Here is a 56,924-nt window from a genome sequence, read left to right on the forward strand (position 1 = left end):
CGGCGGCATCACCAACCCTTTCTGCTTCCTCTTCCTGCTGCAGATCGCGGTGGGCACGGTGCTGCTGCGCCCGGCCTATATCTGGGCCATGGTCTTCATCGCCAGCGTCAGCTTCATGACGCTGACCCATGTGTACCGGCCGGTGGCCTTGCCCGATGTGGACGTGCCGGCGCTCTCGGTCCACTTCATCGGCGGGCTGCTGCTGTGCTTCCTGCTCAATGCGGTGCTGCTGGTGGTCTTCATGCACCGCATCGTGCGCAATCTGCGCCAGCGCGACGCCAGCCTCGCGAAGCTGCGCCAGCGTGCGGCGGAAGAGGAGCACATCGTCCGCATGGGCCTGCTGGCCTCGGGGGCGGCGCATGAACTGGGCACGCCGCTGGCCACGCTCTCGGTGATCCTGGGTGACTGGGCCCGCATGGCGCCTTTCGCGGGCGACCCTGAGCTGCGCGAGGAGATCGAGGAAATGCAGCTGCAGCTCAAGCGCTGCAAGACCATCGTCAGCGGCATCCTGCTCTCGGCCGGTGAGGCCCGCGGCGAGGCGCCGGCCCAGACCCATCTGCATGCCTTCCTGGACGAGCTGGTGGCCCAGTGGCGGCGCACGCGGCCGGCCAAGGTCCTGCACTTCGAGGCCGACGACCTGCCCGACGTGCCCATGTACTCGGACTTTGCGCTGCGCCAGATGGTCGACAACGTGCTGGACAACGCCCTGGAAGCCTGCCCGGACGGTGAGATCACTCTGCGTGCCGCCCTGGAGCAGGAGGGCGAGACCCTGGTCCTGACCGTGCTGGACCAGGGGCCAGGTTTTGCCCCCGAGATGCTGGAGCGCTTTGGCAAGCCCTACCAGAGCAGCAAGGGCAAGCCAGGTGGTGGGCTGGGTCTTTTCCTCTCGGTCAATGTGGCCCGCAGCCTGGGTGGCAAGATCGAGGCTCGCAACCGCTGGGAAGGCGGGGCCGAGGTGAGCATGCGCCTGCCCCTGTCCAGCCTCAGCGTGCAGCGCCAGACACCCCCCAAGAAAGCCCTGCGTGAACGCTGAAGACCGCCTGCTGCTCATCGTCGAGGACGATGACAGCTTCGCCCGCACCCTGGTCCGCTCCTTCGAACGGCGGGGCTACCGCGTGCTGCGCGCTGCCAACCTTTCCGAAGTGCAGGAGCGCCTGGCCGGGCACCGTCCGGGCTTTGCGGTGGTGGACCTCAAGCTCGCTGGCGGGGACTCGGGCCTGGCCTGCGTGCAGGCCCTGCATGCGCACGACGAGTCCATGGTCATCGTCGTGCTGACCGGCTACGCCAGCATCGCCACGGCCGTCGAGGCCATCAAGCTGGGCGCGCGCCACTACCTGGCCAAGCCCGCCAACACCGACGACATCGAGGCCGCCTTTGACAAGGCCGAGGGCGATGCCGAGGTCGAACTCACCGAGCGCACCACCTCCATCAAGACCCTGGAGTGGGAACGCATCCACGAGACCCTGGCCGAGACCGGCTTCAACATCTCCGAGACCGCCCGCCGCCTGGGCATGCACCGCCGCACGCTGGCGAGGAAGCTGGAGAAGCAGCGGGTGAAGTGAGCGGGTGAAGTGAGCGGTGCCGGGGTCAGGTCTTGCGCCTTGGCCAAGGGGCCGTTCATCGCCCGCCAGGTCCACTCGTCCCACTGCTTTGACAGGCTGTCCTACCCCTGTCTTCTGGCACCCTCGACCATGCGGTCCGACCGTTAGACTCGCGCCCACACTGGGCATCCCACCCCTGGCTGCCCGCCATCCAGATAAGAAAGACGGGAGAGATCGTGAGCGACAGCGCCTCCACCACCCTGGTGACCCCTCCGGGCAGCCATCCTGCCAACGCTCGCATGGCCGATGCATCGGCACATCCGCCAACCGACCCGCCAGCACAGCCCGCGGACCGCTCCGCCGCGCTGCCCGGAGGCGCGCCCGCACCGAGACGGGTCCGCTCCCGCTGGCGCCGCTGGCGTACGCCGCTGATCGCCGCCGCCGTGCTGGTGGTGTTGGCCGGCGGGTGGCGGCTCTTGCATCCGCCCAAGCCGCCTGCCGCGCCGCCCCTGGGCGAGGTCAAGATGGCGGACATCACCCAGCTTGTCCAGGCCTCCGGCATCCTGCAGGCAAGGACTCGGGTGGACGTGGGCGCTCAGGTCAGCGGCCAGGTGCAGACCCTGCATGTGGAGCTGGGCCAGAACGTGAAGAAGGGCGACCTGCTGGTGAGCCTGGACCCCGAGATCGCCCGCAGCGACCTGGCCCAGGCCGAGGCCGCCGTCGCGCAGCAAAAGGCGCAGCTGGAGCGCATGCGGGTGGACATCGAGCAGACCCAGCGCGAGGTCCTGCGCCAGCAGCGCCTGCTGGCCGGTAGCGCCACCGCAGGCCAGGAGGCCGAGAACGCCCAGGCCCAGCTGGACAAGCTGCAGGCCGACTTCCGCGGCCAGCAGGCCAGCATGCAACGCCTGCAGGCGGACCTGGCCAAGCGCCAGCTCAACCTGGGCTATACCCGCATCACCGCGCCCATGGACGGTACGGTGGTCAACATCCCGGTACAAGCGGGCCAGACCGTCATCGCCGTGCAGATCACGCCGGTGATGGTGACGCTGGCGCAGCTGGACACCATCACCGTCCGGGCTCGGGTGCCCGAAGCTGATGTCTCCTCGGTGAAGGTGGGGCAGGTCGCGCGCTTCTCGACGCTGTCCGGCGAGGGGCGCCAGTACGAAGGTCGCGTCCGCGTGATCCAGCCTGTGCCCGAGCGCATGGGCAATGCCGTCTACTACAACGTGCTCTTCGAGGTGGACAACAAGGACCGCAGCCTGCTGTCCGACATGACCGTACAGGTCAATATCGAGACCGGCAGCGCCAAGCAGGTGCCGACCCTGCCCATGGTGGCTCTGGGCGAGCGCGACGCACAAGGCCGGTACGAGGTCCAGATCTACAAGGCTGGCAGCGAGCAGGATCCCGCGCACAAGCCCGAGGTGCGCAAGGTGCGCATCGGTCTGCAGGACGGCGGCAAGGCGCAGGTGCTCGAAGGCGTGAAGCCTGGAGAAAAGCTGCTGCTGGCACCCGTGGCCAAGAAGGCGGGTGATGGCGACTTCGGCGTCATCATCGACTGAGGCCGCCATGAGCACATCGCACCAAGGTACGCCACGCCAGGGCACTTCGCCGCAGGCCGGCGAAGGCCCGCCGCTGATCGAGCTGCGCGGCGTCGCACGGCGCTACGTGATGGGCAAGGCCGACGACCCGCAGGCCGTCATCGTGCCGGCACTGCAGGGCGTGAGCCTGCGCATCGAGGCCGGGGAGTACGTGGCCATCATCGGCCAGTCCGGCTCGGGCAAGAGCACCTTGATGAACATCCTGGGCTGCCTGGACAACCCCAGCGAAGGCCAGTTCCTCATTGACGGCCAGGACGCCAGCGAGCTCGATGCCGACGAGCTGGCCGCCCTGCGTCGCGAGCGCTTCGGCTTCATCTTCCAGCGCTACCACCTGCTGCCGGGCATGGACGCGCAGGCCAATGCCTCGCTGCCTGCGGTCTACGCAGGCATCGCCACCGGCAAGCGCATGGGCCGTGCCGCCCGCCTGCTGGCGGACCTCGGCCTGGGCGAGCGCATGCACCACAAGCCCAACGAGCTGTCGGGTGGCCAGCAGCAGCGGGTGAGCATTGCGCGAGCGTTGATGAACGGCGGCCAGATCATCCTGGCCGACGAGCCTACCGGCGCACTGGATTCCGCCAGCGGTCAGGAAATGCTGCGTCAGCTCGACGCCCTGCATGCCGCCGGCCACACCATCATCCTGGTGACGCACGATGCCAAGGTGGCGGCGCACGCACGCCGCGTGATCGAGCTGTCCGATGGCCGGGTGCTGCGCGACAGCGGCACGCCCGCAGGCCACGCCGTGCCGGCGGCGGCGCTGTCCATGGCCGCAGGCCCCGGCAGCTTCTGGGCGCACTGGCGCGGGCAGCTGCGCGAGGCGATCAGCTCCGCCCTGGGCGCGCTCTACGCCAACCGGTTGCGCTCCAGCCTGTCCATGTTGGGCATCTGCATCGGCATCACGGCGGTGGTCTGCACCGCGGCGCTGGGCGATGCGGCGCGGCAGGGCATCGAGGGCAATCTGGGGGCGGCGGTGGCGAGCAAGCTGTGGGTCTGGTCGGACCCGAGCAAACTGCCGCCCGGCGCCCTGCCGCGGGACTTCCGGCCCTACGAGCTGGACGCCATTCGCGCCATCGAGGGCGTGCAGGACGTGCAGGGCGAGCGCCGCATGATGGGCGGCCTGCGCCAGGGCACCCAGCAGGTCACCGGGCAGACCGTGGCCGCCACGACAGACACGCTCAAGGCCAACCAGCTGACGCTGGCCATGGGGCGTGACTTCACCAGCGCGGACCTCCAGGCCCGTGCGCAGGTGGTGGTGATCAGCCACCGGCTCTGGCAGGACCTCTTCAAGGGCCGAGCGTCCGCCATGGGCGCCACCATGTTGATCGACACCCTGCCGGCCCCGATGGAGGGCGCCCTGTCAGGCATGGCGGCCCAGCCTCAGGTGGGCGCGGCGCTGCCGGTGCAGGTCATCGGCATCCTTAAGGAGAAGCGTGATGGCGACGGCGACGACGGGCGCTCCGCCACGCTCTACCTGCCTGTGAGCACCTACCTGAGCAAGATCGACGCCAAGCCAGCGGTGAACAGCTTTAGGGTGCTGGTGGCCAAGGGCCATGAGCCGTCCAGCATCGAGGCCCAGGTACGGCATCGCCTCAAGGCCCTGCATGGCCAACAGGACTTCGGGCTCTGGAATGGCGATGCCATGTTCCGCCAGGTGCAGCAGGTGATGGGCATCATCGCCGGCATCTTCACCGGCGTGGGCGCCATCGCCCTGCTGGTGGGCGGGGTGGGGGTGATGAACATCATGCTGGTCTCGGTATCGGAGCGCACGCGGGAAATCGGCATCCGCATGGCGGTTGGTGCGCGGCAGAGCGATGTGCGCATGCAGTTCCTGATCGAGGCCGTGATGCTGTGCTGCCTGGGTGGCCTCGCAGGCCTGGGCCTGTCGTGGCTTGCCGCGCAGGGCGCGAATGCGGTCCAGGACAAGGTGACGCTGGATGTCAGCGGCAAGGCCGTGGCCCTGGCCTTCGCGGTCTCGGGCGGCATCGGTCTGCTCTTCGGCACCCTGCCGGCCCGCCGTGCGGCGGCGCTGAGCCCGGTCGATGCCCTGGCGCGTGAGTGAAGGAAGACACAAGACATGAAGAAACACCCTTCGATGCAGACGGGCCTGCGCCTGTCCGCGCTGTCCCTTGCCGTGGCAACCCTGGCGCTGCTGGGCGGCTGTGCTGTCACCGCCGATCTCCAGCGGCCTGCCGAGCCGGTCCTGCCGACGCAATGGCAGCACGGCGCCGAGTCCTCGGCGCAGAGCGGTGCCTGGGCTGCTGCGATGGACGAGGAACTGCGAGCCTTCCAGCGCGAAGCCCTGGCTCGCAACCGCGACATCGCCCTCGCAGCCCTGCGCCTCAAGGATGCGCAACGCCAGTTGGCGCAGCAGGGCCTGCGCCTGCAGCCCTCGGCCTCGCTGAGCAGCTCGGCCAACCGCCCGCTGGACTCCGGCAGCGCCAGCCGCACGGTGGACGTTGGCGGCGTGCAGGTGCCGGTGGAGACGCAGGTCGGCTGGAGCCACAGCTACAGCGCCTCGCTCTCTGCGAGCTATGAACTCGACCTGTGGGGCCGGCTGGCGGCCCGCGACCGCGGCCTGCTGGTCCAGCGCGAGCAGGTGCAGACCGATGTGGCGGCGGCCCGCGTGGTGATCGAGGCCCGCGCGGCCGAGATCTACTGGACCCTGGGCGCCCAGGAGCGCCTGCGCCCCCTGGCCCGCGAGCAGCTGGACACTGCCGAGGAGCTGCTGCGCATCGTCAAGCTGCGGGTGCGCGAGGGCAAGCTGCTGCCGGTGGAGTCTGACCGCGCAGCGCAGTCCGTACTGGCTGCACAGCATCGCCTGGCGGACCTCGAGGCCGAGCAGCAACTGCAGGTTCAGCAGCGCGCGCTGCTGTTGGACCAACTGGAGCAGGCCGCCTCAAGCACCGTGCACGGCCGCCTGCCCGATATGACCCCGCCCGCCTGGTCCCTGGGCTCGCCGGCTCAGGTGCTGGGGGCGCGGCCTGATGTGCAGAAGGCGCGGTTACAGGTGGATGCCGCGCTGGCCCAGCTGTCCGTGGCTGAAGCCAGCCGCTACCCCAGCCTGAGCTTCAGCGCCTCGGTGGGGACCGGCGGTTCGCAGTCGCGGGACTGGCTCAGCCAGCCTGTGCTGGCCCTGAGTTCGTCCCTGCTGATCCCCCTGATCGACTGGCGCCGCCTGAACCTGGAGCGCGACGGCGCCCGCAATGCCTTGGAGCAGTCTGCACTGGGCCTGCGCGACACGGTGCACAAGGCCCTGGTGGACGCAGAGGCTCAGTGGACCCAGCGCGAGAAGCTGCAGCGCCAGACCGAAGCCCAGGCCCGGCGTGTGGCCGAAGCCCAGGAGAACGAGCGCCTGGCAGCCCTGCGCCTGGAGGTGGGCGCCATCGGTCGCCACGACTGGCTGCAGGCCCGGGTGGCCCTGCTGGAGGCGCGGCAGTCCCTGGTGCAGCTGCAGCTGCAGGCCTGGCTCAACCATGCGGCGCTCTATCGGGCGTTGGGTGGCTCAGTGCAAGGCTGAAGCCCCGAGGCACGGCCCGGCTGGGCGTGCCTCGGCGGTCGCCGCTCACTTGCCGGGCATGAATCCCAGCATCCAGGAGAAGTCCACTGGCTCCCAATGCCGGCCCGGGATGGTGGGCGGGATCACGGGCTTGCCGATGGACGGCCCATTGCCGATGGGGCCGCCATTGCCGGTGCCCGGCGGGTGCAGGGCGACGTTGATGGCGGCATAGCCGTGGCAGGTGATGCAGGAGGCCTGCTGCGGCAGCACCCGCGCATTGAACTCGACGAAGGAGTTGCCGAGCTTGCCCTTGCTGGACAGGGGCTGCTCGTACTGCGTTTGCGTGCCCACCAGACGGTAGTTGCGGAACTCGGGAGCCAGGCCGGCCTGGTCCATCAGGTTGGTCAGGTTCTTGGTCGCGGCTGTGGCCTGTCCGGTGCTGAGTGCCGGGTTGGAGCCCCAGGGATCGTTGCAGGACGAGTAGAGCGAGGGCTTGCAGCGGTTGGGGTTGGTCAGAGGCGACTGCGGCTCGAAGGTTGCCCACAACCAGTTGGGATAGAGCTTGGACGAGATGTGCACCCCGACCAGGGCATAGCACACGCCGTCGATGGTCTGCACGTAGACACCGGCCGGCTTCTTGTCGCTGCAGTTGAAGAAGCTGGCGGCGTTGAGCGAACTGGCGGCAATCCAGTCGGCCTTGATCTCCACCGCCTCCTTGGGAAAGTCCAGGGGCTTGCCTGTCGTGGCGATGTAGTCGGCCTGCCCGACCCGCGTGGTCAGCGTCGCGCCCGGCTTGCCGCCCGGGGGCGCGGTGACGAAGGCGGCTTCGGCCGCGTTGACATAGACCTCTTCGCAGAACTGCGGATTGGCACTGAGGTTGCCGGGCACGAAGGGCAGCAGGGACTTGGGTGTCTGGCTGGACTTGGTCGTCATGGTCTGGCAGCCGGGCAGGCCTCCGGTGGCGGCCGGTGTGGCCAGCTTGCCCCGGGTGGCCAGCAGGCTGATCGCGTGGCTGAATCGCTTCTTTTCCTCGCCGCTCTTGCAGCCCGGGGCGGAAGGGTTGAGCCAGCAGGTCTGCTCGGTCCAGGTTTCCCAGTTGAGCTTCTGGCCCGCGGGCGTGTTGACCGTGCAGTGCGCGGCCACGAAGAGCTGCCAGGCGGTCTCTTCCTGCGTGGAAGCGGGCTTCATGGGCAGGCTGCAGACGGCCGATGCCGCCGTTGCTGTGGCCGCGGCCGCAGGCGCCTGGCTCTGAGCCATCGCAGGCCCGTGGCACAGCGCGCCCGCCGTGGCGAGGGCTGCACACAGGATCGATGGGCGCGACGGGCGGGCGGCACGTGCGGACGAAGGCGAGGCTTCCATGTGGTTCATCAAGGGTCTCCCAGGTGATGACAGCTGACGCTCAGTAGATAGGCGCTCCAGCCGCGGGCGACCACCAGGGCGCACCATCTGGCGCGATGCTGATGCCAGCGTGCCAGGGGAGGCCACCTCGGCCGCTGCGGCAGGCCTGTGCCGTGCCCGCGGTCCGTAGGCTCGCATGGCGGGGTGGGGAGGAAAGCTGTAAGCGCTGACAGGTCGGGTGCGGCCGCCGGTGTCCAGCTCCCCTGCAGAGGGCCTGCGTGGAAGCCAGTCAAGGGTGCCAGTCAAGGGCGCCTGCGAGGCTTGGAGACTTGCCGCAGCGCCGTGTGACAGGTGCTGAGGGATCTTCATCTGATCCAGCCGGGTGTGGCCTGCGGGCCTCAGCCTGGCGGGGGGGGGCGGCGGCCAGGGCGCATCCCGTGCTAGGGCGGTGCGTCAACAGAGGCCCGGCGACCCGTTCGCGGCCCATTGCCTCATCTTGCAGCACCCTAGGGGCAGCCCCGTAGGCATCGGGGCTGCCGCATGCGCTCCAAGGTCCGTCCCCAGACTTGTCCACAGAAGCTGTGGACGCCTGGGGCAGTGTGCATAGCTCAGCGCATGAGCTCGCGGATCACCGCCACCGGTGCGCTGCCGTAGCTCAGAAACTGGTCGTGGAAGGCCTTCAGGTCGAAGCGATCGCCAAGGGCCTTCTTGCGCTCTTCGCGCAGGGCCATGATCTCGCTGTAGCCGCTGAAGTAGCTGGTGAGCTGGACTGAGGTCAGCTGCACACGGCGCCACTTCTCGCGGGCCTCCTGCTCGGTCTGGAAGGCGCGCTGGGTCAGCAGGGCGAGGGCTTCGTCCTGCGTCATGCCTAGCACGTGCACGCTGTAGTCAAGGATGGTGTTGGTAACGCTGCGCAGGTTCCACTTGCAATACATGAGCCACATCTCGGGCGCGTGCTCGCCATAGCCGGCCTCCAGCATCATGCGCTCGCCGTACACGGCCCAGCCCTCAATCATGGCGCCATTGCCGAACAGGGCCTTCACCAGGGATGGCGACTTGTTCGCGTGGACCAACTGGGTGTAGTGGCCCGGGATGGCCTCGTGAATGTTCAGGATCTGCAGGATCCAGTGGTTGTACTCGCGCAGAGTGCTCTCGGCCTGCTCGGGCTTGAGGTCGTCCAGCGGCGTGACGTTGTAGTAGGTGCGGTCCTGCGGGCGGTAGGGGCCCGGGGCCTCGATGCTGGCACCCGCCACGCCGCGCTGGTAGGCCGGGGTCTCGCGCACCTGCAGAGGCTTCTTCGGGTCGACGGTAAGCAGGTCCTTCTGCTGCACGAAGGCCTGCAGCTGCGGGATCTGCTGGCGGATCTCGGCCAGGAAGTTCTCGGCCTTCACATGGTTCACCGACAGGGCCTTGATCACGCGGTCGATCTTCTCGATGCGGTCCGCGGGCTTAGGCGCCTCGCCCTGGGTCTTGGTCCAGAGCTGGTCTGCGAGTTCGTCCATCTTGGCCAGCAGTTGCTCGCGCGTGGACAGGGCCTTCTGGTAGGTCTGCTCGGCGCTGCTGGCGGACTGGATGTCCAGCTGGAACTTGCGCTCGTACAGCTCGCGGCCCAGGCGGAAGCTGCGGGCCTGGCCCTTGGCCGTCAGCTTCTCGTCCAGGGCCTGCAGGCGCTGCTGGTAGGCCTTGACGGCACTGCGCGCGGCGGCCAGGGCAGGAGCCAGGGACTTGCGATCGGCCGCTGCGAGCTTGTGCTCTTCCTTGGCCGCCTTCTCGATCTCATCGAACACGGCCAGGGTGCCGTCGATCTGGCTCACGGCCAACTGGGTGTGCTCGCGGGTAGGCGTCTCGATGCTGGCGTAGGCGGCCTCGTAGTAGGCGGGTACGGCCTTCAGGCGGGCCAGCAGGGCCTTGAGGCGCTGCGGCCGGGGCGCGTAGTCGGTGTTCAGGATCAGGTCCATGGCACCGGCCACGTTGTAGCTCGACGGGTTCCAGGCGAACTCGCGCAGGGTCTGCAGGTACCAGGCATCGGAGGCCACCTTGTTCTGCAGCAGGGCCAGGTCGGTGCGGGCGCGATCAGACAACTGCTCGGGCTTCACCGCCGCGAAGCGGGCCTGCCACAACTGGGCGAAGGCCAGGGCCTTCTGGCGGCCGGCGGCATCCGGGGCGGGCAGGCGGGCGGCCCCGTCATAGCGCCCGGCGACGAGGGCGGCGTCGGCGTCCAGCTTCCACAAGGCCTCGATGAACTGGTGCGCGAGGCGGTCGAAGGCGCGGTCCGCAGCTTGGTGCGAATCGGCATGGGCGGCCTTGCCATGGTGGGCGCCTGCATGCGTGGTGCTGCCCGCTGCCAGGGCGGGCGATGCCAGGGCCAGGGCGGCGCTGAGCGTGCCGAGCGAGAGTCCCAGTCGGGACCAGGTGGAGCACGAGGGCGAAGAAGAGAAGGGCAGGGCAGCGCGCATGGTCAGCTTTCTGGAGTTCATGCGCCCCGGTCGGGCGCGAGGCGGCAGCATAGCGCTCCAGCCCCGCAGTGCCCCTCCGTTGCTGCCCCAGTCCGCCTTGCTCAGGGGCGAAGTTCGTACACGGCAAAGCCCGCGGGTGCGTCCTGCACCCAGCGCAGGCGGCCGTCTGCGGGAAGGACCTTGCGCGCCGCCGGGCTGCCACGGAACTGTGCTTGCGCGCCCGCGGGCAGCTTGAGGGTCCAGCGGCCTTCGTCGGCCTCAGGCTCGAAGGCGTGGCCCGACTTGAGAAGGCGCAGCAGGGCCTCGCGGTTCTCATCCGGCGCGTCCAGCACGATGCGGTCCGGGCCTGTGCCGGGGAAATTGCCCCCGCCGCCGGCCCTGTAGCTGTTGGTGGCCAGCAGGAAGCGCTGATCGTCCCGCACTGGCTCGCCGCGGTAGCGCAGGCCGCTGATGCGGTGGGTGGTCACGGCCGGCAGGCGCTTGCCATCGGGCCTGTAGCGGGCTGGGAGCGCGAGGTCGATCTCGTAGTCCACCCCCAGGATCGTGTCGTAGTTGAAGCTGGGATGGGACTCGTCGATCAGTGCCTGCGCTTCGGTCTGGTCAGGGGAGATCTGCCGGAACTGCGCGGCCGAGCGCTCCAGCCACTCGCGCAGCTCGGCGCCACTGAGCTGCAGCACCTTGAGGGTGTTGGCATAGGGATAGAGCTCGGTCACGTGCTTGACGGACATGGGCCCGGGCGCGATGTCCACATAGGTATCCCATCCCTGGCGTCCGCCGCTGCGAAAGGGGGCTGCGGCGCTGAGCAGGGGCAGGTCTTGCCAGCGCGTGCTGCGCAGGGCCTCGCGGGCGTAGACACGCTGAGCCCGCGCGACGAGGGCCAGTGCCTCCGAGGGCTGGACGAGGTCGAAGTAGCTGTGCAGCGGGCGCGGCGCCTCAGCCACGGTTTGCCGGATCAGGGCCAGCGTGGCCTGGTGCGCGGGCTGCAGCAGGGCCTCAAGGGCGCTGTCTGGCGTGGCCGGGGGCTGCGAGGCCTGGGCATCGCGAAGGGAGCGCAGGCTGCCTTGACTGTCCATCACCCGCCAGCGGCCGCCTTGCTTCTCCAGCCGCAGGTCGATCACGCCCAGGTGGCTGCCCCAGCTGCCGGGCATCACCGCCGGGACGCCGTGGATGCGGCCGTGCCGGATGTCCGCCCCCGCGTGGCGGGCGAAGGCCGGGCCGGGGAACTCGGCATGGGCGTGGCCCAGCAGCAGGGCGTCCAGGCCGCCGAGCCGGGCGAGGTCGCCGGCGCGGTTCTCGGCGCCCTCGGGCTGGGGCTCGGCGTCGTAGCCCGTGTGGGCCAGGGCAATGACGAGGTCTGCACCGCCGGCCCGCAGGCGCCGGATCTCGCGCCGGGCTGCCTGCACCATGTCCTCGGCCACCACCTTGCCCTGGAGATGCTGCCGGTCCCATTGCAGGATCTGCGGCGGCAGCAGGCCCAGCACGCCGATGCGCAGCCGCTGCGGCCGGCCTTGCTCATCCTTGAACTCGCGCCGCAGCAGCGCGCTGGGCGCGAAGACCGGCCTGCCGGTGCCGGCCTCGCGCAGATTGCTGCTGATCACCGGAAAGCCGGCCTGGGCATAGGCCTGCTTCAGAAAGGGCAGGCCGAAGTTGAACTCGTGGTTGCCGATGTTGGCCGCGTCATAGCCCAGCAGGCGCAGGGACTGCAGGGCCGGATGCGCGCGCTGCGCCAGCCCCTGCTTCGCGACCACATCGCCCATGGGCGAGCCCTGGATCAGGTCCCCGTTGTCCAGCAGCAGGTGGTTGGGTTGCTCGGCACGGGCCTGGGCGATGAGGCGGGCCGTGCGCGAGAGGCCCTGGCTCGTGCTGGGCTGGTCCTGGTAGTAGTCGTAGGCCAGCAGGTTCATGTGGACGTCGCTGGTCTCCAGGAGGCGCAGCTGCAGGGTCTGGGCCTGCAGCCCTGCGGCCAGGCTCAGGCCGAGGAAGGCGGCTGCGCTCAGGCGCAGCCAGGGCAGGCGGTGGGAAGGGTGTCGATCTTGCATGGGGGCAAGCGTAGCGCAGGCGGGCGTCGCGCCCCGGCCGCCACGGGGCTTCAGGCTTTCCCTGATTCATAGCCTGGATCATGGGGATTGTCCGCGGGATGCGGTACGCTGCCCGGGCGCATCGGCGTCTGGCGATCCCAGGCCTGTCCGGTGTGGGTGGCGGCGCCCGACCCGGCGGCTGCCAACTGCCTGAATTTCTGCATGGCATCACCATGCGGGAGCGATGTATGAGCGACAAGAACGAGCCCGGTGCCGTGCGCGCACCGCTGCGCTTGCACGTGCCGGAGCCCACGGGGCGGCCGGGCTGCCACACTGATTTTTCCTACCTCAAGCTCAGCGCGGCGGGCGAGGTGCCCCGCCCGGCGGTGGACGTGGCGCCGGTTGAGACCGGCGACATGGCCCACAAGCTGATCCGCGTGCTCAACCCCGACGGCGAGGCCTGCGGCCCCTGGGCGCCCGAGCTCAGCGAGGCCCAGCTGCTGCGCGGCCTGCGGACCATGATGAAGACCCGCATCTTCGACGGCCGCATGCTCATTGCCCAGCGCCAGAAGAAGCTCAGCTTCTACATGCAGAGCCTGGGCGAGGAGGCCATCGGCAGCGCCCATGGCATGGCCCTGGACGAGGGCGATATGTGCTTCCCCACCTACCGCCAGCAGAGCCTGCTGGTCGGACGTGACGACGTTCCGCTGTCCGAGCTGATGTGCCAGCTGCTGTCCAACGAGCGCGATCCGCTCAAGGGCCGCCAGCTGCCGGTGATGTACTCCATCAAGCGTGCCGGCTTCTTCTCCATCTCCGGCAACCTGACCACGCAGTTTGTGCAGGCAGTGGGCTGGGGCATGGCCAGTGCCATCAAGGGCGACACCCGCATCGCCTCAGGCTGGGTCGGCGACGGCGCCACCGCCGAGAGCGACTTCCACAACGCCCTGGTCTTTGCTCACGTCTACCGTGCGCCGGTCATCCTCAACGTGGTCAACAACCAGTGGGCCATCTCCACCTTCCAGGCCATTGCCGGTGGCGAGGGCACGACCTTTGCCGCCCGCGGCGTGGGGGCCGGCATTGCCTCCATGCGCGTGGACGGCAACGATTTCCTGGCCGTCTATGCCGTGACCCGCTGGGCCGCCGAGCGCGCCCGCAGCAACCTGGGCCCCACGCTCATCGAGTGGGTGACCTACCGCGCCGGCCCGCACTCCACCTCGGACGATCCCAGCAAGTACCGTCCCTCGGACGACTGGACCCGCTTTCCCCTGGGCGATCCCATCAGCCGCCTCAAGCAGCACTTGATCAGGCGCGGCATGTGGTCCGAGGAGCAGCACACCGCCCTGCAGGAGGAGCTGGAAGCCGAGGTGCTGGCCGCGCAGAAGCATGCTGAGAGCTTCGGCAGCCTGGCCGACGGCCACATCCCCAGCATCGCCTCCATGTTCGAGGACGTCTACGAAGACATGCCCCAGCACCTGCGCGAGCAGATGGCCGAGGCCCAAGCGTTTGGAGGCCGTCAATGAAGGCTGAACAACTTCCCATGACGACGGCGCAGGAGGCGCACGACGCCGAGGGCAAGCCCGTCACCATGACCATGATCCAGGCCCTGCGCTCGGCCATGGACGTGATGTTGGCCCGCGATCCGGACGTGGTCGTCTTCGGTCAGGACGTGGGCTATTTCGGCGGTGTGTTCAGGTGCACCGACGGCCTGCAGACCAAGTACGGCTCGCAGCGCGTCTTTGATGCACCCATCTCCGAAGGCGGCATCGTCGGCGTGGCCGTGGGCATGGGCGCCTATGGCCTGCGCCCGGTGGCCGAGATCCAGTTCGCGGACTATTTCTATCCGGCCTCGGACCAGATCGTCTCGGAGGCGGCGCGCCTGCGCTACCGCTCGGCCGGCGACTTCACCGCGCCGCTGACCATCCGCATGCCCTGCGGCGGCGGCATCTACGGCGGGCAGACGCACAGCCAAAGCCCCGAGGCCCTGTTCACCCACGTCTGCGGCCTGCGCACGGTGATGCCGTCCAATCCCTATGACGCCAAGGGCCTGCTGATCGCCGCCATCGAGTGCAACGACCCGGTGATCTTCCTGGAGCCCAAGCGGCTCTACAACGGCCCCTTCGACGGCCACCACGACCGCCCGTCCACCCCCTGGACCGGCCACCCCAAGGCCCAGGTGCCCGAGGGCTACTACACGCTGCCGCTGGACAAGGCGACCGTGTACCGGCCCGGCCAGCAGCTGACCATCCTCGCTTACGGCACCATGGTCTATGTGGCGGAGGCCGCGGCGCGGGAGACGGGGCTGGATGCCGAGATCATCGACCTGCGCGCCCTGTGGCCCCTGGACATCTCGACGGTCGTCGAGTCCGTCAAGAGGACCGGCCGCTGCGTGATCGTGCACGAGGCAACCCGCACCAGCGGCTTCGGCGCCGAGCTCTTGGCCTTGGTGCAGGAGCACTGCTTCTACCACCTGGAGGCGCCCATCGAGCGCGTCGCCGGCTGGGACACGCCCTATCCGCATGCCCAGGAGTGGGACTACTTCCCCGGGCCTGCCCGGGTGGCCGCGGCGTTGCGCCGGGTCATGGAGTCCTGAGCATGCAGGCAATGATGGAGCAGCACGGCGCTCGCGCCGTCTCTCTTGAACAATCGCGCCGCAGTGCGCAGCAGGGCCGCAACAGCGCGGCCCGGCAGGAGGTTTGATGAGCATTCATACGATCAAGATGCCCGACATCGGCGAAGGCATCGTCGAAGTCGAACTGGTGGCCTGGCATGTGAAGCCGGGCGATGTGGTGCGCGAGGACCAGGTCGTCGCGGACGTGATGACGGACAAGGCCACGGTGGAGATCCCCTCGCCGGTCAAGGGCGTGGTCCAGCGCCTGGGCGCGGAAGCCGGCACGGTGATGCGTGTGGGCTCGGCCCTGATCGAGATCGCGATCGAGGGCGCCGCGCCCGTGGAGACGGGCCCCGTCGCCGCGCCTGTCTCGGCCCCCGTCGCTGCCCCGGTGCCTGCCCCCGTGGCGCCGCCCGCCCAGATTGCGGCAGCGCCGGTGGCTGCTGTGGTTGCCATTGCCGCCCCGGCCGTGGCGGCCCACACGCCGGCCGCGCCTGCGGCACCGGGGGCCCGCCCCATCGCCTCGCCCTCGGTCCGCCGCCGGGCCTGGGAGCTGGGCGTGGACCTGGCGCAGGTGCACGCCACCGGCACGGCCGGCCGCATCGTGCATGCCGATGTGGAGGCGTTTGCCGCTGCGCATCCGCAAGGCCTGCAGCCCGGCAGTGGCTCGCCCTTTGTGAACGTTCCCGGAGCTGCGCCGGCCGCGCCGGTGCGTCCCAGCGAGCGCCACCTGGTGTCGCCCCGCGGCGATGGCATCGAGGCCAGCAAGGTCACCGGCCTGCGCCGCAAGATTGCCGAGAAGATGCAGGAGAGCAAGCGCCGCATCCCGCACTTCAGCTATGTGGAGGAGGTGGACGTCACCGAGCTGGAAGCCCTGCGCGAGCGCCTTAACACCCTGCATGGCAAGACCCGCGGCAAGCTGACGGTGCTGCCCCTGCTGGTGCGCGCCGTGTGCCGCTCGCTGCGCGACTTTCCGCAGATCAACGCCCGCTTCGACGACGATGCCGGCGTGGTCAACCGCTACGAGGCCATGCACCTGGGCATCGCTGCCCAGACACCCTCGGGTCTGATGGTGCCGGTGATCCGCCATGCCGAGGCCCTGGACCTCTGGAGCTGCGCGGCCGAGATCCGCCGTCTGGCCGAGGTGGCCCGCACAGGCAAGGCCACGCGGGACGAGCTCAGTGGCTCCACCTTCACCATCTCAAGCCTCGGCCCGCTGGGCGGCATCGTCACCACGCCGGTGATCAACCACCCCGAGGTGGGCATCCTGGGCGTGAACCGCATCGTCGAGCGGCCCATGTTCCGGAGCGGGCAGGTGGTGGCGCGCCTGCTGATGAACCTGTCCTCGTCCTTCGACCACCGCGTGGTGGACGGTCAGGACGCGGCCGAGTTCATCCAGTCCATCCGCGCCCAGCTGGAAGCGCCGGCGACGCTGTTCATCGACTGAGTTCCTGACAGCCATCAAGAACAAGGGCGGCCCCGCGGGCCGCCCTTTGTCATGGGAGCGCCCGTGCGCTCAGTGGCTGGCCTGCTCCACGGCCTCGGCATAGCGGCCGTAGAAGGACTGGTCGCGCAGGCCGGACTTGGTCAGCACCCAGGCCGCCAGCAGGTTGCCGCGCGAGAGCATGGGGCTCTTGGGCTGCAGGGCCGAACTCAGGCAGTGGGCCGTGTGCTGGTCCTTGAGCATCTTGGTGTCGTCCTCGTCATAGCAGGCTTCCCACTGGTAGCGCAGCTTGAGCTCCGGCGGCACCGGGACGGGGCAGGGGTCATGGCCCGGATAGGCCTGCCAGGGCACTTGCGCGATGGGGCCGGGCAGGGCCAGCAGGATGCGGTTGTAGACGCGGTGGTTCAGCAGGTCCTCGTTGGGACCAGCCAGCACCTTGGCGATGACACGCGCGTCGAAGAAGGGCAGGGCGAAGTCGAAGCCCTTCTTGTGCACTGTCTCGAAGTGGCCGATCAGGTGGCGGCGCTGGTCGTTGAGCAGCAGGAAAAGGTAGGCGGCCTTGGCCGGCACGCGATCCCAGCGGCGCATCTCGGCTGCCACCTCGGTCTGCAGGCGCCGCGCCAGCTCCCGGTAGCGCGGGCGCAGGGCGCGCGAAGGCACGCCCCACTTGTTCTTGCGGCACAGCAGCTCGGCGGCCTCGTCGTAGCGGCGTTCTGTGGCCAGCTGGACGATCTGCTCGTCCAGGTAGACATGGCCCAGGCCCACGCTGCCGCCGTCACCCGACCAGATGCGGCGGTCGAAGTTGCGGCCACCCTCCTGGGCCTTCCAGGCGGAGATGGTCTGGATCTGCTTGTTGTCGAAGTTGTCCGGGCCCAGCGGGAACTCGAAGTGCCGCGTGCCCAGGGCCTGGGCGGCCATGCGGCCGAAGGTCAGATCCTGGGTGTCGCTGGGCGCGAAGTTGAGGGTGTTGAGGCGGATGCCGCTGTGCGCCAGGCTGGCGGCGATCAGGCGGGAGTCCATGCCGCCGGACAGGAAGGCCGTCTGTTCCTGGGCCTCGCCCTGGCGATCGCGCACGGCCAGCAGGAAGGTCTCGTAGAGCTCGGTCTCGTAGGGTTTGGCGGGATCCAGTGGGGTCAGGTCTTGCCAGTCGTGGTAGGTCTGACGGTGAACACCGGACACGCTGGCCTCGATCAGCTCGGCGCCGTAGCAGGCGCGGATACCCAGGTAGCGCGTCCGTTCGGCCAGGGGGAAGGCCATGGAGGCGATCTCCAGCACGCCCTGGGGATCCGGCTCCAGCGCAATCGCCTCGCCCATGCCTTGCAGCAGCCAGCGCGCGTTGGTGAAGAAGTGCATGCCGCGGTGCTGGCCGGTATAGAGGGTGCGCACACCCAGCTTGTCGGTGAAGGCATGGAGGCGTGCCTGCCTGGTGTTCAGCCGCAGGCCGCAGAAGGTGCCGTGGGACTGCTGGAGCAGGGCGCGCAGCTCGCCACTGGCGAAATGCGCCAGGGCCTCGTCCTGCGGGACCCGCCGGCCGCCCTGCTGAAGGATGGGCTCGCCTGCCAGGATGGCGAGGGTCCCGTCCTCGAGGGCATGGTGGGAGGCACCCGCCCAAATGCCCAGGTCGTGCCACACGGCGAAGAGGCCGGGGGCTTCGACGGCCTCGATGGCCGCTGCCTTGCCCAGTTCACGGCCCAGGGCAGCAGAGGCCGCGGCCTTGAGCCGCTGCAGGTCCTCCGGAGTGCCGCCAACGGCCGCAAAGAAAATCGCCATTACGAGTCCTTGTTCAAACGTGCGGCCAGCTGCGCCTGCAGCCATTGCCGGAAGGCGCGGTCCACCAGGAGCAGCGCCAGCACATAGCCCAGCACCCCCGCCGCGCCCGGCACCAGCAGCTGCCACAGCGGCTGGGCCGGCATGAGCGCCTTGGTGCCCAGCACAAGGCCCACCAGGGGCAGGCAGGCCAGCAGCCCGGTACGGAAGGTGCCCAGCACCTGGCGCAGCGGCAAGTCTAGCAAGCGGGAGCTGCGCGGGAAGTTCAGCAGGAAGACCAGGGGCACCCCGACGGTCCAGGCCGCTGCCAGGCCGTTGGTGCCCCAGAACTGGCCACCGAGGGCAAATGCCAGAGGCATCACCAGGGCACCGCTGAGGGTGTTCTTGAAATCAGCGCCTGCATGGCCGGTGGCAATGAGGGCCGTGGCCAGGATGGCGCTGCACAGCCGGATGGGCACGGCCAGGGCAATGAGCTGCAGCGCCGGTGCGGCATCGGCCCATTGCTTGCCGATCATCAGCAGCACCAGCGGCTCCGCCAGCAGGGCCAGCAGGGCGCAGCTGGGGAGGGCCAGCAGGTTCAGGCCGCGCAGGCCCTTCAGCAGTTCAGGCCGTAGCGGCTGCCCGCTGTTCTTGAGTTTGGCGATGGCGCTGAAGGCCACCTGGTTGACCACCTGCATGGACTTCTGCAGCGGCAGCGAGGCCAGGGTGAGGGCCACCGAGTACAGGCCCAGGGCCGCCGTGCTCAGCAGCTTGGCGCCGATCAGCACATCCACCTGGGACATGAACCACCAGGTGAAGCGGCTGGCGGTGAGGTTGCTGCCGTAGCTCAGCAGACCGCGCAGCTGCTGGAAGTCGGCGTTGGGCCAGACCCGGGTATGGGCGCGGGCATGCAGCACCAGGGTCCGCACCAGGGCGCCAGCCAGGTTGCCCAGCAGCAGGGCCCAGACGCCGTGACCGGTATAGGCCAGGGCGAGGGCGGTGAGGCTGGTGGTGATGACGGAGGCGATGTCGGCGTAGGCGATGGCCTTGAAGTCCATCTCCCGGCGCAGCACCGACTCCGGCACCGTGCTCAGCGCCGAGATCAGGAAGATCAGGCCGGCCGGCCGCAGCAGTTCAGCCAGGCGTGCATCGTTGAAGAAGGCGGCCAGCGGTGCGGCACTCAGCCACAGGGTCACGTTGAGCACCGCGGCCACGGCCAGCATGGCGCCGAAGACGGCGCCACAGACCCGACGGTCCAGGGTTTCACCCCGCACCAGGGCCGAGCCGAAGCCGAACTCGTTGAGATTGGAGAGCAGGGTGATGACCATCATGGTCATCGTCATCAGGCCGTAGTCGCTGGTCTGCAGCAGGCGCATCACCACGACGGTGGAGCCCCAGCTGAGCAACTGGCTCAGCAGCTTGCCGATGGCCGACCATTTCAGGCTGTGGAGGAAGCGATCGCGTATCTGCATCGATGGGATCAGCGCCCGGCCTCAGGCCGGCAGGCGCGCGAGCTCCTCGGCGGTGGTGTAGATGGTGAGCCCTTGCAGCGCATCCTGCTCCAGGTGGCGGTAGAACTCGTCCGCACGAATCCACCACGAGCGCGCAGGGCCGACCTGCCCGGGATGCAGGATGCCGGCGGCCAGGTAGCGATCGTAGAAGTGCTGGCGCAGGTCGCCGCGGGACTTGTGGTCGATGCGCTGGCCCTGGAAGGCTGGGTCCAGCGGGCGCACGGGTACCGTGATGTCGCGGCCTTGCCAGTCCTTGCAGGGCATCTGGAAAGTCTGCGGCATGCGCACCGGCAGCGGGAAGCGCTCGTCCATCAGGTCCTCGACCAGGTGGTAGAAGGTCACCGGACCCATGCTGATGCCCAGGCCCAGGATCTTGGCCTTGTGGTGCACGCAGCGCTCCCAGGGCGAGCGTTCGCCGCAGACCGAGGGCGCGAGGTGGTGCTGGCCGACGATGTCCTCGGCCAGCGGCCCCAAGGCCGAGACCGAGTGCGTCGGGTGGATGCTGCGGCGGATACCGGGCATCTTCAGGAAGGCCGCGGGCAGGGCGCCCAGGTTGGAACCGTGCTCGCGCGGGTCGAACACATAGCCCTGCATCTGGCAGGTGGCGTAGATGGTGCCGCCGGGCAGGTAGTAGGTCGGCACGACCAGGGTGCCGCCCGGGCTGATGGCCTCGTGGATGGCCTCCAGCACGGCCGTAGGGCCGCCTTCCACATAGCCCAGGCTCTTGAGCGAGGAGTGCAGCATCACCGTGTCGCCGGGCACGATGCCCATGGCGCGCAGACCCGAGACGATCTCGGCCTTGGCTGTGTGCGGCTGCTCGGCCTTGAGCTCGGCGCTGCGGCGGCGGGCGCGCCAGGCGTTCAGCAGGCGTCGGATCGGCGCCTTGATGCGCTCCTTGAGATCAGGCGCGGCCATCGATGTCCTGCTCCAGCAGATTGGCGTCGATCATGAACTTGGCGGCCCAGTTGAGGTACTCCCACTGGCCGTAATCGCCGTCCACCGGGAAGGAGCCCTTGACCCCGCCACGCTGGTCCTCGGGGCCGTCGATGGCGATGGCGCGGCGCACATAGCGGTTGGCCAGCTTGGCCGCGTCGCGGTACTTCTTCTCGCCGGTCAGCTCGTAGAGCATCAGCCAGCTGTGGGCGATCTGCACCTCGCCGGTCAGGCAGGACCACTCCACCGCGGCGGACCAGTCCGGCTTCAGGCGGCCGGGGATGAAGCCGTCGGGGCGCAGGGCCGTCATCAGGCCGTCGGCGGTCTTGATGGCGCGGCGCAGGATGTGCTCGTCCTGCGTGAAGCGGTGCGCTTCCATGAAGCCACGCAGGGCGTAGCCCAGGGTGTGGGTCAGCGGCGTCGCGGGCTTGTTCAGGCAGCAGTGGGCCAGCCAGCCATTGGCCTGCTGCTGGGTGAAGGCCCATTCGACCTGACGCAGGGCGGCCTCGGCATAGCCCTGGTCCGGCACATGGCGGGCGGCCTCGAACAGGCCCCAGGAGACGTGGGTCTCGTAGGTCTTGTCACCGCGCTCGGCAAAGGGCGTGGCGTGCTTGCGCCAGCAGCCGTCGGCATCCAGCGAGTCGCGCAGGAAGATGGCGGCCTTGTTCATCGGCGCCAGATAGGGCTCGCCGAAGGCGCCCACGCCCGAGGCCAGTCCGATCAGGATCTGCCCGGTGTTGAAGGTGACCGGCACGCGCGGCGTGGCGTTGATCTTGCCGCCCATGAAGCCGCCTTCCGGGAACTGGATGGATACCAGCCAGTCCAGCATGCGGCGGGCGCGATCGAGGGAGTCCTGGTCCTGGAAGCGCTGGCCGCAGTCGATCATGGTGGACACGATGTAGCCGGTGGTCTCGGGGTAGGAGACCGCCCAGCCCGTCTTCAGGCTGAAGTCGCGGGCCACGCCGCCGTCGTGCGAGGCCGACTGGTCCTGGGCCCGCTTGAGCCACTGCAGCGCTGCCTTCACGGCGGCGTCAATGCCCGGGTCCTGGGCGGGCAGACCTCGTGCGTCCTTGGCGGCTTCGGCCTTGGCCTGGGCCGGCAGGCTGGCCTGCTCGCGCCAGTTGCGAAGAACCTGTTTGGCTGCGTTCAACATGCGGAGTCACTCCCTCTTGATTCAAATGACGGCGGGATCCACGGACGGGCTTGCACAGGATGTGGCCGCGGGAGCCAGGAAGTCCTGCAGCCACTGCGCGCTGAGGTTCAGCGCGGCGGCCCGGTGCTCGGGATCGGAAAAAGTGTGGTCCGCGCCGTCCAGCCATTGCAGACTGAATCCGGGGCGGCTGCCCAGTGCGGCCCAGGCGGGCTCGCGAAGGGTCTCGACGAACTCCTGGGCTGTCAGGTCCGCGCCGGACAGCAGGCACAGCACGCGGCCCTCGAAGCGGGTCAGGCCTTCGCGCATGCCGGTGCGGAAATCGCCGCGGGCCTCCTGGCTGGCAGCGCGGCGGCTTGCGCCGCGCAGTGCACCCAGTGCGCCACGCAGGCTGCTCCAGCGCACCTGCCCGCTGAGCAAGCGGCGCCAGAAATCGGCGCTGGCCAGGCGGGCGGGGTAGTAATGGCGGGTTCTGGCCTGGGCCAGGCTGCGCTCGCTGCGCACCCAGGGGTTGGCCAGCAGCAGGCCGGCCACGCGGGCATCGCCAAGGCGGGCATGGAGCAGGGCGGCGGAGGCCCCATCGCACAGGCCCCACAGCAGCACGCGCTCCACGGTGGGGCAGGCCTGCTGGAGGGCGTCGATGGCGGCGTTGATCTCGGGGTCCAGGTGTTCGAAGCCGGCGGCTTCACCGGGCGCGTCGCCCATGCCCCGGTGGTCGAAGCGCAGGACCGCCGCACCATGACCGGCCAACTGGCGGGCAAGGCTGACGAAGAAGCGATGCGCGCCAATGCGGTACTGCGGGCCGCCGACCAGCACGATCACGCCCAGTCGAGACGGGCCACCCAAAGGCAGGCTCAGGATGCCGGGCAGGCTCAGGCCTTCGCAGCTCACCGGGCAGATCTGCTCGATCACGGCGGCGCGTCCGCTCATGCAAAGGCCTCCTCGGCACACAGGGCGCGCAGGCTGCCGTCGATGAGCCCGCGGCTGAGGGCCGGCTCCTGGCTGGCCCAGAACTGCGGGCCCTGCACGCAGATGGTGCTGGGTTGGTAGCCGGCCGCACGCCAGGCTTCGATGTGCTGGCGGCTGGCGGGGCCCAGGGTCTGCGTGGCGGCACTGGCCATCTCGCACCACACCAGCCGTGCCCCGGCTACGCCACCCGGTGGCTTCAACTGGGTCGAAGCCAGAGGCAGGGCAAGTTCGGGCCGGACGACATAGCCCGCGGCGTGCAGGGCCTGGCCGGCCTGCAGGGCCTGGCGCATGGCGGCGGTGTCGACAAAGCTGCGGGAGGTCCGGCTCATGTCGGCGGCCAGGCGCAGGCGCAGGAACTGCTGCAGCACCTGTTCGCCGCTGGCCTGAGGCTGCCACAGCAGCCAGTGGCAGGCCAGCGCCTGGCGGCGGGCAAAGTCGCTGGCCAGCAGGGCTCCGCTGCGCAGGCTCCATAGCCACAGCGGGCTGTCGGGCTCGCCTTCCTGGCGCAGACGCTGCAGAGCGAGGTCCAGATCGTCAAGCCAGTCTTGCCAACTGGCCTCGCCGTGCTCGCCCGCGCTGTCGCCGCAGGCGAAGAGGTCGGGCCACAGCACGGTGAAGCCGGCCTGGCGCAGGGCGTCCGCTCCCAGGGCCAGCATGCGCCGGCTGCGATTGAGCTCCTCCAGCCAGGGCGGGACCAGCAGCACCAGCCCGCGGCCCGGCGTGCCGGCGGCGGGCTTGAAGAGGTTCAGATAGCGCAGGCTGCCATCACGGCTTTCCAGGAAGAAGGCTGTGGCGGCGTCCATGGTGTGGGCGAGGGGGCGGGCGGTCGTGGCGAAGCTCAGGCCGCCAGCTTGGCCTCGACGAAGCGGGTGAGGGCGCCCACGGTCGCGAAGGTCTGACCGTCGATCTCGTCATCCCCGATGCTGATGCCCAGTTGCTCCTCCAGGGCGGTGATCAGGCTCACGACGGCCATGGAGTCCAGTTCAGGCAGCGCGCCCAGCAAAGGCGTCTGCGCATCGAACTGCGCGGCGCGGCCCTGGAGGCCGAGCGTTTCGTCGAGAAGGCGGAGCACGTGCGAAGCTGGGGACATGAGGTGACCGGAAAAGGAAAAGGGCGCCAGGCTGTGCCGGGCGCCGTGGAGGGCGGCCGAATCTTACCCGCGGGCGCCGCCAAGTTCCCGGGGAGCGGGCCCCCTCATCCCGAGGGAGCACGGCCGTGGCGGCCCCCCCGCCACGAGGCCTCGGCAGGTCCGCGGACTCGGGGACAATCGCCGCATCATGCAAGAGACTGCAGCTCCAGCTTCCGCCCATTCCCCCAGCCTGTCGGGCCTGCGCCCGCCCAGCCTGCTTCCGGATCTGGTCCATCAGCAGGCCCGGATACGCCCGGCGGCACTGGCCCTGGGGGGGGACGGCGGCGAGCTGGGCTACGCCGCGCTGTCACAACAGTTACATCTGATGGCCGGCTGGCTGGCTGCGCAGAGGCTGGCGCGCGGCGAGCGGGTGGCTGTCTATCTGGACAAGCGCCATGAGTTCGTCATCGCCTGCTTTGGCGCGGGCGAGGTGGGCGGGGTGTTCGTGCCTGTCAATCCGGTCCTGAAGGCGGAGCAGGTGGCGCACATCCTGCGGGACTGCGATGTGCGGGTGCTGGTCACTGCCGGGTCGCGTCTGCAGGCCCTGGTCGAAGTGCTGCCGGACTGCCCGGGGCTGCGTGAAGTCCTGCTGGTGGACGCCCTGCCGGACGGCCTGGCCCTGCCGCCCGCGCTGCGGCTGCATGCCTGGGCGGAGGTGCAGGCCGCCACGCCCTGGGCCGGGTTTGCGCCCGTGCTGGACAGCGACATGGCGGCCATCCTCTACACCTCCGGCAGCACCGGCCGGCCCAAGGGCGTGGTGCTGTCCCACCGCAACCTGGTGCTGGGCGCTCAGAGCGTGGCGCAGTACCTGGGCAATCACGCGCAAGACGTGCTGCTGGCGGCGCTGCCCCTGTCCTTCGATGCCGGCTTCAGCCAGCTGACCACCGGCTTCCTGGTGGGGGCGAAGGTGGTGCTGCTGAACTACCTGATGCCGCGCGACGTGCTCAAGGCCCTGGACCGCGAAGGCATCACCGGCCTCACCGCCGTACCGCCGCTGTACATCCAGCTGACCCAGCTGGCCTGGCCCGAGGGCGCCGGCCGCCGCCTGCGCTACTTCGCCAACACCGGCGGCCGCATGCCGCGCGAGACGCTGGACCGCCTGCGCGAGCGCCTGCCGCAGGCCGCGCCCTTCCTGATGTATGGGCTCACCGAGGCCTTCCGTTCGACCTATCTGCCGCCCTCCGAGGTGGACCGTCGGCCTGACTCCATCGGCTGGGCCATTCCCAATGCCGAGATCCTGGTGCTGCGCGAGGACGGCAGCCTCTGCGAGGCCGACGAGCCCGGCGAGCTGGTGCACCGAGGCCCCCTGGTCGGCCTGGGCTACTGGAACGACCCCGAGAAGACGGCCGAGCGCTACAAGCCCCTGCCCCCGGGCGTGGGCGGCCGCGAGGCCGGCTTGCAACTGCCGGAATACGCCGTGTTCTCGGGCGACACTGTGCGGCGCGATGCCGAGGGCTTTCTCTACTTCATCGGCCGGCGCGACGAGATGATCAAGACCTCCGGCTACCGCGTCAGCCCCGTGGAGGTGGAGGAGCTGCTGTACCGCTCCGGCCTGGTCGGCGAGTGTGCGGCCTATGGGCTGCCGCACGAGCAGTTGGGCCAGTGCATCGAGGTGGTGTTCTGCCCGGGCGAGGGCGCCGAGGCCGATCCGGCCGCGCTGCTGGCCTTCTGCAGGAAGCATCTGCCTGCCTACATGGTGCCGGCGCGCCTGCTGCCCATGAGCGGCCCGCTGCCGCGCAATCCCAATGGCAAGATCGACCGCAAGCGCCTGCAGCAGCAGGCTCTGGCGGCCGAGGCCTGAGCTGCCATCGCTTTCCGCCTGCCCACCGCCTGCCCGTTGCCTGCCCGTCGCCTTCATGGACAAGACCTCTGCCATCTCCCCCACGCCCCCTGCCGAGCGCGCCCTGCCTGTGCATGCGCCCATGCGCCAGTTCGAGGTCCGGGGGGCGGATCTCATGGTCGGCGGCCGGCCCCTGCGGCAGTTGGCGGACGAACTGGGGCAGACCCCGTTCTACGTCTACGACCGCAGCTTGCTGCAAGGCCGGGCCGCTGCGCTGCGCGCCGCCTTGCCGCCGGGCATCCACCTGCATTACGCGATGAAGGCCAATCCGCTGCCTGCGCTGGTGGCCTGCATGGTGGGCCTGGTGGACGGCATTGACGTGGCTTCCGCGGGCGAGATGCGCGTGGCGCTCGCGCAGGGCGCGAACCCGCAGCACATGAGCTTTGCCGGGCCGGGCAAGCGGGCCGAGGAGCTGCGCGCCTCCGTGGAGGCGGGCGTGCTGGTCAATGTGGAGTCCTTCCGGGAGCTGCCTCTGCTGGCGCAGGCGGCGCAGGATCTGGGGCGCGCGGCGCGCGTGGCCGTGCGCGTGAACCCGGACTTCGAGCTCAAGGGCTCGGGCATGCGCATGGGGGGCGGGCCCAGGCAGTTCGGCGTGGATGCCGAGGAGGTGCCGCGCCTGCTGGCCGAGGTTGGCCGGCTGAACCTGCAGTTCGAAGGCTTCCATCTCTTCGCCGGTTCCCAGAACCTGCGCGCGGAGGCGATCTGCGAGGCCCAGCGCCTGAGCTATGAGCTGGCCCTGCGCCTGGCGTCGCACGCCCCCGCGCCGGTGCGGCATCTCAACCTCGGCGGTGGTTTCGGCATTCCCTACTTCCCCGGCGAGCAGCCCCTGGACCTGCAGCCCGTGGCAGCCAATCTCGCCGAGCTGCAGGCCCGGGCCGGGCGCGAGCTGCCCGAGGCGCACCTGGTGCTGGAGCTGGGGCGCTATCTGGTGGGCGAGGCCGGGCTGTATGTCGTCCGCGTGCTGGACCGCAAGGTCTCCCGGGGTCAGGTCTTTCTCGTGACCGATGGGGGCCTGCATCACCACCTCGCGGCCTCCGGCAACTTCGGCCAGGTGATCCGCAAGAACTACCCCGTGGCCATCGCCAATCGCATGGACGAGCCCGCCAGCGAATCCGTCCATGTGGTGGGCCCGCTGTGCACGCCGCTGGACCTGCTGGCCGAGCGCATGCGCCTGCCGGCGGCGCAGGAGGGGGATCTGGTGGTGGTCTACCAATCCGGGGCCTATGGGGCGAGTGCGAGCCCGCAGGGCTTTCTGGGGCATCCGCACTGCCTGGAGGCCCTGGTCTGAGGAATCCTCGGGCCGTAAAGCCAGGGCTTGCGGTGCTGCACCACGGCGGCGGAGCGGCAGAGATGCCCGGCCGGCTGCCCAAAAGAAAACGGGCCCCGACTTGCGTCTGGGGCCCGTTTCACCGAATGGGTGGCGGAGAGAGCGGGATTCGAACCCGCGGTGGGCTGTTAACCCACACACGCTTTCCAGGCGTGCGACTTAAACCACTCATCCATCTCTCCGAAGCCCGCCATCATAGCGCAGTTTTTTGGGGCCTCAGGAAACTTCGGCAAATTTTTGACTATTTTTTGCGGCGGCCTGCCGGCGCTGCCCCTGGTGCAGGTTTGCTGGGGCGGCCCAGGGGCCCTGGGCTCAGGGCTCAGGGCTCAGGGCTTGCTGCCCTTGATCAGGGCCATGGCCGTGCCAATGAGGCCCGAGACTTCCCCCATGTTCCCGGGCACGATCATGGTGTTGTTCTTCTGGGCCAACTGGGCATAGGCCTCCACGGCCTTCTCGGCGACCTTCAGCTGCACAGCCTGTTCGCCGCCGGGGGACTGGATGGCCGCAGCGATCTGCCGGATGGCCTCGGCGCTGGCGCTGGCCACGGCGAGGATGGCGGCAGCCTCGCCCTCGGCCTTGTTGATCTCGGCCTGCTTTTCGCCCTCGGAGCGCGCAATGGAGGCCTCGCGTTCCCCGGTGGCGATGTTGATCTGCTCCTGGCGGCGGCCCTCGGAGGCGGCGATCAGGGCGCGCTTGTCACGCTCGGCGGTGATCTGGGCCTGCATGGCGCGCAGGATCTCGGCGGGCGGGGTCAGGTCCTTGATTTCGTAGCGCAGCACCTTGACGCCCCAGTTCAGCGCAGCCTCGTCCAGGGCCTGCACCACGGCACTGTTGATGATCTCGCGCTCCTCGAAGGTCTTGTCCAGCTCCATGCGGCCGATCACCGAGCGCAGCGTGGTCTGGGCAAGCTGCGTGATGGCAATGATGTAGTTGCTGGAGCCGTAGCTCGCGCGCATGGGGTCGGTGACCTGGAAGTACAGGATGCCGTCCACAGTCAGCTGGGTGTTGTCCTTGGTGATGCAGATCTGGCTGGGCACATCCAGCGGAATTTCCTTGAGCGAATGGCGGTAGGCCAGACGGTCCACGAAGGGCACCAGAAAGCTCAGGCCCGGGGTGAGGGTGGTGTGGTACTTGCCCAGGCGTTCGACCACCCAGGCGTTTTGCTGGGGCACGACCTTGACGGATTGGATGACGAAGATGGCAGCGGCGATGAGGATCACCAGCGCGATGAGTTCCATGAGTCCTCCTTGTGGATGTTTGTGATGGTTCGGGGCGGGCAATGCCTCAGGCGTCCAGCAGCAGGGTGCTGCCCTCGACGCCTCGGATGGTATGCGCTCCGGCCTTGGGCACGCCGCTGCCGGCATAGCGAGCCCGCCAGCTGGCGCCGCGGTAACGTACCTCGGTGTGGCCGTCTGGCCCCCAGGCCTCGACTTGCACCTGCTGGCCGATGTCCAGCACCACGTCCGGGTTGTGGCCCGCCGGGGCCAGGACTTCATGCCTGCGGGCAGCCAGTTGCCTCCGGTGCCACAAGGTGACTGCAAGGCCGCCCACGACTGCCGCTGCCACCATCTGGCCGACACTGGCCAGTCCGGCATGGGCGGCCAGTGCGGCGCTGATCGTTCCCACGGCCAGCATCAGCAGATAAAAAGTGCCGGTGTAAAGCTCAGCTGCCACCAGAATCCCGGTGACGATCCACCACCAGGTCGATGCTTGGAATCCCATCTCACCTCCATGTTTTCATGATGTGAACTGAGTGTATCGCCCGGCTTTTGCCGGCTTGCCGTTCTGTTTGTGCGACAAAGCGAAATTGGACCTTGCGCTGTCAGCTGCTAGCCCTACACTTCGCGCCTTTGATTTTTCGCCCGTGTTCCCGGAGGGCCCTGAAATGCTGCGCTTTCGTTTCCCCATCGTCATCATCGACGAGGACTACCGCTCCGAGAACACCTCGGGTCTGGGCATCCGAGCCCTTGCCGACGCCATCCAGAAGGAAGGCTTCGAGGTGCTGGGTGTGACCAGCTACGGCGACCTCTCGCAGTTCGCCCAGCAGCAGAGCCGGGCCAGCGCCTTCATCCTGTCCATTGACGATGAAGAGTTCACACCCGGTCCCGAGCTGGACCCGGCGGTGCTGAACCTGCGCAAGTTCATCGAGGAGATCCGCTTCAAGAACGCGGACATCCCCATCTACGTCTATGGCGAGACCCGCACCTCGCAGCACCTGCCCAATGACGTGCTGCGCGAGTTGCATGGCTTCATCCACATGTTCGAGGACACGCCGGAATTCGTGGCGCGTCACATCATCCGTGAGGCCAAGAGCTACCTGGACGGCCTGGCGCCGCCCTTCTTCAAGGCCCTGATGGACTACGCCCAGGACGGCTCCTACTCCTGGCACTGCCCGGGCCACTCCGGTGGTGTCGCCTTCCTGAAAAGCCCGGTGGGTCAGATGTTCCACCAGTTCTTCGGCGAGAACATGCTGCGGGCTGACGTCTGCAATGCCGTGGAAGAGCTGGGCCAGCTTTTGGACCACACCGGCCCGGTGGCTGCGTCCGAGAAGAACGCTGCGCGCATCTTCAATGCTGACCACTGCTTCTTTGTCACCAACGGCACGTCCACGTCCAACAAGATGGTCTGGCACCACACGGTGGCGCCTGGTGACGTGGTGGTGGTGGACCGCAACTGCCACAAGAGCATCCTGCACAGCATCATCATGACTGGTGCCGTGCCGGTCTTCATGACGCCCACGCGCAACCACTACGGCATCATCGGCCCCATCCCGGAGAGCGAGTTCGCGCCGGAGAACATCCGCAAGAAGATCGCCAAGAACCCGCTGCTCAAGGGTGTGGATGCGAAGAAGGTCAAGCCGCGCATCATGACGCTGACGCAGAGCACCTACGACGGCGTGCTCTACAACACCGAGACCATCAAGCAGAAGCTGGACGGCTGGATCGATACCCTGCATTTCGATGAAGCCTGGCTGCCGCACGCGGCATTCCACACCTTCTACGGCTCCTACCATGCGATGGGCAAGAACCGCGCGCGTCCGAAGGAGGCCATGGTCTATGCCACGCAGTCCACGCACAAGCTGCTGGCTGGCATCAGCCAGGCCTCGCAGGTGCTCGTGCAGGACGCGCAGAACGTCAAGCTGGACAAGCATCTGTTCAATGAGGCGTACCTGATGCACACCTCGACCAGCCCTCAGTACTCCATCATTGCCAGCTGTGACGTCGCGGCCGCCATGATGGACGCGCCGGGCGGTCCGGCCCTGGTGGAGGAGAGCATCGCCGAGGCCCTGGACTTCCGCCGTGCCATGCGCAAGGTCGAGGCGGACTACGGCAAGGATTGGTGGTTCAAGGTCTGGGGGCCGGACAAGCTGGTCGACGAGGGCATCGGCAAGCCTGCCGACTGGATGCTCAAGGCCAACCAGAAGTGGCACGGCTTCGGCAACCTGGCTTCCGGCTTCAATATGCTGGACCCGATCAAGTCCACGGTGATCACGCCGGGCTTGGACATGAGCGGCAAGTTCGCCAAGACCGGCATCCCCGCCAGCATCGTCACCAAGTTCCTGGCCGAGCATGGCGTGGTGGTGGAGAAGACGGGGCTGTACTCCTTCTTCATTCTGTTCACCATCGGCATCACCAAGGGCCGCTGGAACACGCTGCTGACCGCGCTGCAGCAGTTCAAGGACGACTACGACCGCAATGCGCCGCTGTGGCGCATCATGCCGGAGTTCTGTGCTGCCCAGCCGCGCTACGAGCGCATGGGCCTGCGCGACCTCTGCCAGAGCATCCACGAAGCCTATGCCCAGGGGGACATCGCCCGCCTGACGACCGAGGTCTACCTCTCGGACCTCGAGCCGGCCATGAAGCCCAGCGACGCCTATGCGCACATCGCGCACCGTCGCACCGAGCGTGTCGAGATCGACAAGCTTGAAGGCCGCGTCACGACCTCGCTGCTGACGCCGTATCCGCCCGGCATTCCGCTGCTGATCCCGGGCGAGCGCTTCAACAAGAAGATCGTTGACTACCTGAAGTTCACCCGCGAGTTCAATGTCAAGTTCCCCGGCTTCGCCACCGATGTGCATGGCCTGGTCGAGGAGAAGGACGAGAACGGCAAGTCCCACTACTTCGTCGACTGTGTGAAGGGCTGACCCCCAGGGGACGAGCCCGCAGGCCTGGCAAAGCCGGATCCTTGGGCTCTGTGCCTGAAAAAACGGGACCATCGGGTCCCGTTTTGTTTTGTCGGCGCAGCGCTCGGCGCACTGGTCCTGTGGCGCCAGACCTTGCCTTGTTCGACTCGGCGGAGTCCGAAGCGCGTGCCTTGAAAAACAAAACGGGACCAACGCGGTCCCGTTTTATTTCTTCGGTGGAGCTAGGGGATCCGGCTTTGCCGGGCCCTCAGGCTTGCCCCCATTGAGGAGGCTGGCGAAGCCGGTAGGGGGTCACTCGCCCGACAGGGCAACGTGGCTGAAGCCGCCGTCGACGTAGATGACTTCGGAGCTGATGCCGGCCGAGAGGTCGGAGAAAAGGAAGGCGGCGGTGTTGCCGACGTCTTCGATGGTCACGTTGCGGCGGATGGGCGTGGTGGCGGCAAACTGGGTCAGCAGCTTGCCGAAGTCCTTGATGCCCGAGGCGGCCAGTGTCTTGATGGGGCCGGCGGAAATGCCGTTGACGCGGATGTTGCGCTCACCCAAGGCATAGGCGAGGTAGCGCACGCTGGACTCCAGCGAAGCCTTGGCCAGGCCCATGGTGTTGTAATTGGGCACATAGCGGTCGGCGCCCAGGTAGGACAGCGTCAGCAGCGAGGCGCCGGAGCGCAGGCGTGGCGCGGCCGCCTTGGCCATGGCCGGGAAGCTGTAGGCCGAAATGTCGTGGGCGATGCGGAAATTCTCGCGGGTCAGGCCATCCAGGAAATTGCCTGCAATGGCTTCACGCGGCGCGAAACCGATGGAATGCACAAAGCCGTCGAATTCGGGCCAGATTTCGCCCAACTGCGCGAAAAGGCTGTCAATCTGCTCGTCGCTGGAGACATCGCATTCGAAAACCAGCTTGGAGTCGAACTCGGCAGCGAATTCGGTGATGCGGTCCTTGAAGCGCTCGCCCACATAGCTGAAGGCCAGCTCGGCGCCTTCGCGGTGGCAGGCCTTGGCAATGCCATAGGCAATCGACCGGTTCGAAAGGACGCCCGTGATCAGCAGGCGCTTGCCGGCGAGAAATCCCATGTCTGCTCCTTGGTATCAATGTTCAAATCAGCGCGGGATTCTCGCACGGCCTCGATTCTGGGCAAGCCGGGTTCTTGCGGGCATGGTGCTTGCATAGTACAATCCTGGCTTCGCTGAATAAGTGAACGCTGGATGGCGTGCATCGAAGAGAGTGGCTGGCAAACGCTGCAAGGGCTGCAAGGGCTGAAAATGCTGCAGGCGCTTGTAGCAAGCGCTCTCTGAAGGCTGCATCAGGCGACGTGCAGAGGGGTGTCGCAAGGCACCCAGATGTGGGCGGATTTTTCCAGCCCATTTTTTTTGCTTGATCTGGCGATGGCACTTTTGTTCTGAATTTCTGTTTGGTTGGTGATGTGCGCCTCGGGGTGTCTCGGTGTGTGCATCATCGGTCGAGCGACCGCTTGAGTGCTCTGCGGTGCGGGGAGTCCGCGCTGACCCGGCGAAAGTCTGGTCAACGTGCCCGCGCGGCAGAGCTTCAGGCGCTTTTTGATTGCTGTTTTTGCTCCTCGAGAGACTAGAAGCCCACACCGAACGCATGACGAATTGGCAAGCTGCTGTAGAGAAAACCGTGACCGGTCTGGGTTACGAGCTGGTGGACTGCGAGCGCAGTGCCGGCGGTTTGCTGCGTGTCTACATTGACAAGCTGCCTGAGCAGGCCTTGGCCGGTGAGGTGATTACGGTAGACGACTGCGAGCGCGTGACGCGCCAGTTGCAGTACGTGCTCGAGGTGGAAGGGGCTGATTACGCCCGGCTTGAGGTGTCCTCGCCGGGGGTGGATCGCCCGCTCAACAAGCTGGCCGACTATCAGCGTTTCGTCGGCCACGAGGTCGAGATCACCCTGCGCGAGGCCTTCCAGGGTCGCAAGAAGTACCGTGGCGTCCTGTCCGTAGAAGGCGAGGGCTGGCGCGTGGTCTTCAACGACGGCAAGAGCGACCAGGCGCTGGACTTCGCCCTGGACGAGGTGCGCAGCGCCAAGCTGGTGCCGGAAATCACTTTCAAGGGGCGCAACGCCGCCCCCAAGGGCGCTGCCACTCCCGGGCAGGCCGCAGCAATGAAGGCCAAAGCCGCGAAACCTGCGAAGAAAAAGCAGAGCAACGCCAAGGCCCGGCAGTCTGTGGAGACTGCCGATGAGGACGACAAGATTGACGGAGGTCTCGATCAATGAACCGCGAACTGTTGATGCTGGTGGACGCCATCTCCCGCGAGAAGAGCGTGGAGCGCGATGTGGTGTTTGGTGCCGTGGAAGCGGCCCTGGCTTCGGCCACCAAGAAGTTGTATGGCGGTGAGGTCGACATCCGCGTGGCCATCGACCGTGACTCCGGCGAGTACGAGACCTTCCGCCGCTGGCATGTGGTGCCCAACGAGGCCGGCCTGCAGAACGCCGATGCCGAGATCCTGCTCTTTGAAGCCCAGGAACAGATTCCCGACATCGAGATCGATGACCACATCGAGGAACCCGTCGAGTCCGTGCCCATCGGCCGCATCGGCGCGCAGGCTGCCAAGCAGGTCATCCTGCAGAAGATCCGCGATGCCGAGCGCGAGCAACTGCTGAACGACTTTCTCTCCCGTGGCGAGAAGATTTTCATCGGCACCGTGAAGCGCCTGGACAAGGGTGACATCATTGCCGAATCCGGCCGTGTGGAAGCCCGCCTGCGCCGCAACGAGATGATCCCCAAGGAAAACCTGCGCACCGGCGACCGCGTGCGTGCCGTGATCCTGGGCGTGGATCCCACCCAGCGTGGCCCGCAGATCATGCTCTCGCGCTCCAGCCCCGAGTTCATGAAGGAGCTGTTCGCTCAGGAAGTGCCTGAGATCGAGCAGGGCCTGCTGGAGATCAAGAGCTGTGCCCGTGACTCGGGTTCGCGTGCCAAGATTGCCGTGCTGTCGCATGACAAGCGCGTGGACCCCATCGGCACCTGCGTGGGCGTGCGTGGTTCGCGTGTCAACGGTGTGACCAATGAGCTGGCTGGCGAGCGAGTGGACATCGTGCTGTGGTCGGAAGACCCGGCCCAGTTCGTGATCGGTGCCCTGGCGCCGGCCAACGTCCAGTCCATCGTGGTGGACGAGGAACGTCACGCCATGGATGTGGTCGTGGACGAGGAAAACCTGGCCATCGCGATCGGTCGCGGCGGCCAGAACGTGCGGCTGGCCTCCGAGCTGACGGGCTGGCGCATCAACATCATGACGGCCGAGGAATCGGCCGCCAAGCAAGCACAGGAGTCGGAATCGGTCCGTAAGCTCTTCGTCGACAAGCTTGACGTCGACGAGGAGGTGGCCGAGATCCTGATCGCCGAAGGATTCACCAGCCTGGAAGAAGTGGCCTATGTGCCTATGCAGGAAATGCTGGAGATCGAGGCCTTCGACGAGGACACAGTCAACGAGTTGCGCACCCGTGCCAAGGATGCGCTGCTGACCATGGAAATTGCCCGCGAGGAAAAGGTCGAGGAAGTATCCCAAGACCTGCGCGATCTGGAAGGCATGACGCCGGACCTGATCGCCAAGCTCGCAGACGGTGACATCCATACCCGCGACGACCTGGCCGACCTGGCCGTCGATGAACTCGTTGAACTGGCCGGCATGGGCGAGGCTGAGGCCCGCGCCATGATCATGAAGGCCCGCGAACACTGGTTCAACGCCTGACCCGCAGGCACGCAACCATTCGCACCCAGATTACCCAGAAGGATTCCCACATGGCTGTGACCACCGTCGCCCAGTTTGCTGCAGAGCTGAACAGGCCTGCCAGCACGCTGCTTGAGCAGCTCCAAGCTGCCGGCGTCAAAAAGGCGTCTGCCGAAGATGCGCTCAACGAGGCCGACAAGGAGCGTCTGCTGGACTACCTGCGCACCGCGCATGGCACCAGCAGCGCCGAACGCAAGAAGATCACGCTGACCCGCAAGTCGACCAGCGAGATCAAGCAGGCCGATGCCAGCGGCAAGGCCCGCACCATCCAGGTCGAGGTGCGCAAGAAGCGCGTGTTCGTCAAGCGTGACGATGCCTCTGGCGTGGATGAGTCCAATCTGCAAGCCGAGCAGGAAGCCGAGCTGCAGCGCCGCGAGGAAGAAGCCCGCGCACAGGCCGATGCCCTGCGCAAGCAGGAAGAGGAGCTGGCGGCCCGCATGCGTGAGCGTGAGGAGGCCGAGCGCCGTGCCCGCGAGGCCGAGGAACAGCGCCGCCGCGATGAGGAAGCCCGGATTGCTGCCGAAGCCGAAGCCAAGGCTGCTGCCGAGGCTGCCGCCAAGGTTGCTGCAGAAGCCGCCGCCAAGGCTGCCGCCGAAGCCGCCGCCAAGGCCTCCGCCGAGGGCAAGCCCGCTGCGCCTGCTACGCCCGCCGCGCCCGCCGCGCCGGCACCCGCGGCTGTGTCTGCTCCGGCGTCGGCACCCGCACCGGTGGCTGCTGCACCGGCCGAGCCGCCCAAGCCCCAACTGCGCGTGGTCAAGGCTGGCGACAGCGTTGCCGACGAAAAGCAGCGCCAGGCTGACCTGGAGCGCCGCCGCAAGGCCGCAGAGGCCGAGGCTGCTGCCATCCGCGCGATGATGAGCGCACCTAAGAAGGTGCTGGTCGCGAAGAAGGAAGAGCCCAAGCCCGCCGAGCCTGCCAAGGAAATCAAGGGCACCATCCACAAGAAGCCGGGCACCCCGGGCGCTGCCGCTCCCGCCACGGCCAATGCAGGTGCGGGTGCCAAGCCGGGCGACAAGAAGTCCGTCAAGAGCGAGAAGCTGTCGTCCAGCTGGGCCGATGACGCCGCCAAGAAGCGCGGCCTCAAGACGCGTGGTGACACCGCTCCTGCAGGTGCTGCGCGCACGCCGGGCTGGCGCGCGCCCAAGGGTGGCGCTGGCCGCCGTGGCGACCGCAACGACCGCGGTGGCAACAGCAATTTCTCCGCCCCGACGGAACCGGTGGTGCAAGAGGTGCACGTCCCCGAGACCATCTCGGTCGCGGATCTGGCGCACAAGATGTCCATCAAGGCCTCCGAGGTCATCAAGAAGCTGATGTTGCTGGGCCAGATGGTCACCATCAACCAGCAGCTGGACCAGGAAACGGCCATGATCGTGGTCGAGGAAATGGGCCACAAGGCTTTTGCCGCCAAGCTGGACGACCCCGATGCCTTCCTGGAAGAGGAGGGCGCCGACGCCGACAAGGAACACGAGCTGCTGCCGCGTGCACCGGTCGTGACCGTCATGGGCCACGTCGACCACGGCAAGACCTCGCTGCTGGACTACATCCGCCGTGCCCGCGTGGCCGCGGGCGAAGCCGGCGGCATCACGCAGCACATCGGCGCCTATCACGTCGACACGCCGCGCGGCATGATCAGCTTCCTGGATACCCCGGGTCACGAGGCCTTCACGGCCATGCGTGCCCGTGGTGCCAAGGCCACCGACATCGTCATCCTGGTCGTTGCGGCCGATGACGGCGTCATGCCCCAGACCAAGGAAGCCATCCACCACGCCAAGGCGGCCGGCGTGCCCCTGGTCGTGGCGATCAACAAGATCGACAAGCCGGGCGCCAACCTGGATCGCGTGAAGAGCGAGCTGGTGGCCGAGGAAGTCGTGCCGGAAGAATTCGGTGGCGATTCCCCCTTCGTGCCCGTGTCCGCCAAGACCGGCGAAGGCATCGACAGCCTGCTGGAGCAAGTCCTGCTGCAGGCCGAAGTGCTGGAACTGAAGGCACCGGTGGCCTCCATGGCCAAGGGCCTGGTCATCGAAGCCAAGCTGGACAAGGGCCGCGGCCCCGTGGCCACGGTGCTGGTGCAGAGCGGCACGCTCAAGCGCGGCGACGTGGTGCTGGCCGGCTCGACCTACGGCCGCGTGCGCGCCATGCTGGACGAGGACGGCAAGCCTTGTCAGGAAGCAGGTCCTTCCATCCCGGTGGAGATCCAGGGCCTGACCGAAGTGCCGCAGGCCGGTGACGAGTTCATGGTGCTGGGCGACGAACGCCGCGCCCGTGAAGTGGCCACCTTCCGCCAAGGCAAGTACCGCGACGTCAAGCTGGCCAAGCAGCAGGCCGCCAAGCTGGAGAACATGTTCTCCGACATGGCCGCCGGCGATGTCCAGACCCTGCCACTGATCATCAAGGCCGACGTGCAAGGCTCGCAGGAAGCCCTGGCTGCCTCGCTGCTCAAGCTCTCGACCGACGAGGTCAAGGTGCAGATCGTGCACGCCGCCGTGGGTGGCATCAGCGAGTCGGACGTCAATCTGGCGATCGCCTCCAAGGCCATCATCATCGGCTTCAACACCCGTGCTGACGCGGGTGCCCGCAAGCTGGCCGAGCACAACGGCGTGGACCTGCGCTACTACAACATCATCTACGACGCCGTGGATGAGGTGAAGGCAGCGATGGGCGGCATGCTGGCGCCGGAGCAGAAGGAAGAAGCCCTGGGCACGGCCGAGATCCGCGTGGTCTTCGTCGCCTCCAAGATCGGCACGGTGGCCGGCTCCATGGTCACCTCCGGCCTGGTGCGCCGCAACGCCAAGTTCCGCCTGCTGCGCGACAACATCGTCATCTACACCGGCGAGGTCGAATCGGTCCGCCGCGAGAAGGACGACGTCAAGGAAGTCAAGGAAGGCTTCGAGTGCGGTATCAAGCTCAAGAACTACAACGACATCGCCGAGGGCGACCAGCTCGAGTTCTTTGAAATCAAGGAAGTGGCGCGTACGCTGTAACAAGGCAAGCGGGCCCCGGCCGACAAACCCCGCCTCAGCAATGCGGCGGGGTTTGTGCTTGAAAGGAATCCACCATGCGACACAAGCGTTCCATTCCCAACCGCGGCTTCCGTGTGGCCGACCAGATCCAGCGCGACCTCTCCGAGCTCATCCGTGAGCTCAAGGATCCGCGCGTCGGCATGGCCACCGTCAATGCCGTCGAGGTGACGCCGGACTACGCCCACGCCAAGGTCTTCTTCTCGGTGCTGGTCGGCGACCCAGAGGCGTCGGCGGAGGCCCTCAACGAGGCCGCCGGCTTCCTGCGCAACGGGCTCTTCAAGCGCCTGCAGATCCACACCGTCCCGACCCTGCATTTCCATTACGACCGCAGCATCGAGCGTGCGGCCGAGATGAGCAGCCTGATCGCCAAGGCCAACGCCACGCGCGCCAAGGACGAGGACCGGGCCGACGACGACCGCGAAGACTGACCCCCGCCACCGCATTCCAGAGAAGACGCTTGAGCAGTTCCACCCATCTCGCCCCCGAGCAGGCGCACCCCGCGCCGGCCAAGGCACCCCGTCAGCGCATCCAGCGCCGGCCGGTGCATGGCGTGCTCCTGCTGGACAAGCCCCTGGGTCTGTCCAGCAACGACGCATTGCAGAAAGCGAAATGGCTGCTGCGTGCCGAGAAGGCGGGCCACACCGGCACCCTGGACCCGCTGGCCACCGGCCTGCTGCCCCTGTGCTTCGGCGCGGGCACCAAGTTCAGCCAGGTCAGCCTGGATGCCGACAAGGCCTACGAGGCCGTGCTGCAGCTTGGTGTGAAGACCAGCACCGGTGATGCCGAGGGCGAGGTGCTGGAGCGCCGCCCGGTGGCCGTCACCCGCGAGCAGATCGAGGCCGCCTGTGCGGCCTTCGTGGGCGAGATCGACCAGGTCCCGCCCATGCACTCGGCGCTGAAGCACGAGGGCAAGGCCCTGTACGACTATGCGAGGCAGGGCATCACCATCGAGCGCCCCGCGCGGCGCGTCACCATTCATCGCATCGACATCCTGGACTGGCAGGATGTCGAGGTACAACAGCTTCGCATCGCCGTGCGCTGCACCAAGGGGACCTACATCCGGACCCTGGGGGAGGACATTGGCGAGCGGCTGGGCTGCGGCGCGCACCTGAGCGCGCTGCGGCGCACCGGCAGCGGTCCGCTGCGGGTGGAGGATGCCATCACCCTGGACGCCCTGGCGGCCATGAGTGAAGACGAGCGACTGGCGCTCTTGCGCCCGCCGGACAGCCTGCTGCAGGACTGGCCCGCCCTCCGGCTCGATGCCGGCGAGGCCGGGCGATTCCTCTCGGGACTGCGGCGCCGCGTTGCCGCCGCAGATGCCGAGCAGGTGAGGGTCTATGGGCCCGAACCTCAAGCATTCCTGGGCAGCGCACATGTGAAGGCCGGCGAGCTGATCGCCGATCGGCTGTTGAGTCCGCAGGAGGTGCAGTCCCTCCTGGCCGGGCCCGGCGGCTGATCCGGCTGATTTCTCGGCCGCACTGGCCCCACGACTGTCCCGCGGCGGCGCCCTGCAAGCGCCGCAACGATGATTACCTAGCGAGCATTTATGAGCACCCAAATCCGCAACATCGCCATCATTGCCCACGTTGACCATGGCAAGACCACCATGGTGGACCAGCTGCTGCGTCAGAGCGGCACCTTTGCCGACCACGAGAAGGTCGTCGACACCGTGATGGACAGCAATGCCATCGAGCGTGAGCGCGGCATCACCATCCTGGCCAAGAACTGCGCCGTGTCCTGGGAAGGCACCCACATCAACATCGTGGACACCCCGGGTCACGCGGACTTCGGCGGCGAGGTGGAGCGTGCCCTGTCCATGGTGGACGGCGTGGTGCTGCTGATCGATGCGCAAGAGGGCCCCATGCCCCAGACCCGCTTCGTGACCAAGAAGGCCCTGGCCCTGGGCCTGCGTCCCATCGTTGTGGTCAACAAGGTGGACAAGCCCGGCGCCAAGCCGGATTCCGTGATCAACGCCGCCTTCGATCTGTTCGACAAGCTGGGCGCCACGGACGAACAACTGGACTTCCCCGTGGTCTACGCCTCGGGCATCAACGGCTGGACCTCGCTGGAAGAGGGCGAGCCGGGCGCCCAGTGGGGCCCCGACATGTCGGCCCTGTTCAACACCATCCTCAAGCACGTGCCGCCGCAGAAGGGTGACCCCACGGCGCCGCTGCAGCTGCAGATCTCGGCGCTGGACTTCTCGACCTTCGTCGGCCGAATCGGCGTGGGCCGCATCAGCCAGGGCACCATCAAGCCCGGCATGAATGTGGCCGTGATGGAAGGCCCGGATGGCAAGTCCATCACCGGCCGCATCAACCAGGTGTTGACCTTCCAGGGTCTGGACCGTGTGCAGGTCACCGAGGCCGGCCCGGGCAATATCGTGCTGATCAACGGTATCGACGAAGTCGGCATCGGCGTGACCGTCACCGACCCGGTCAATCCTCAGCCCCTGCCCATGCTGAAGGTCGATGAGCCGACGCTGACGATGAACTTCTGCGTCAACACCAGCCCGCTGGCCGGTCGCGAAGGCAAGTACGTCACCAGCCGCCAGATCTGGGACCGCCTGCAGAAGGAACTGCAGCACAACGTGGCCCTGCGCGTGAAGGAAACCGACGAGGACGGCGTCTTTGAGGTCTGCGGGCGCGGCGAACTGCACCTGACCATCCTGCTGGAAAACATGCGCCGTGAAGGCTACGAGCTGGCCGTGTCCAAGCCGCGCGTGATGTTCAAGGACATCGACGGCGTGAAGTGCGAGCCGATGGAGCTGGTGACGGCTGACGTCGAGGAAATCCACCAGGGCGGCGTGATGCAGGCCCTGGGGCTGCGCAAGGGCGATCTGGTCAATATGGAGCCGGACGGCCACGGCCGTGTGCGCCTCGAGTACCGCATCCCGGCCCGCGGCCTGATCGGCTTCTCCAACGAGTTCATGAACCTGACGCGCGGTTCCGGCCTGATTTCCTCCATCTTCGACGGCTACGAAGCCCATAAGGGCGAGATCGGCGGCCGCAAGAACGGCGTGCTGATCTCCATGGACGCCGGTGAAATCTTCACCTATGCGCTGGGCAAGCTGGACGACCGCGGCCGCATGTTCGTGAAGGCCAATGATCCTGTTTACGAGGGCATGATCGTCGGCATCCACAACCGCGAGAACGATCTGGTGGTCAACGCCACCCGCACCAAGCAGCTGACCAACTTCCGCGTCAGCGGCAAGGAAGACGCCATCAAGATCACGCCGCCCATCGACCTCACCTTGGAGTATGGCGTGGACTTCATCGATGACGACGAGCTGGTCGAGATCACGCCCAAGAGCGTGCGTCTGCGCAAGCGCTACCTGGTCGAGCACGAGCGCAAGCGCATGTCGCGCGAATCCGCAGCCTGATGGCTGCGGCTTCCCGCGCCATGCGTTGCGCTGTGCGCGGGAATGCGGCTCCCCCCAGCCCCCCTCCAGGAGGGGGTTCCAGCCAGAAGGTTGAAAGCGGCCCCGCTGGGGCCGCTTTGTCGTCATGAGCCATCGTCGAGCTGTCCTGTTGATGATTCTGGTGACCTTGCTGTGGAGCACGGCAGGGGTGGTGTCGAGGCATCTGGAGGTCGCCCGAGGCTTTGAGGTGACGTTCTGGCGCAGTGCTTTCAATGCGCTGTCGCTGGTGCTGGCGCTGTCGTGGATGCGTGGCAGGGCCTTCTGGCGCCAACTCCCGCGCATGCCGCGGGCGGTGTGGATCTCGGGGCTGTGCTGGTCGGTGATGTTCACCGCCTTCATGATGGCCATCACCATGACCACGGTCGCCAACGTGCTGGTCACGATGGCGCTCGGGCCGCTGCTCACGGCGCTGTTCTCGCGGCTCTTCCTGCATCACCGCCTGCCGCTGCGGACCTGGCTGGCCATCGTGCTGGGCAGTGCGGGCATCGCCTGGATGTTCGGGCACGAGATGCAGGGCAGTGCGGCCAGCCTGGCCAGCCTGGCCGGCATGGGCGTAGCACTGGCGGTACCCTTGGCGGCAGCGAGCAACTGGACACTGTTGCAGCGCATCGCGCACAGCGATTCGGCGCAGGAGAAGCCGGATATGCTGCCGGCCGTGCTGATCGGCGCGGTGCTTTCCGCGTTGATGACCCTGCCCCTGGCCTGGCCCTTCGCGGCCAACGCGCATGACCTGACCCTGCTGGCCGGCCTGGGCCTGACGCAACTGGCCATTCCCTGCCTGTTGGTGGTGCGCCTGACCCGCGTGCTGCCGGCGCCCGAGGTGGCCCTGCTGGGTTTGCTCGAGGTGATCTTCGGGGTTTTGTGGGCCTGGTGGGGTGCGGGGGAAGCCCCTTCTTCCTCTGCCCTCTGGGGTGGTGCTATGGTGCTGGCCGCGCTGGTCGGCAATGAATGGCTGGGCTGGCGGCGCGCGGGCTGAGGAGAGCACGCGCGCCTTGAACAAGAAAACGGAGTAGTCATGACGTCCCCCCTGATCCCGACACTGCAGTCTGACGGCCAGATACTGGCCGAGGTCAATGGCTGCCTGGGCCTGATCACGCTGAACCGTCCGCAGGCACTCAACGCGTTGTCGTTGGCCATGATCCGCGATCTCACGGTGCTGCTGAAAGCCTGGGCCGCCGAGCCCGCCATCCAGGCGGTGGCCATCCTGGGCCAGGGCCGCGAGGGCAAGCCGGCGGCCTTCTGTGCCGGTGGAGACATCCGCTTCTTCCACCAGGCCGCCCTGGCCGGGGACCCTGCGCTGGAGGACTTCTTCACCGAGGAATATGCGCTCAACCACCTGATCCACCGCTTTCCCAAGCCCTACATCGCCCTGATGGACGGCGTGGTGATGGGCGGGGGCATGGGCATCAGCCAGGGGGCTCGCCTGCGCGTGCTGACTGAGCACTCCAGGCTGGCCATGCCCGAGACCAATATCGGACTCTTCCCAGACGTGGGCGGCGGCTTCTTCCTGGGCCAGTGCCCTGGCCACACCGGCGAATGGCTGGCCCTGACCGGTCAGCCCATCGCCGCAGGCGATGCCATCGAGATGGGGCTGGGCGATGTCTTCGTTCAAAGCAGCGTGCTGCCCGAGCTGGTCCAGGCCCTGCGCCAGGCCCCGCAGACCAGTGCCGAGCATGTGGTGGCCACGGTGATGGAACGCGTGGACCTGGCCCCGACACCAGACCATCGCGAGCTGCGCCGGCAGATCGACCACCACTTCGGTGCCGCCAGCGTGCCCGCCATCATGGCCTCGCTGGCCGCTGATGGCAGCGAGTGGGCGCGCCATGCCCTGACCATGCTGAGCAAGCGCTCGCCGCTGATGATGGCCGTGACCCTGGAGCAGCTGCGCCGTGCCCGCCAGATGAGCCTGGCCGACGATCTGCGCATGGAGCGCGACCTGGTCCACCGCTGCTTCCATCTGAGGCCTGGAGTCGCCAGTGAGACGGTCGAGGGCATCCGCGCCCTGGCCGTGGACAAGGACCACGCGCCGCGCTGGAATCCGGCCCGCATCGAGGACGTGACGCCTGAGATGGTGGCCGCCTTCTTCCGGAGCCCCTGGCCTGCGCAGGATCATCCTCTGAGCGATCTGGCATGACCTGACCCTTGCCGGCCTCCGGTAGCGGCACCACAATGGCGCGCAGGGCCTACCGGTCCTGACGCGCCATTGCTGTTTCGGGCGCCCGTCGATCCCACCAGGAGCGCTGCATGCCCACCGACATCGAGATTGCCCAGGCCGCCACGCTGCGCAAGATCCTTCCTCTGGCCCAGGAGCGTCTGGGCCTTGCCGAGGACGAACTCGTTCCTTACGGCCATTACAAGGCCAAGCTCAGCCTCGGGGCCCTGCGCCGGCTGGAGAAGCTGCCCTTGCGCGGCAAGCTGGTGCTGGTCACCGCCATCACACCCACGCCGCCAGGCGAGGGCAAGACCACCACCACCGTGGGCCTGGGAGACGGGCTCAACCGCATCGGCGCCAACGCCATCATCTGCCTGCGCGAGCCCTCGCTGGGTCCCTGCTTTGGCATGAAGGGCGGAGCGGCCGGCGGCGGCCATGCGCAGGTGGTGCCCATGGAGGACATCAACCTCCACTTCACCGGCGACTTCCACGCCATCGCCCTGGCCAACAACCTGCTGGCCGCGATGATCGACAACCACATCCACCACGGCAATGTGCTGGGGCTGGACGTGCGCCGCATCAGCTGGCGCCGCGTGGTGGACATGAACGACCGCGCCCTGCGCCTGATCACCGCGGGCCTGGGCGGTCCGGGCAACGGCTATCCACGCGAAGACGGCTTCGACATCGTCGTGGCTTCCGAGGTGATGGCCATCCTGTGCCTGGCCGACTCGCTGGCGGACCTCAAGCGACGCCTGGGCCAGATCATCGTCGGCTACACCTCCGACAAGAAGCCGGTCACCGCCCGCGACCTGCAGGCCGACGGCGCCATGGCGGCATTGCTCAAGGACGCCATCCAGCCCAACCTCGTCCAGACCCTGGAAGGCAATCCGGCCTTCGTGCACGGCGGCCCGTTCGCCAACATTGCCCATGGCTGCAATTCAGTGATGGCCACGCGGACCGCGCTGCGCATGGCCGACTACGTGGTCACCGAGGCCGGCTTTGGTGCCGACCTGGGCGCCGAGAAGTTCATCGACATCAAGTGCCGCAAGTCGGGCCTGAGGCCGTCCTGCGCTGTCGTGGTGGCCACCATCCGGGCCCTGAAGCACCACGGGCAGGGCGCGCCTGATGCTCTGGAGGCCCTGCGTCTGGGCCTGCCCAACCTTGAACGCCATGTGCACAACGTGCAGCAGCACTACCGCCTGCCAGCCATCGTCTCCATCAACCGCTTCGACAGTGACACGCCCGAGGAGATCGCCCTCGTGCAGGCTGCCTGCGAGCGCCTGGGTGTGCGCTGCGTGCTGGCCAGCCATTGGGCGCAGGGCGGGGCAGGGGCTGAAGAGTTGGCACGTGCCGTCGTGCTGGCCTGCGAGCGAGAGGCGCCACCTCTGGGCCTGCTGTACCAGGACACCGAGGGGCTGGCGCACAAGTTGCAAGCCGTGGCCACCCGCATCTATGGCGCCGAGGGCATCGAGTTCGATCCCATGGCTTTCCGGCAGCTGGAGGAAATCACGGCCCTGGGTCACGGCGATCTGCCCGTGTGCATCGCCAAGACGCAGTACTCCTTCAGCAGCGATCCAAAGCGCCTGGGCGCGCCGCAGGGGCATCGCCTGCGCGTGCGCGAGCTGCGCCTGCATGCGGGGGCCGAGTTCGTTACGGCCATCTGCGGCGACATCATGACCATGCCTGGGCTGCCCAAGTCGCCGGCCGCCGAGCGCATCGGCCTGGATGACGGCGGGCGCATCCACGGGCTGTTCTGAAGCGGCACAGCCAGGCACCGTTTGCTGAGGGTAGGCACGGGGCCTCCAGGCGGCGCGGCTGCCGATACTTCGAGGGCGGCGCGCCGGCCTATGCAGGCCCGTGAGGGCAGGATTGTCCGCAGGGGGCTTGTCCAGCAGGTGCCGCACCCTCCTGCCATACCATCCCGCCGCAGCTTTCCTCGCGGGCGCTGCGGGGGCATCAAGCACAACAGAGCAAGGGTGTTCCGGCGCGTGCCGCTGGAACGGGGATCTCTCGACGTGGCGCAGGACCTGCCCCGCCATCCAGCGGGCTGTCTGCGCACCACAAACCTGGACGTGCTCGCCCTGTGCGCTGCCGTCCGTCTGCAGGCCGCGGGATCCCGGCGGCCGGCACCGCTGCAGTCCCGGGTGGCGTCGGACGCTTCAGGCCCTGCTGCCTGCGATATCTCAGGAGATCGAGATGAAGCAGCAAGACAAATGGGCGCATGTCCTGAAGCGTGTCCTGTCCTACCCCCTGGCAGGCGCGCTGGCCGCGACCGCTCTCTGGGGCGGCGAGGCCGCCGTGGCGCAAGCCCCTGACCCCACCCTCATCCAGGGCCGTGAGTCCGCCGAAAGGCAGACCATGCGGGCGTACTTCAGCGATGTGCGCAAGGCGAGGGCCATCGCGCACAGTCGTTATGAAACGTTGGCCTCGCCCTATGAGCTGGGCTATGTCATCGTGCAGCTCAATCCGGAAGAGGCGCGCGAACTGCGCGCTCTGGGTTTTCGCCTGGTGCCCGACCCTCACTGGCTGACGCAGCAGCGCGAGCAGGCACGCATGGAGGCGGGCGAGCGCCGCCGGCATGCCCTGGCCACCGGGACCCGCCAGACGCTGGCGGGAATTCCCAACTACAGCTGCTACCCCACCGTCGAGGAAGTCTTCACCGAGGCCCAGGGCATGGTCAGCGCCAAGCCGCAACTGGCCAGCTGGATAGACATCGGGGATTCCTGGGAGAAGAGCCGTGGTGCCGGCGGCTATGACCTGCGGGTGCTCAAGCTCAGCAATGGCGCGGTCAGCGGACCCAAGCCCAAGCTTTTCGTCAACGCGGGCATCCATGCCCGCGAGTACGCGACCACGCCCCTGGTGCTGGAGTTCGCCCGCAGGCTGGTCAACGGCCACGGCATTGATGCCGATGCGACCTGGATCCTCGATCACCACGAGATCCACCTGCTGCTGGCCACGAATCCCGACGGTCGCAAGAAGGCCGAGGCGGGCCTGCTGTGGCGCAAGAACACCAACACCGCCTACTGCGGTGCGACCAGCAACAGCCGTGGCGCTGACCTGAACCGCAACTTCGGCTTTGGCTGGAACAGCACCGGAGGCTCCGGATCCAGCGGGAATGCCTGCAGCGAGACCTACCGCGGCCCCACGGCTGCTTCGGAACCGGAAACCCGCGCGGTGGAGGCCTATATCCGCTCGCTGTGGCCGGATCGTCGCGGCCCCAACCGCAGCGACCCGGCACCGCTGGACACCAGCGGCATCCACCTGGACATCCACAGCCACGGGCGCCTGTTGCTGTGGCCTTGGGGCACCAACGGATCGGTGGCAGGCAACGACACGCAACTCGCCACCCTGGGACGCAAGTTCGCTTACTGGAACGGCCACACGCCGGAGCGCTCGCTGGATCTCTACGAGACCGACGGTACCAGCGACGGGCCCAGCTACGGCGAGCTGGGTGTGGCGGCCTACACCTTCGAACTGGGCACGGCCTTCTTCGAGCAGTGCAGCTATTACACGAATACGCTGCTGCCGGGCAATATGCCGGCGCTGATCTATGCCGCCAAGGTGGTGCGCACGCCCTACCAGACGCCGGCAGGTCCTGACGTCACCCAACTCGCGCTGTCTGCCAGTCGCGTGACGGCTGGCACCCCAGTGACCCTGGATGCCCGCGTGGACGATACCCGCTACAACCAGAGCAACGGCACCGAGCCTACACAGGCCATCGGGGCTGCAGAGGCCTATGTTGACGTGCCACCCTGGCAGGCGGGGGCGCAGGCCTTGCCCCTGGCCGCTGTCGATGGTGCCTTCAACAGCAGTGCCGAGGCCGTGCGTGGCACCCTGAGCACCGCGGGACTGGCGACTGGCCGACACCTGGTTTATGTCCGGGGCAGGGACGCTGTGGGCAACTGGGGGGCCTTCAGCGCGGTCTTCCTGGACATTGGAAGCGGTGGAGGCGGACAGCCTCCGCAGGCCTCCTTCGGCTTCAGCGTCAACGGGCTCGCCGTGCAATTCAGTGACACCAGCACCGACGACGGCAGCATCGCCAGCCGTCAGTGGAGTTTCGGTGATGGCGGCAACGGCAGCGGAGCGTCGGTCGGCCATACCTACGCGGCGGCTGGCAGCTACAACGTGCAGTTGACGGTCACGGACAACGAAGGTCTCAGCGCCAGCACAAGCAAGCTGGTGCAGCTCAGTGACGACGGCGTGCCCGTACTCACCAAGGGTCAGGTCTTGACCGGCCTGTCGGGGGCCACCGGCAGCTGGCGCTACTGGAAGGTGGCGGTGCCCGCCGGCACCACATCCCTGACGGTGAGCACCAGCGGCGGTTCAGGCGACCTGGATCTCTTTACCCGTGCCGGCGCCAAACCCACCAGCAGCAGCTACAACTGCCGCAAGCAGGGCTCGACCAATGCCGAGACCTGCACGCTGAGCAATCCGGCCGCCGGCTGGCTCTACATTGGCGTCTATGGCTACAGCAGCTACAGCAATGCGCAGCTGAGCCTGGGCTACACGCCCTGACCCGCAGCTCCTGAGCGATCGCTCGAACTTGCTGCACAATCGCGCCCCCGCCTCACTGGCGGGGGTGTGATTCTTGTCAGCAGGAGTGTTGTTTGTCCCGGAGCAGTAAAGAGCGCGCGGTGAGCCGCGCGGCAGAGTTTTTTGTGATGAGCCAGCTGATGCGCCTGGGCCATCAGGTGGTGCCCACGCTGGGCGGTTTCAGCGGTGTGGAGCTGCTGGTCCGCACGCCCGCGGGGCGGCAACTGGAGGTGGTGGTGCGCGGCGTGCCGGATAACGGTCGCTGGCTGGTCAATGAGGAGCCGGAAGGCGAGATGGACCAGCGCTTCTACGTGCTGCTCAATTACAAGCGCTTCGAGGAGGCTCGGGCCTACCCCATGGTCTTCGTCATGCCCGCCAGCCGGGCCGAGGGTATGAAGTCCGAACGTGGTCGCGGCAAGGCCATCGTCTTTGGCAGCAAGAAGCAGTGCCCGCCGGACCTGGACCGCTGGGCGGAGGCCTGGGCTGTCATACAGTAGGGCCATGACTCAAGCGCTGATGCCCAAGAACTCGCGGCCGTGGCTGGCCTCCCTGGTGCTGCTGGTGGGCTTGTCGGCCTGTGCAGTGCAGACGGTCCATACGCCGGGTCAGAAGGCGGACACGGGCGACCGCCTCGCCGAAGCCGCTACCTCGCCGCTCAACGACCTGAATCTGGTGCGAGCCAAGATACCGGAGGTGTTGCTGACGGCCCGGCAGGCTCCCTATGCCCGTCCGCTCGACTGCCCGGCGCTGATGGCCCAGTTGCAGGGCCTCAATGCCGTGCTGGGCCAGGACCTGGACAGCCCGCGCGCTCCCGGCGAGGCGGACTGGTTCGGCAAAGCCGGCGATGCCTTCGGCGATGCGGCCGTCAGCGGCTTGCGCAGCGCCACCGAGGGCCTGCTTCCCTTCCGCGGCTGGATCCGCAAGCTCAGTGGTGCTGAGCGCTACAACCGCGAGGTGACGGCTGCGATTGCTGCAGGTCTGGCGCGGCGTGCGTATCTGCGAGGCCTGGGGCAGGGCCTGGGGTGCACGCCACCGGCATCTGAGCCCATGGCTGCGGCGCCACGGTGAGCACGGCGGCTGGCCCCGGGGCGAGCCGGCTTCAGTGACCTGCATCGCTGCCGCAAGTGAGGGGCTGCAATGGCTGAGGCTCTGCCTTGGTGAGCCTGGTGATCGCGATTCGAGCCGCTGTGCTGGCGTCGAGCCTTGACCTTGCATCCAAGGGCTTCAGCCATGTTCCAGGCTTCGGCTGTGTGCATGGTCAGCGTGTACGTGGGTGAACTGTGCAGGTCCACCGAGCGTGCAAGGCTCCATTCGGGTCACAATGGCGCTATCGCTTTCCGTTCGTCGCCATGCCTGCGCCCGTTCCGTCCTTGTCGAGTGTCTTACAGCTGCTGAGCAAGACCTCGGTGTCTTCGGGCCTCCGGCATACGGGCAAGCGAAACGAGGGGCCTCGGATGCCGCAGCAGGCGGCGCTGGCCAGTGAGGGGATGTCACCCGCGGAGCGGTTGCATGCCAGATTGCGGCTTGCACGCCTGCAGCCCGGATGGTCGGCCTCCAAAGCACTGCGTTTTCTGGTGGAGGCCGCCCTGCTGCAGGAGCTTGGAGACACCCTGCAGCTAGACCCCAGCTTTGGCGAACTGGTGGAACGTACCTGCCGAGCGATTGAGCAGGACGATGGCTGCGTGCAGCTTCTACAGGAGGCTTTCGAGCAGATGACCGTGCTGAGCGAAGTGCCGCCCGCTCGATGAATACGGGGCATCAGGCTTCTGTGCTGAAGCCCTGCGCGCGGAGTCGCCGTTGCAAGGCCAATAGTCCGGCTCGGTGAATTTGCGCCACCCTGCCGCGGGACAAGCCCATGCCTACGGCGATCTCGTCAAAGCCCTGCTGCTGGAAGTAGTGGCGAAACAGTACCCGATGCTCGGCCGGGGGCAGTCGCTGGACAAGGCTGGACAACAGCTTTCGCAGCTGCGCCAGTTCAGTTCGCGCGTAGGCGTTGTCCGGCACGCAGGGTTCCACGGCTTCGTCTTGTCCGGACTCCTCCAGCACGAGGCCAAGGGCCAGGCCGACGGCCACTTCAGCCAATCGGTCGATGGCTGATCTGGCCGGTGCCTCTTTGCTGTCCGTTCGCAATGACTGCGCCCGCAGCCGTTCAATTTCACGGCGCCTGGCCAACTGCTGCTGGACTTCGCTGTAGACGGCCAGCCCATCCAGCATGGCGCCTTCGATGCGTGGCTGCGCGAAAGACTCGAAGCGGAACCCACGTGCAGGGTCGAATCGATCGATCGCCTCCAGGAGGCCCACCATGCCCTGTTGGATCAGGTCGACGTACTGCAGGGGTATACCGGCGCGCCGAGCGTAGACCCGCGCCGCTATGCGACGCACCAAGGGTGTGTAGGCATCCACCAGCGCCGCGCGCGGCGCAGGGGCGTGCCTATCCGTCCAGCGTGCGGCGCCGGACTCGTCAGTGGATGGTGCCGAGTAGGGCTCGGGTGACGATGTTCCAGCCATCGATCAGGACAAAGAGCAACAGCTTGAGTGGGACGGACACCGTCGAGGGGGGGACCATCATCATCCCCAGGGCCATCAGGACGCTGGCCACGATGAGGTCAATCAGCAGGAAGGGCAGGAACACCACAAATCCCACCTGGAAGGCAGTGCGGAGTTCCGACAGCATGAACGCAGGGATGAGGTGCAGCATTTGCACATCCGCCAGGGTCTGCGGGCGCGGGGCGCGGGCGGTGTCGATCATGAGCACCAGATCCTGCTCCCGCGTCTGCCGGATCATGAACTCCTTGATCGGATCGCTGCCCTTGTTGACCGCAGCCTGCATTTTGAGCTGGCCCTGCATATAGGGCTGCAAGGCGTCCTCGTGGATGCGTTGCAGCACAGGCTGCATCGAGAACAGCGTCAGGAACAAGGCCAGGATGATGATGACCACATTGGGCGGAGACTCCAGCAGACCGATGGCATGGCGCAGCATGGACAGCACCACAACGATGCGGACGAAGCAGGTCATGCACACCAGCACCGCGGGGATGAAGCCCAGGGCTGTCAGGCCAAGGAAGATGCGCAAGGCGCTGGCCATCTCCGGCGTTTGCAGGCTGCGCTCGGCCAGGGCCCAGGGCGCAGACCCTGCCGGCGCTGACCAGGCGCCTATGCTGCCCATGCCCAGCAGGCACAGGACGAAGACTGGCAGAACCCTTCTCATGGGTTGGACTCCTCGGCGTCGTCGGGGTCGTCTCGCAGGCACTGCGTACCAGCGGGGCCAACGCTGAGAAGCAGCCGGCGGCCCTGGTACTGCAACACCACGAGTTGCACCTGCGCGCTTAGTGCCTGGCGGTCCAGCACCTTCAGCAGTTGGGCCTGGCGTCCCCATTGCAGCTTGCCCTGGCGCCGCCGCAGCAGCCACAACAGGCCCATCAGCAAGGCCGCACAGAGCAGCAGGGCCAACAGCCATTCGGAGGCCGACGGCAGGTCCGCGGCTGGTGCCGTCTTGAAAGGCAGGGGTGCGCTGGCACCCGTCACGGCCTGAGTCATTCGCTGCCCACGCCGGGGGCGACTTCGGTCACCCTGATGCCGAACTGCTCACCTACCGCAACCAGTTGGCCACGTGCGACCACGGTCGTTCCCAGGCAGATGTCGAACGCCCCATTCAAGGGCGTGCTCAGCTGCAGCAGCATGCCGTCCTTGAGTTCAAGAATCTCACCCACGGTGCTGTGGGCGTGTCCTGCGACCACGGTCAGCGTGGTTTGCACGCCGGCGAGTGCCGCAAGCCTGGGGGATGCTTCCAGTGCCTGGCCTTGCGACAGGGGGCTGAGGGAAGGGAGGTCGATGGTCTGTACGGTCATGTCGTTCTCGTATGTTGGGACATTCAGCCTGTCGTCCAGCGCAGGACTCGGTGGGTCCGCTCGGCATTGCTTCCCAGCTGGGCACGCTGGCACCAGTCGCTGGACTGTGCTTGGACCTTCAGCGGTTCAGTCAGGGGCTTGTTCAATACCAGGACGTCGCCAGGCGACAGCTGCAGCCAATCGGAGAGCTGCAGCTCGATCTGCCCTAGCGTGGCGAGCAGCGGCACGGGCGTTGCCGACAGGGCCTTCGCGAGGTCGATGCGGGGTAGGGCAGGCATGGACGTCCGCTTCACCCAGCCGTTGGCACGCAGCTGACGTTGTGAGAGGGTCAGGTGCATGGGACGCCCGCACCAGTTGAACTGCAGGCGGATGCCGCAGTGCCCCGGCAATGGCCCGGCGGCGTCCTCGCCTGCCGGCGAAACCTTGCCGAAGCGCTGATGCAGGGCCTCTTCCAGACCATGCAGGAGTCGCCGCATGGCGCTCCCGACGATGGCGGAGCCCGGCCATGCCTTGCCCAGCAGCGCCGTCGCCAGCCAGTCCCGCAAGAGCAGGGGATCCAGATCCCGCAGTTCCAGGCTTCCTGGAGGCGGTGCTTCGTCCTCGGCGCAGGGCTGTGCGGACAGGAGCCTTGCCTGGACGGCGTCTGGTCCACCAATACCCCAGCTGTTGGCCAAGTCGTCCAGCAGTTGCTGCAGGCACTCGGCCAATGCAGTCCCGAGCGCCTCCGGCAGCCAGACGAGTTCGTGCGCGTCCTTCAACGGTGGCCCTTCATGTCAAAGAGGTCCTGCAGCAGCTCATTGGCTGTGGATACGATGCGTGAGGATGCCTGGTAGCCGCGCTGGGCGACGATGAGATCGGAGAACTCGCTGGCCAGGTCGACGTTCGAGCCCTCGATCTGATTGGATCCAATGCTGCCGAAGGCACCCTGCCTTGCCGCCCCCGTGTGCATGCCCTCGCGGGAGGCGTAGGTGAAGCCGGCATTGCCCTGAGCCTGGAGCCCATCGGTCGAGTCAAACAGCGCAAGGGCCAGCTTCGTTCCCTTGACTGACTGTCCGTTGGCGTAGGAGAGCACCATGGTGCCGTCTTCGTCGAAGTTCACCTTGGTCAACGCGCCAGGAGGGTACCCATCGCTCTTGGCAACGGCCAGGGTGGATGAACCAGACCCCGTGTTGTGATCGGTCACATTGCTGGAAAAGTCCAGGTTGATCGATGTGGACGGCATGCCTGCGGGACTGAGGTTGAAGCTCAGGGAGTCGAATCCGGGCATGGTGCGGCCGCCGGTGAACTTGATGTCACCGCTGGCAAGATCGCTGCCGCCCTCTTGCACTTTCACCGTCCAGGCGCCAGTCGTCGCAGACTTGGTGAAGGTCAGGGTGAGCGTGTGCTCGCCGCCTGATGAGTCGACGACCTTCACGGTGGACAGCGTGTGGGTCGAGGCGCCGCTGGACAGGTTACCCGCGAAGGAGACAGTCGACGTGGCCTTGGGCGGATTGATGCGCAGGCCATCCAGCGTGATGGGCAACAATGCGCCGCCGTCGCTCAGGCCCATGACCTGGTGCTCGGTGCCGCGCACGACCAGGATGCCGTCCTTGCTGAAGTCGAACTGTCCAGCACGGCTGTAGAGGCTTTCGCCGGTGCCCTTGGCCTTGCTGATGAAGAAACCCGAGCCATTGACATACAGGTCCAGGGGATTGCCGGTCTGTCGGAGCTCCCCTGCGCGGAAGTTGACACTCATGTGCCCTAGCGTCACACCGCTGCCGAAGTGGGCGCTGTCGCCCGTCATGCCGCCGGAGCCGTCGCCCGAGCTTGCATAGTAAAGATTGGCGAAGGTCGACGAGCTGGCTTTGAAACCGGGGGTGTTCAGATTGGCAATGTTGTTGCTGATCACCTTCAGACCGGCCGAGAAGGTCTGCAGGCCGCTTGTGCCGATGTACAGGGAGTCAAACATGGAGGGTCCTTGCTGCGGGGTCAGGGCGCGCTGGAGCGCACCCCAATGATTTGTCCAAAGTTGATGCCGGTGAGCGTCGATCCGTCCGCCGTCTTGATGCTGAAACTGGGCTCTTGCCCGGTGTAGCTGAGTGCCGTGACCGTGCCACTGACCGTGCCGTTGTTGGTCGATGCCGTGATGACCCTGCCGAGCAGGCCAACCGAGCTCGCCGACGTCTGCGCAGAGAGCAGGGAACTCAGCTTGTCGTTCATTTCCTGGGTCTGCTGCAGAGACGTGAACTGGGCGAGCTGAGTCACGAACTCCTGGTTGTCCATGGGCTTCAGGGGGTCCTGATTGCCCAACTGGGCCACGAGGATTTTCAGGAAGTCCTGGATGCCGATCTGGGCGGCAGCCGAGGCTGCGCTAGGGCTGGTAGCCATAAGTGTTCTCCTGAGACAGTGGGGTGCTTGTGCGGCGGGACGCGCCTATCGCAGCCTGGGGCGAACGCTGGGAGTCGTCGCGGTCGGCAGGCGCGTCCTGAGCCGTGTCCGTGCGCGCTGTCTGGCCGTTTACCACCACCTTGACACGGGCGTAGCCGGCCTCCATCAATGCATGGTGCAGGCTCCGCGCTGCCAGGCCGGAAGCCTGGGCGTCGAGTTGCGCGTCCCGGAGGAGGGCCTGCACCGTCCCCGCATCAATTTCCCGCAAGGTGAGGCGTTGCCTGTCATGCGTCAGTTCCTCGCCATTCGCTGTGTCAGGCTTGGCCGAGGGAACGGCGGGGGCAGTGGCCTCCGAGGACGCCTCATCGCCGGAGGGCCGCATGGCCGTTTGCGCATGCACAGCCTGCGGCAGTACCAGGTCAATGCTGTGCGCTGCTCCGGCGATGGGCGGCGGGCTGCCGTAGGCTGCCGCGTCCTGGAACGAGGAGTGGGACGCGGGAGCGGCTCGGGACAGGGGCTTGGGCTGGGCTTGGGAATCCAGGCTGTGAACGTCGCCAGACGAGGCGGGACGAGCCTCTGCCGCCGTGGCCGGCAGTAGCCAGGTGGCCGAGGAGCCTGCCTGGCTGCTGGGATCCAGGCCTTGGAGGCGCTGCGGACCGTCGAGCCGTGCGGAGGCAGCCTTCGCCGCTCCGCATGCTGGCGTCTCACCGTCCGGCCGGGGCCGCCAGTTGAAAGCCTGCTCCGTGCTGTCTTCTGTCTGGGAATCGACGGCCGGTGGCATTGATGGCTGGAGAGGGGCGCTTGTCGGGCAAGCGGAGTGGCCTTGCACGTCGTCCGGTGCGTCAAGCGGATCCTGCGCCTGCTCAGATGCCTGGGTGGAGCCGCCCGTCGTCGATGAGGCTGCCTGCTTCGACTTGTCGTGCTGCTGGTCGGCCTGCGCCCAGGTACTGAGCCATTGACGCTCCATGTCATGCAGCAAGCGCCGTTGCAGTGCCTGCCCGTCGTCCATGCCTGCTGGTCTTGGAGGGGATGCTGTGTGGATCAAGGTCATTCCGTGGTTCCTTCGACATGCCGGCTCAGCAGCCAGCTTTCGGCGGTCTGTTGCAGCTCTTGCTGACGCCTTTCCTGGGCAGTTTGCTGGTGCCCGATCTCCTGGAGACGTTCCAGCAGGCGGCACCTGCCACGGCTCTGGCGCAGCAGCGCCTGCGAGTGCTCCAACTGGAGCTGCAGCGCCTGATGACGCTCGGTAGCCTGCGCCTTCTGCTGCTGCAAATGGGCGTGGAACTGTTGGTAGACCAGTTCCAGCTGGTGCGAGGTCCTGAGCGACGCTCGATGCGTCATCCATGCGTCGCCGACCGCAGACAGTTCGGCATGTGCGCGCACCAAGCCGCTTGAGGATCGGTCAAGCGCCGCACTGGCATCGTGAGCCTGTCGTTGAAGTTCCTCATTCAGGGCGCGATGGGCCCTGATGGCGCCGTGCAGCCATGGTCGCGTGTTTTTCATGGCCTTCCTTCCGTCAGCAGCAGCCTTTGCAATTGCTGGCGGCTTTGCTCCCTTGGAGCGTCGTCGCCGGACGGCTGCCTCAGAAAGGCAGTGATGCCCTCCCAGGCAGCCAGCGCCTGGTCGAGCTTGCGGTTGCTGCCGGGCTTGTAGAGGCCCATGTCAACCATTTCGCGCTGGCGGCGATGCACCGCCAGCAGCGATCGGAGCTCCATGGCCAACTGATGATCGGCAGGCGCGAGCAGGCTGCTGTCCAAACGGCTGACGCTTTGCAGCACATCGATGGAAGGGTAGTGCCCTTCATTGGCCAGCTCCCGGCTGAGAACGATATGGCCATCCAGGCTCGCCCTCAGCGCATCGGCCACCGGCTCATGCACGTCATCCCCTTCGACGAGCACGGTGTACAGGGCCGTGATGGAACCCTGGCCTCGCAAGCCGCCGCAGCGCTCGCACAGCGCCGGAATTGCAGAGAACACCGACGGTGTATAGCCGCGCGAGGTCGGCGGTTGGCCTGCGGCGAGGTCGATTTCCCTCCGGGCCATGGCATAGCGTGTGACGGAGTCCATCATCAGCAGCACATGCTGGCCTCGACCCCGGAAGTACTCGGCAATGCTGGTGGCGGCGTAAGCCGCACGGGCGCGGACCACGGCTGGTTGCTCAGCGGTGGCGACCACAATCACAGACTTCTGGCGCGCCTCGGCGGACATGCGCTGCTCAAGAAACTCCTGTACCTCCCGTCCGCGTTCGCCGATCAGGGCAATGACGGCCACGTCGGCACTCATATTGCGCGCCAGCATGCCCAGCAATGAGCTCTTGCCGACGCCGCTGCCGGCAAAGATCCCCAGCCTTTGTCCCAGCCCAATGGGCAGCAGGGCATCCATGGCCCTGACGCCCGTGTGCAGAGCTTGCCTGACGGGCTCTCGCTCCAGGGCGTTCAGTGGCTCCGGGTGCAGCGGCATGTCAACGCTGGCGTGCGCGATGGGCTCACCGCTCAGGGGCCGCGCAAAGGCGTCGACGACCCGTCCCAGCAGTCCGGACCCGACTGGAATCGTGGGCTGCGTGTCGAGCGCAATGACCTCCGCACCGACAGTGAG

At 67.4% G+C, this 56,924-nt stretch carries 46 protein-coding genes, 1 tRNA gene and 1 pseudogene (2 of these 48 running past the window's edge); 24 read left to right on the forward strand and 24 right to left on the reverse strand.

Annotation, left to right across the window (positions count from 1 at the left end; translation table 11 throughout):
• The 5 genes from ACS5PK_RS08360 to ACS5PK_RS08380 form a co-directional block, all read left to right on the forward strand.
• A protein-coding gene (locus tag ACS5PK_RS08360) for an ATP-binding protein (RefSeq protein WP_439439776.1) crosses the window boundary here: on the forward strand, positions 1-1,033 show its 3' portion. 338 nt of this gene lie to the left of the window's left edge; 1,033 of the gene's 1,371 nt are visible here — the last part of the coding sequence; the start codon falls outside the window, past its left edge; its stop codon occupies positions 1,031-1,033.
• Positions 1,023-1,562, forward strand: coding sequence for a response regulator transcription factor (locus ACS5PK_RS08365; protein ID WP_439439777.1), 540 nt, complete (start codon positions 1,023-1,025; stop codon positions 1,560-1,562). Before ACS5PK_RS08360 ends, ACS5PK_RS08365 begins: the two co-directional genes overlap by 11 nt.
• A gap of 215 nt (positions 1,563-1,777) precedes the next feature.
• Positions 1,778-3,100, forward strand: coding sequence for an efflux RND transporter periplasmic adaptor subunit (locus tag ACS5PK_RS08370; protein ID WP_439439778.1), 1,323 nt, complete (start codon positions 1,778-1,780; stop codon positions 3,098-3,100).
• Positions 3,101-3,107: 7 nt separating this feature from the next.
• Positions 3,108-5,195, forward strand: a complete 2,088-nt coding sequence (locus ACS5PK_RS08375; protein WP_439439779.1) for an ATP-binding cassette domain-containing protein — start codon at positions 3,108-3,110, stop codon at positions 5,193-5,195.
• A 15-nt stretch (positions 5,196-5,210) separates the two neighbouring features.
• On the forward strand, positions 5,211-6,653 hold the full coding sequence (locus ACS5PK_RS08380; RefSeq protein WP_439439780.1) for a TolC family protein: 1,443 nt from the start codon (positions 5,211-5,213) through the stop codon (positions 6,651-6,653).
• Between the two features lie 45 nt (positions 6,654-6,698).
• Here the strand turns inward: ACS5PK_RS08380 and ACS5PK_RS08385 are convergent, their stop codons facing one another.
• The 3 genes from ACS5PK_RS08385 to ACS5PK_RS08395 form a co-directional block, all read right to left on the reverse strand.
• Positions 6,699-7,820: a hypothetical protein gene (locus tag ACS5PK_RS08385; protein ID WP_439439781.1), complete on the reverse strand. Its 1,122-nt coding sequence runs from the start codon at positions 7,818-7,820 to the stop codon at positions 6,699-6,701.
• A 758-nt stretch (positions 7,821-8,578) separates the two neighbouring features.
• A complete protein-coding gene (locus tag ACS5PK_RS08390) occupies positions 8,579-10,447 on the reverse strand; it encodes a DUF885 domain-containing protein (protein ID WP_439439782.1) in 1,869 nt (622 codons plus the stop codon).
• Positions 10,448-10,527: 80 nt separating this feature from the next.
• Entirely contained in the window at positions 10,528-12,465 is a 1,938-nt protein-coding gene (locus ACS5PK_RS08395) for a bifunctional 2',3'-cyclic-nucleotide 2'-phosphodiesterase/3'-nucleotidase (RefSeq protein ID WP_439439783.1), read from the reverse strand.
• A gap of 227 nt (positions 12,466-12,692) precedes the next feature.
• On the opposite strand from ACS5PK_RS08395, the gene ACS5PK_RS08400 reads away from it, so the two are divergent.
• The 3 genes from ACS5PK_RS08400 (at position 12,693) to ACS5PK_RS08410 (ending at position 16,499) form a co-directional block, all read left to right on the forward strand.
• The gene (locus tag ACS5PK_RS08400; protein ID WP_439439784.1) at positions 12,693-13,964 is read left to right on the forward strand and encodes a 3-methyl-2-oxobutanoate dehydrogenase (2-methylpropanoyl-transferring) subunit alpha; all 1,272 of its coding nucleotides are present in this window, start codon (positions 12,693-12,695) and stop codon (positions 13,962-13,964) included.
• 65 nt (positions 13,965-14,029) lie between these two features.
• Positions 14,030-15,034, forward strand: coding sequence for an alpha-ketoacid dehydrogenase subunit beta (locus ACS5PK_RS08405; protein ID WP_439439997.1), 1,005 nt, complete (start codon positions 14,030-14,032; stop codon positions 15,032-15,034).
• A 106-nt stretch (positions 15,035-15,140) separates the two neighbouring features.
• Positions 15,141-16,499 (forward strand): dihydrolipoamide acetyltransferase family protein, encoded by a 1,359-nt coding sequence (locus ACS5PK_RS08410; RefSeq protein WP_439439785.1) that lies wholly within the window; start codon positions 15,141-15,143, stop codon positions 16,497-16,499.
• Positions 16,500-16,568: 69 nt separating this feature from the next.
• Here ACS5PK_RS08410 and ACS5PK_RS08415 read toward each other — a convergent pair whose 3' ends face one another.
• From ACS5PK_RS08415 to ACS5PK_RS08445, 7 genes are read right to left on the reverse strand one after another with little or no spacing between them, the layout of a single operon-like run.
• The gene (locus ACS5PK_RS08415; protein WP_439439786.1) at positions 16,569-18,266 is read right to left on the reverse strand and encodes an asparagine synthase-related protein; all 1,698 of its coding nucleotides are present in this window, start codon (positions 18,264-18,266) and stop codon (positions 16,569-16,571) included.
• A complete protein-coding gene (locus tag ACS5PK_RS08420; RefSeq protein ID WP_439439787.1) occupies positions 18,266-19,714 on the reverse strand; it encodes a lipopolysaccharide biosynthesis protein in 1,449 nt (482 codons plus the stop codon). The genes ACS5PK_RS08415 and ACS5PK_RS08420 overlap by 1 nt, the downstream gene beginning before the upstream one ends.
• Before the next feature lie 21 nt (positions 19,715-19,735).
• Positions 19,736-20,668: an AAC(3) family N-acetyltransferase gene (locus ACS5PK_RS08425; RefSeq protein ID WP_439439788.1), complete on the reverse strand. Its 933-nt coding sequence runs from the start codon at positions 20,666-20,668 to the stop codon at positions 19,736-19,738.
• On the reverse strand, positions 20,655-21,839 hold the full coding sequence (locus ACS5PK_RS08430; protein ID WP_439439789.1) for a hypothetical protein: 1,185 nt from the start codon (positions 21,837-21,839) through the stop codon (positions 20,655-20,657). The genes ACS5PK_RS08425 and ACS5PK_RS08430 overlap by 14 nt, the downstream gene beginning before the upstream one ends.
• A gap of 21 nt (positions 21,840-21,860) precedes the next feature.
• Positions 21,861-22,766, reverse strand: a complete 906-nt coding sequence (locus tag ACS5PK_RS08435; protein ID WP_439439790.1) for a hydrolase 1, exosortase A system-associated — start codon at positions 22,764-22,766, stop codon at positions 21,861-21,863.
• Positions 22,763-23,608 carry a hydrolase 2, exosortase A system-associated gene (locus ACS5PK_RS08440; protein WP_439439791.1) on the reverse strand — a complete coding sequence of 282 codons (846 nt, stop codon included), beginning with the start codon at positions 23,606-23,608 and terminating at the stop codon, positions 22,763-22,765. Before ACS5PK_RS08440 ends, ACS5PK_RS08435 begins: the two co-directional genes overlap by 4 nt.
• A 35-nt stretch (positions 23,609-23,643) precedes the next feature.
• Positions 23,644-23,877, reverse strand: coding sequence for an acyl carrier protein (locus ACS5PK_RS08445; RefSeq protein WP_430765677.1), 234 nt, complete (start codon positions 23,875-23,877; stop codon positions 23,644-23,646).
• Between the two features lie 205 nt (positions 23,878-24,082).
• On the opposite strand from ACS5PK_RS08445, the gene ACS5PK_RS08450 reads away from it, so the two are divergent.
• Both ACS5PK_RS08450 and ACS5PK_RS08455 read left to right on the forward strand, forming a co-directional pair.
• A complete protein-coding gene (locus ACS5PK_RS08450; protein WP_439439792.1) occupies positions 24,083-25,735 on the forward strand; it encodes an acyl-CoA ligase (AMP-forming), exosortase A system-associated in 1,653 nt (550 codons plus the stop codon).
• Between the two features lie 55 nt (positions 25,736-25,790).
• Positions 25,791-27,062, forward strand: coding sequence for a pyridoxal-dependent decarboxylase, exosortase A system-associated (locus tag ACS5PK_RS08455; protein ID WP_439439793.1), 1,272 nt, complete (start codon positions 25,791-25,793; stop codon positions 27,060-27,062).
• 130 nt (positions 27,063-27,192) lie between these two features.
• Here the strand turns inward: ACS5PK_RS08455 and ACS5PK_RS08460 are convergent.
• The 3 genes from ACS5PK_RS08460 to ACS5PK_RS08470 all read right to left on the reverse strand — a co-directional run bounded on the left by ACS5PK_RS08460 (position 27,193) and on the right by ACS5PK_RS08470 (position 28,823).
• Positions 27,193-27,283: transfer RNA gene (locus ACS5PK_RS08460), tRNA-Ser, on the reverse strand.
• A 144-nt stretch (positions 27,284-27,427) separates the two neighbouring features.
• Positions 27,428-28,339, reverse strand: a complete 912-nt coding sequence (locus tag ACS5PK_RS08465) for an SPFH domain-containing protein (RefSeq protein WP_439439794.1) — start codon at positions 28,337-28,339, stop codon at positions 27,428-27,430.
• 46 nt (positions 28,340-28,385) lie between these two features.
• Positions 28,386-28,823: an NfeD family protein gene (locus ACS5PK_RS08470; RefSeq protein ID WP_439439795.1), complete on the reverse strand. Its 438-nt coding sequence runs from the start codon at positions 28,821-28,823 to the stop codon at positions 28,386-28,388.
• A gap of 163 nt (positions 28,824-28,986) precedes the next feature.
• Between ACS5PK_RS08470 and ACS5PK_RS08475 the strand changes: the two genes are divergently transcribed.
• Positions 28,987-31,245, forward strand: coding sequence for an Orn/Lys/Arg decarboxylase N-terminal domain-containing protein (locus ACS5PK_RS08475; protein ID WP_439439796.1), 2,259 nt, complete (start codon positions 28,987-28,989; stop codon positions 31,243-31,245).
• A 291-nt stretch (positions 31,246-31,536) separates the two neighbouring features.
• Here the strand turns inward: ACS5PK_RS08475 and fabI are convergent, their stop codons facing one another.
• Entirely contained in the window at positions 31,537-32,316 is a 780-nt protein-coding gene (gene fabI / locus ACS5PK_RS08480; protein ID WP_439439797.1) for an enoyl-ACP reductase FabI, read from the reverse strand.
• A 532-nt stretch (positions 32,317-32,848) separates the two neighbouring features.
• On the opposite strand from fabI, the pseudogene rimP reads away from it, so the two are divergent.
• From rimP to ACS5PK_RS08545, 13 genes and pseudogenes are all read left to right on the forward strand, one after another.
• Positions 32,849-33,331 (forward strand): annotated as a pseudogene (gene rimP / locus ACS5PK_RS08485) (ribosome maturation factor RimP); the annotation flags it as partial.
• Positions 33,332-33,474: 143 nt separating this feature from the next.
• The gene (gene nusA / locus ACS5PK_RS08490) at positions 33,475-34,953 is read left to right on the forward strand and encodes a transcription termination factor NusA (RefSeq protein WP_439439798.1); all 1,479 of its coding nucleotides are present in this window, start codon (positions 33,475-33,477) and stop codon (positions 34,951-34,953) included.
• A 50-nt stretch (positions 34,954-35,003) separates the two neighbouring features.
• Positions 35,004-37,973 (forward strand): translation initiation factor IF-2, encoded by a 2,970-nt coding sequence (gene infB, locus ACS5PK_RS08495; RefSeq protein ID WP_439439799.1) that lies wholly within the window; start codon positions 35,004-35,006, stop codon positions 37,971-37,973.
• A 74-nt stretch (positions 37,974-38,047) separates the two neighbouring features.
• On the forward strand, positions 38,048-38,440 hold the full coding sequence (rbfA, locus tag ACS5PK_RS08500; protein ID WP_439439800.1) for a 30S ribosome-binding factor RbfA: 393 nt from the start codon (positions 38,048-38,050) through the stop codon (positions 38,438-38,440).
• A 29-nt stretch (positions 38,441-38,469) separates the two neighbouring features.
• A complete protein-coding gene (truB, locus tag ACS5PK_RS08505; protein WP_439439801.1) occupies positions 38,470-39,468 on the forward strand; it encodes a tRNA pseudouridine(55) synthase TruB in 999 nt (332 codons plus the stop codon).
• A 90-nt stretch (positions 39,469-39,558) separates the two neighbouring features.
• A complete protein-coding gene (typA, locus tag ACS5PK_RS08510) occupies positions 39,559-41,391 on the forward strand; it encodes a translational GTPase TypA (protein ID WP_439439802.1) in 1,833 nt (610 codons plus the stop codon).
• 124 nt (positions 41,392-41,515) lie between these two features.
• Positions 41,516-42,406 carry a DMT family transporter gene (locus ACS5PK_RS08515; RefSeq protein ID WP_439439803.1) on the forward strand — a complete coding sequence of 297 codons (891 nt, stop codon included), beginning with the start codon at positions 41,516-41,518 and terminating at the stop codon, positions 42,404-42,406.
• A 39-nt stretch (positions 42,407-42,445) separates the two neighbouring features.
• A complete protein-coding gene (locus tag ACS5PK_RS08520; protein WP_439439804.1) occupies positions 42,446-43,564 on the forward strand; it encodes an enoyl-CoA hydratase/isomerase family protein in 1,119 nt (372 codons plus the stop codon).
• A gap of 110 nt (positions 43,565-43,674) precedes the next feature.
• Positions 43,675-45,339 (forward strand): formate--tetrahydrofolate ligase, encoded by a 1,665-nt coding sequence (locus tag ACS5PK_RS08525; RefSeq protein WP_439439805.1) that lies wholly within the window; start codon positions 43,675-43,677, stop codon positions 45,337-45,339.
• 439 nt (positions 45,340-45,778) lie between these two features.
• The gene (locus ACS5PK_RS08530; RefSeq protein ID WP_439439806.1) at positions 45,779-48,097 is read left to right on the forward strand and encodes a M14 family zinc carboxypeptidase; all 2,319 of its coding nucleotides are present in this window, start codon (positions 45,779-45,781) and stop codon (positions 48,095-48,097) included.
• A 146-nt stretch (positions 48,098-48,243) separates the two neighbouring features.
• Positions 48,244-48,612, forward strand: a complete 369-nt coding sequence (locus tag ACS5PK_RS08535; RefSeq protein WP_439439807.1) for a hypothetical protein — start codon at positions 48,244-48,246, stop codon at positions 48,610-48,612.
• A 4-nt stretch (positions 48,613-48,616) separates the two neighbouring features.
• A complete protein-coding gene (locus tag ACS5PK_RS08540; protein WP_439439808.1) occupies positions 48,617-49,183 on the forward strand; it encodes a hypothetical protein in 567 nt (188 codons plus the stop codon).
• Between the two features lie 386 nt (positions 49,184-49,569).
• Positions 49,570-49,863, forward strand: coding sequence for a hypothetical protein (locus ACS5PK_RS08545; protein ID WP_439439809.1), 294 nt, complete (start codon positions 49,570-49,572; stop codon positions 49,861-49,863).
• 10 nt (positions 49,864-49,873) lie between these two features.
• Here ACS5PK_RS08545 and ACS5PK_RS08550 read toward each other — a convergent pair whose 3' ends face one another.
• The 10 genes in view from ACS5PK_RS08550 to ACS5PK_RS08595 are tightly spaced (at most 38 nt apart) and all read right to left on the reverse strand, a layout consistent with a single transcriptional unit that may run on beyond the window.
• Entirely contained in the window at positions 49,874-50,623 is a 750-nt protein-coding gene (locus ACS5PK_RS08550; protein ID WP_439439810.1) for a sigma-70 family RNA polymerase sigma factor, read from the reverse strand.
• On the reverse strand, positions 50,577-51,323 hold the full coding sequence (fliP, locus tag ACS5PK_RS08555; RefSeq protein ID WP_439439811.1) for a flagellar type III secretion system pore protein FliP: 747 nt from the start codon (positions 51,321-51,323) through the stop codon (positions 50,577-50,579). Before fliP ends, ACS5PK_RS08550 begins: the two co-directional genes overlap by 47 nt.
• On the reverse strand, positions 51,320-51,640 hold the full coding sequence (locus ACS5PK_RS08560; protein WP_439439812.1) for a flagellar biosynthetic protein FliO: 321 nt from the start codon (positions 51,638-51,640) through the stop codon (positions 51,320-51,322). Before ACS5PK_RS08560 ends, fliP begins: the two co-directional genes overlap by 4 nt.
• A gap of 8 nt (positions 51,641-51,648) precedes the next feature.
• Entirely contained in the window at positions 51,649-51,963 is a 315-nt protein-coding gene (locus tag ACS5PK_RS08565; protein WP_439439813.1) for a FliM/FliN family flagellar motor switch protein, read from the reverse strand.
• 23 nt (positions 51,964-51,986) lie between these two features.
• The gene (locus ACS5PK_RS08570; RefSeq protein WP_439439814.1) at positions 51,987-52,721 is read right to left on the reverse strand and encodes a FliM/FliN family flagellar motor switch protein; all 735 of its coding nucleotides are present in this window, start codon (positions 52,719-52,721) and stop codon (positions 51,987-51,989) included.
• Positions 52,718-53,911 (reverse strand): flagellar hook protein FlgE, encoded by a 1,194-nt coding sequence (locus ACS5PK_RS08575; RefSeq protein ID WP_439439815.1) that lies wholly within the window; start codon positions 53,909-53,911, stop codon positions 52,718-52,720. Before ACS5PK_RS08575 ends, ACS5PK_RS08570 begins: the two co-directional genes overlap by 4 nt.
• Before the next feature lie 20 nt (positions 53,912-53,931).
• Positions 53,932-54,330: a flagellar hook assembly protein FlgD gene (locus ACS5PK_RS08580; protein ID WP_439439816.1), complete on the reverse strand. Its 399-nt coding sequence runs from the start codon at positions 54,328-54,330 to the stop codon at positions 53,932-53,934.
• The gene (locus tag ACS5PK_RS08585) at positions 54,314-55,339 is read right to left on the reverse strand and encodes a hypothetical protein (protein ID WP_439439817.1); all 1,026 of its coding nucleotides are present in this window, start codon (positions 55,337-55,339) and stop codon (positions 54,314-54,316) included. The genes ACS5PK_RS08580 and ACS5PK_RS08585 overlap by 17 nt, the downstream gene beginning before the upstream one ends.
• Positions 55,340-55,377: 38 nt before the next feature.
• The gene (locus tag ACS5PK_RS08590) at positions 55,378-55,833 is read right to left on the reverse strand and encodes a hypothetical protein (protein WP_439439818.1); all 456 of its coding nucleotides are present in this window, start codon (positions 55,831-55,833) and stop codon (positions 55,378-55,380) included.
• Positions 55,830-56,924: the 3' portion of a FliI/YscN family ATPase gene (locus tag ACS5PK_RS08595; RefSeq protein ID WP_439439819.1), read on the reverse strand. Its footprint extends 219 nt past the window's final position; the window shows 1,095 of its 1,314 coding nt (coding positions 220-1,314); its start codon lies off the right edge, out of view — the gene reads right to left on this strand; the stop codon is at positions 55,830-55,832. The genes ACS5PK_RS08590 and ACS5PK_RS08595 overlap by 4 nt, the downstream gene beginning before the upstream one ends.

It is taken from the genome of Roseateles sp. DB2, assembly GCF_051857535.1.
Classification (GTDB): domain Bacteria; phylum Pseudomonadota; class Gammaproteobacteria; order Burkholderiales; family Burkholderiaceae_C; genus Roseateles_B.

What these genes read in the sequence shown, in the direction of transcription:
- ACS5PK_RS08375 (WP_439439779.1), top strand. Translation starts at nt 3,108, where the DNA reads ATGAGCACATCGCACCAAGGTACGCCACGCCAGGGCACTTCGCCGCAG.
- ACS5PK_RS08380 (WP_439439780.1), top strand. Translation starts at nt 5,211, where the DNA reads ATGAAGAAACACCCTTCGATGCAGACGGGCCTGCGCCTGTCCGCGCTG.
- ACS5PK_RS08385 (WP_439439781.1), bottom strand. Translation starts at nt 7,820, where the DNA reads ATGAAGCCCGCTTCCACGCAGGAAGAGACCGCCTGGCAGCTCTTCGTG.
- ACS5PK_RS08390 (WP_439439782.1), bottom strand. Translation starts at nt 10,447, where the DNA reads ATGAACTCCAGAAAGCTGACCATGCGCGCTGCCCTGCCCTTCTCTTCT.
- ACS5PK_RS08395 (WP_439439783.1), bottom strand. Translation starts at nt 12,465, where the DNA reads ATGCAAGATCGACACCCTTCCCACCGCCTGCCCTGGCTGCGCCTGAGC.
- ACS5PK_RS08400 (WP_439439784.1), top strand. Translation starts at nt 12,693, where the DNA reads ATGAGCGACAAGAACGAGCCCGGTGCCGTGCGCGCACCGCTGCGCTTG.
- ACS5PK_RS08405 (WP_439439997.1), top strand. Translation starts at nt 14,030, where the DNA reads ATGACCATGATCCAGGCCCTGCGCTCGGCCATGGACGTGATGTTGGCC.
- ACS5PK_RS08410 (WP_439439785.1), top strand. Translation starts at nt 15,141, where the DNA reads ATGAGCATTCATACGATCAAGATGCCCGACATCGGCGAAGGCATCGTC.
- ACS5PK_RS08415 (WP_439439786.1), bottom strand. Translation starts at nt 18,266, where the DNA reads ATGGCGATTTTCTTTGCGGCCGTTGGCGGCACTCCGGAGGACCTGCAG.
- ACS5PK_RS08420 (WP_439439787.1), bottom strand. Translation starts at nt 19,714, where the DNA reads ATGCAGATACGCGATCGCTTCCTCCACAGCCTGAAATGGTCGGCCATC.
- ACS5PK_RS08425 (WP_439439788.1), bottom strand. Translation starts at nt 20,668, where the DNA reads ATGGCCGCGCCTGATCTCAAGGAGCGCATCAAGGCGCCGATCCGACGC.
- ACS5PK_RS08430 (WP_439439789.1), bottom strand. Translation starts at nt 21,839, where the DNA reads ATGTTGAACGCAGCCAAACAGGTTCTTCGCAACTGGCGCGAGCAGGCC.
- ACS5PK_RS08435 (WP_439439790.1), bottom strand. Translation starts at nt 22,766, where the DNA reads ATGAGCGGACGCGCCGCCGTGATCGAGCAGATCTGCCCGGTGAGCTGC.
- ACS5PK_RS08440 (WP_439439791.1), bottom strand. Translation starts at nt 23,608, where the DNA reads ATGGACGCCGCCACAGCCTTCTTCCTGGAAAGCCGTGATGGCAGCCTG.
- ACS5PK_RS08450 (WP_439439792.1), top strand. Translation starts at nt 24,083, where the DNA reads ATGCAAGAGACTGCAGCTCCAGCTTCCGCCCATTCCCCCAGCCTGTCG.
- ACS5PK_RS08455 (WP_439439793.1), top strand. Translation starts at nt 25,791, where the DNA reads ATGGACAAGACCTCTGCCATCTCCCCCACGCCCCCTGCCGAGCGCGCC.
- ACS5PK_RS08465 (WP_439439794.1), bottom strand. Translation starts at nt 28,339, where the DNA reads ATGGAACTCATCGCGCTGGTGATCCTCATCGCCGCTGCCATCTTCGTC.
- ACS5PK_RS08470 (WP_439439795.1), bottom strand. Translation starts at nt 28,823, where the DNA reads ATGGGATTCCAAGCATCGACCTGGTGGTGGATCGTCACCGGGATTCTG.
- ACS5PK_RS08475 (WP_439439796.1), top strand. Translation starts at nt 28,987, where the DNA reads ATGCTGCGCTTTCGTTTCCCCATCGTCATCATCGACGAGGACTACCGC.
- fabI (WP_439439797.1), bottom strand. Translation starts at nt 32,316, where the DNA reads ATGGGATTTCTCGCCGGCAAGCGCCTGCTGATCACGGGCGTCCTTTCG.
- nusA (WP_439439798.1), top strand. Translation starts at nt 33,475, where the DNA reads ATGAACCGCGAACTGTTGATGCTGGTGGACGCCATCTCCCGCGAGAAG.
- infB (WP_439439799.1), top strand. Translation starts at nt 35,004, where the DNA reads ATGGCTGTGACCACCGTCGCCCAGTTTGCTGCAGAGCTGAACAGGCCT.
- rbfA (WP_439439800.1), top strand. Translation starts at nt 38,048, where the DNA reads ATGCGACACAAGCGTTCCATTCCCAACCGCGGCTTCCGTGTGGCCGAC.
- typA (WP_439439802.1), top strand. Translation starts at nt 39,559, where the DNA reads ATGAGCACCCAAATCCGCAACATCGCCATCATTGCCCACGTTGACCAT.
- ACS5PK_RS08515 (WP_439439803.1), top strand. Translation starts at nt 41,516, where the DNA reads ATGAGCCATCGTCGAGCTGTCCTGTTGATGATTCTGGTGACCTTGCTG.
- ACS5PK_RS08520 (WP_439439804.1), top strand. Translation starts at nt 42,446, where the DNA reads ATGACGTCCCCCCTGATCCCGACACTGCAGTCTGACGGCCAGATACTG.
- ACS5PK_RS08525 (WP_439439805.1), top strand. Translation starts at nt 43,675, where the DNA reads ATGCCCACCGACATCGAGATTGCCCAGGCCGCCACGCTGCGCAAGATC.
- ACS5PK_RS08530 (WP_439439806.1), top strand. Translation starts at nt 45,779, where the DNA reads ATGAAGCAGCAAGACAAATGGGCGCATGTCCTGAAGCGTGTCCTGTCC.
- ACS5PK_RS08535 (WP_439439807.1), top strand. Translation starts at nt 48,244, where the DNA reads ATGAGCCAGCTGATGCGCCTGGGCCATCAGGTGGTGCCCACGCTGGGC.
- ACS5PK_RS08540 (WP_439439808.1), top strand. Translation starts at nt 48,617, where the DNA reads ATGACTCAAGCGCTGATGCCCAAGAACTCGCGGCCGTGGCTGGCCTCC.
- ACS5PK_RS08545 (WP_439439809.1), top strand. Translation starts at nt 49,570, where the DNA reads ATGCCGCAGCAGGCGGCGCTGGCCAGTGAGGGGATGTCACCCGCGGAG.
- ACS5PK_RS08550 (WP_439439810.1), bottom strand. Translation starts at nt 50,623, where the DNA reads ATGGCTGGAACATCGTCACCCGAGCCCTACTCGGCACCATCCACTGAC.
- fliP (WP_439439811.1), bottom strand. Translation starts at nt 51,323, where the DNA reads ATGAGAAGGGTTCTGCCAGTCTTCGTCCTGTGCCTGCTGGGCATGGGC.
- ACS5PK_RS08565 (WP_439439813.1), bottom strand. Translation starts at nt 51,963, where the DNA reads ATGACCGTACAGACCATCGACCTCCCTTCCCTCAGCCCCCTGTCGCAA.
- ACS5PK_RS08575 (WP_439439815.1), bottom strand. Translation starts at nt 53,911, where the DNA reads ATGTTTGACTCCCTGTACATCGGCACAAGCGGCCTGCAGACCTTCTCG.
- ACS5PK_RS08580 (WP_439439816.1), bottom strand. Translation starts at nt 54,330, where the DNA reads ATGGCTACCAGCCCTAGCGCAGCCTCGGCTGCCGCCCAGATCGGCATC.
- ACS5PK_RS08585 (WP_439439817.1), bottom strand. Translation starts at nt 55,339, where the DNA reads ATGGACGACGGGCAGGCACTGCAACGGCGCTTGCTGCATGACATGGAG.
- ACS5PK_RS08590 (WP_439439818.1), bottom strand. Translation starts at nt 55,833, where the DNA reads ATGAAAAACACGCGACCATGGCTGCACGGCGCCATCAGGGCCCATCGC.